This window comes from Stenotrophomonas sp. CS3K5 (genome assembly GCF_059515225.1).
In genome coordinates this window covers 1-57,671 of sequence record NZ_JCAKRX010000008.1, presented here as the reverse complement: position 1 = coordinate 57,671, position 57,671 = coordinate 1, and the positions used below count along the sequence as shown (strand labels likewise).

The 57,671-nt window shown below is 66.9% G+C and carries 44 protein-coding genes (1 of these 44 running past the window's edge); 35 read left to right on the top strand and 9 right to left on the bottom strand.

Annotated features, from left to right (window positions below; genetic code table 11):
- On the bottom strand, nucleotides 1–1,945 hold the 5' portion of the coding sequence (gene fdnG / locus AC5YGJ_RS13075) for a formate dehydrogenase-N subunit alpha (protein WP_249842978.1). The gene continues 1,124 nt to the left of window position 1, outside the view; the window shows 1,945 of its 3,069 coding nt (coding positions 1–1,945); its start codon is at nucleotides 1,943–1,945; the stop codon falls past the left edge of the window.
- A 292-nt stretch (nucleotides 1,946–2,237) separates the two neighbouring features.
- Between fdnG and gmk the strand changes: the two genes are divergently transcribed.
- From gmk to AC5YGJ_RS13000, 15 genes are all read left to right on the top strand, one after another.
- Nucleotides 2,238–2,903, top strand: coding sequence for a guanylate kinase (gmk, locus tag AC5YGJ_RS13070; protein WP_249842979.1), 666 nt, complete (start codon nucleotides 2,238–2,240; stop codon nucleotides 2,901–2,903).
- A 110-nt stretch (nucleotides 2,904–3,013) separates the two neighbouring features.
- Nucleotides 3,014–3,313: a DNA-directed RNA polymerase subunit omega gene (rpoZ, locus tag AC5YGJ_RS13065; RefSeq protein WP_005410877.1), complete on the top strand. Its 300-nt coding sequence runs from the start codon at nucleotides 3,014–3,016 to the stop codon at nucleotides 3,311–3,313.
- Between the two features lie 105 nt (nucleotides 3,314–3,418).
- Nucleotides 3,419–5,581: a RelA/SpoT family protein gene (locus AC5YGJ_RS13060; protein WP_107231655.1), complete on the top strand. Its 2,163-nt coding sequence runs from the start codon at nucleotides 3,419–3,421 to the stop codon at nucleotides 5,579–5,581.
- Between the two features lie 184 nt (nucleotides 5,582–5,765).
- Nucleotides 5,766–6,152: a RidA family protein gene (locus tag AC5YGJ_RS13055; protein WP_005410875.1), complete on the top strand. Its 387-nt coding sequence runs from the start codon at nucleotides 5,766–5,768 to the stop codon at nucleotides 6,150–6,152.
- Between the two features lie 7 nt (nucleotides 6,153–6,159).
- Nucleotides 6,160–8,271 carry an ATP-dependent DNA helicase RecG gene (gene recG / locus AC5YGJ_RS13050; protein ID WP_496186775.1) on the top strand — a complete coding sequence of 704 codons (2,112 nt, stop codon included), beginning with the start codon at nucleotides 6,160–6,162 and terminating at the stop codon, nucleotides 8,269–8,271.
- Nucleotides 8,272–8,726: 455 nt separating this feature from the next.
- Nucleotides 8,727–9,665 carry a nucleoside hydrolase gene (locus AC5YGJ_RS13045; protein ID WP_496186774.1) on the top strand — a complete coding sequence of 313 codons (939 nt, stop codon included), beginning with the start codon at nucleotides 8,727–8,729 and terminating at the stop codon, nucleotides 9,663–9,665.
- A gap of 88 nt (nucleotides 9,666–9,753) precedes the next feature.
- The gene (locus AC5YGJ_RS13040) at nucleotides 9,754–9,996 is read left to right on the top strand and encodes a type B 50S ribosomal protein L31 (RefSeq protein ID WP_249842982.1); all 243 of its coding nucleotides are present in this window, start codon (nucleotides 9,754–9,756) and stop codon (nucleotides 9,994–9,996) included.
- 296 nt (nucleotides 9,997–10,292) lie between these two features.
- The gene (locus tag AC5YGJ_RS13035; RefSeq protein ID WP_496186773.1) at nucleotides 10,293–11,570 is read left to right on the top strand and encodes a citrate synthase; all 1,278 of its coding nucleotides are present in this window, start codon (nucleotides 10,293–10,295) and stop codon (nucleotides 11,568–11,570) included.
- A 260-nt stretch (nucleotides 11,571–11,830) separates the two neighbouring features.
- A complete protein-coding gene (locus tag AC5YGJ_RS13030) occupies nucleotides 11,831–12,895 on the top strand; it encodes a hypothetical protein (RefSeq protein WP_496186772.1) in 1,065 nt (354 codons plus the stop codon).
- Between the two features lie 592 nt (nucleotides 12,896–13,487).
- Entirely contained in the window at nucleotides 13,488–13,979 is a 492-nt protein-coding gene (locus tag AC5YGJ_RS13025) for a CS1 type fimbrial major subunit (protein WP_496186771.1), read from the top strand.
- Nucleotides 13,980–14,036: 57 nt separating this feature from the next.
- On the top strand, nucleotides 14,037–16,760 hold the full coding sequence (locus AC5YGJ_RS13020) for a TcfC E-set like domain-containing protein (protein ID WP_496186770.1): 2,724 nt from the start codon (nucleotides 14,037–14,039) through the stop codon (nucleotides 16,758–16,760).
- On the top strand, nucleotides 16,757–17,887 hold the full coding sequence (locus tag AC5YGJ_RS13015; protein ID WP_496186769.1) for a CblD like pilus biogenesis initiator family protein: 1,131 nt from the start codon (nucleotides 16,757–16,759) through the stop codon (nucleotides 17,885–17,887). The genes AC5YGJ_RS13020 and AC5YGJ_RS13015 overlap by 4 nt, the downstream gene beginning before the upstream one ends.
- A gap of 14 nt (nucleotides 17,888–17,901) precedes the next feature.
- Complete coding sequence (locus tag AC5YGJ_RS13010) at nucleotides 17,902–18,603, top strand: pilus assembly protein (protein WP_309334120.1); 702 nt, start codon at nucleotides 17,902–17,904, stop codon at nucleotides 18,601–18,603.
- A gap of 67 nt (nucleotides 18,604–18,670) precedes the next feature.
- Entirely contained in the window at nucleotides 18,671–21,793 is a 3,123-nt protein-coding gene (locus AC5YGJ_RS13005) for a YadA-like family protein (RefSeq protein ID WP_496186768.1), read from the top strand.
- A 69-nt stretch (nucleotides 21,794–21,862) separates the two neighbouring features.
- A complete protein-coding gene (locus AC5YGJ_RS13000) occupies nucleotides 21,863–22,612 on the top strand; it encodes a hypothetical protein (protein ID WP_496186767.1) in 750 nt (249 codons plus the stop codon).
- Between the two features lie 36 nt (nucleotides 22,613–22,648).
- Here the strand turns inward: AC5YGJ_RS13000 and AC5YGJ_RS12995 are convergent, their stop codons facing one another.
- Both AC5YGJ_RS12995 and AC5YGJ_RS12990 read right to left on the bottom strand, forming a co-directional pair.
- Entirely contained in the window at nucleotides 22,649–23,293 is a 645-nt protein-coding gene (locus tag AC5YGJ_RS12995; protein ID WP_107231665.1) for a hypothetical protein, read from the bottom strand.
- 269 nt (nucleotides 23,294–23,562) lie between these two features.
- Nucleotides 23,563–25,986 carry a penicillin-binding protein 1A gene (locus tag AC5YGJ_RS12990; RefSeq protein ID WP_496186766.1) on the bottom strand — a complete coding sequence of 808 codons (2,424 nt, stop codon included), beginning with the start codon at nucleotides 25,984–25,986 and terminating at the stop codon, nucleotides 23,563–23,565.
- 219 nt (nucleotides 25,987–26,205) lie between these two features.
- Here AC5YGJ_RS12990 and AC5YGJ_RS12985 point away from each other — a divergent pair, with 219 nt between their 5' ends.
- The 13 genes from AC5YGJ_RS12985 (at nucleotide 26,206) to tkt (ending at nucleotide 42,010) form a co-directional block, all read left to right on the top strand.
- Complete coding sequence (locus AC5YGJ_RS12985; RefSeq protein WP_057496791.1) at nucleotides 26,206–27,264, top strand: pilus assembly protein PilM; 1,059 nt, start codon at nucleotides 26,206–26,208, stop codon at nucleotides 27,262–27,264.
- A complete protein-coding gene (locus AC5YGJ_RS12980) occupies nucleotides 27,264–28,136 on the top strand; it encodes a PilN domain-containing protein (RefSeq protein ID WP_496186765.1) in 873 nt (290 codons plus the stop codon). Before AC5YGJ_RS12985 ends, AC5YGJ_RS12980 begins: the two co-directional genes overlap by 1 nt.
- Entirely contained in the window at nucleotides 28,133–28,789 is a 657-nt protein-coding gene (locus AC5YGJ_RS12975; protein WP_107231668.1) for a type IV pilus inner membrane component PilO, read from the top strand. Before AC5YGJ_RS12980 ends, AC5YGJ_RS12975 begins: the two co-directional genes overlap by 4 nt.
- Nucleotides 28,789–29,322: a pilus assembly protein PilP gene (locus AC5YGJ_RS12970; RefSeq protein WP_107231669.1), complete on the top strand. Its 534-nt coding sequence runs from the start codon at nucleotides 28,789–28,791 to the stop codon at nucleotides 29,320–29,322. Before AC5YGJ_RS12975 ends, AC5YGJ_RS12970 begins: the two co-directional genes overlap by 1 nt.
- Nucleotides 29,323–29,343: 21 nt before the next feature.
- Nucleotides 29,344–31,314 (top strand): type IV pilus secretin PilQ, encoded by a 1,971-nt coding sequence (locus AC5YGJ_RS12965; RefSeq protein ID WP_057496787.1) that lies wholly within the window; start codon nucleotides 29,344–29,346, stop codon nucleotides 31,312–31,314.
- Between the two features lie 211 nt (nucleotides 31,315–31,525).
- Entirely contained in the window at nucleotides 31,526–32,551 is a 1,026-nt protein-coding gene (locus AC5YGJ_RS12960; protein ID WP_249842992.1) for an AAA family ATPase, read from the top strand.
- Nucleotides 32,552–32,559: 8 nt separating this feature from the next.
- A complete protein-coding gene (locus AC5YGJ_RS12955; RefSeq protein ID WP_496186764.1) occupies nucleotides 32,560–33,489 on the top strand; it encodes a DUF58 domain-containing protein in 930 nt (309 codons plus the stop codon).
- Nucleotides 33,486–33,935, top strand: coding sequence for a DUF4381 family protein (locus AC5YGJ_RS12950; RefSeq protein ID WP_496186763.1), 450 nt, complete (start codon nucleotides 33,486–33,488; stop codon nucleotides 33,933–33,935). Before AC5YGJ_RS12955 ends, AC5YGJ_RS12950 begins: the two co-directional genes overlap by 4 nt.
- A complete protein-coding gene (locus AC5YGJ_RS12945) occupies nucleotides 33,932–34,936 on the top strand; it encodes a vWA domain-containing protein (protein ID WP_249842995.1) in 1,005 nt (334 codons plus the stop codon). Before AC5YGJ_RS12950 ends, AC5YGJ_RS12945 begins: the two co-directional genes overlap by 4 nt.
- Nucleotides 34,933–36,762: a VWA domain-containing protein gene (locus AC5YGJ_RS12940; RefSeq protein WP_496186762.1), complete on the top strand. Its 1,830-nt coding sequence runs from the start codon at nucleotides 34,933–34,935 to the stop codon at nucleotides 36,760–36,762. The genes AC5YGJ_RS12945 and AC5YGJ_RS12940 overlap by 4 nt, the downstream gene beginning before the upstream one ends.
- Nucleotides 36,759–38,474, top strand: a complete 1,716-nt coding sequence (locus AC5YGJ_RS12935; protein ID WP_496186761.1) for a BatD family protein — start codon at nucleotides 36,759–36,761, stop codon at nucleotides 38,472–38,474. The genes AC5YGJ_RS12940 and AC5YGJ_RS12935 overlap by 4 nt, the downstream gene beginning before the upstream one ends.
- Before the next feature lie 57 nt (nucleotides 38,475–38,531).
- Nucleotides 38,532–39,851 (top strand): dicarboxylate/amino acid:cation symporter, encoded by a 1,320-nt coding sequence (locus AC5YGJ_RS12930; RefSeq protein ID WP_496186760.1) that lies wholly within the window; start codon nucleotides 38,532–38,534, stop codon nucleotides 39,849–39,851.
- A 161-nt stretch (nucleotides 39,852–40,012) separates the two neighbouring features.
- Nucleotides 40,013–42,010: a transketolase gene (gene tkt / locus AC5YGJ_RS12925; RefSeq protein ID WP_249842998.1), complete on the top strand. Its 1,998-nt coding sequence runs from the start codon at nucleotides 40,013–40,015 to the stop codon at nucleotides 42,008–42,010.
- A gap of 122 nt (nucleotides 42,011–42,132) precedes the next feature.
- Here the strand turns inward: tkt and AC5YGJ_RS12920 are convergent, their stop codons facing one another.
- A complete protein-coding gene (locus AC5YGJ_RS12920) occupies nucleotides 42,133–44,085 on the bottom strand; it encodes an acetyl-CoA hydrolase/transferase C-terminal domain-containing protein (RefSeq protein ID WP_496186759.1) in 1,953 nt (650 codons plus the stop codon).
- 34 nt (nucleotides 44,086–44,119) lie between these two features.
- Entirely contained in the window at nucleotides 44,120–44,677 is a 558-nt protein-coding gene (locus AC5YGJ_RS12915; protein ID WP_496186758.1) for a flavin reductase family protein, read from the bottom strand.
- A gap of 119 nt (nucleotides 44,678–44,796) precedes the next feature.
- Between AC5YGJ_RS12915 and AC5YGJ_RS12910 the strand changes: the two genes are divergently transcribed.
- From AC5YGJ_RS12910 to AC5YGJ_RS12900, 3 genes are read left to right on the top strand one after another with little or no spacing between them, the layout of a single operon-like run.
- On the top strand, nucleotides 44,797–45,162 hold the full coding sequence (locus AC5YGJ_RS12910) for a BlaI/MecI/CopY family transcriptional regulator (RefSeq protein WP_249843002.1): 366 nt from the start codon (nucleotides 44,797–44,799) through the stop codon (nucleotides 45,160–45,162).
- A complete protein-coding gene (locus AC5YGJ_RS12905) occupies nucleotides 45,155–46,396 on the top strand; it encodes a M56 family metallopeptidase (protein WP_496186757.1) in 1,242 nt (413 codons plus the stop codon). Before AC5YGJ_RS12910 ends, AC5YGJ_RS12905 begins: the two co-directional genes overlap by 8 nt.
- Nucleotides 46,393–46,956, top strand: coding sequence for a hypothetical protein (locus AC5YGJ_RS12900; protein ID WP_496186756.1), 564 nt, complete (start codon nucleotides 46,393–46,395; stop codon nucleotides 46,954–46,956). Before AC5YGJ_RS12905 ends, AC5YGJ_RS12900 begins: the two co-directional genes overlap by 4 nt.
- A gap of 35 nt (nucleotides 46,957–46,991) precedes the next feature.
- Here AC5YGJ_RS12900 and AC5YGJ_RS12895 read toward each other — a convergent pair whose 3' ends face one another.
- The gene (locus tag AC5YGJ_RS12895) at nucleotides 46,992–47,792 is read right to left on the bottom strand and encodes an MBL fold metallo-hydrolase (RefSeq protein WP_496186755.1); all 801 of its coding nucleotides are present in this window, start codon (nucleotides 47,790–47,792) and stop codon (nucleotides 46,992–46,994) included.
- An 11-nt stretch (nucleotides 47,793–47,803) separates the two neighbouring features.
- Nucleotides 47,804–48,622 (bottom strand): S1/P1 nuclease, encoded by an 819-nt coding sequence (locus AC5YGJ_RS12890; protein WP_249843006.1) that lies wholly within the window; start codon nucleotides 48,620–48,622, stop codon nucleotides 47,804–47,806.
- Between the two features lie 116 nt (nucleotides 48,623–48,738).
- On the opposite strand from AC5YGJ_RS12890, the gene AC5YGJ_RS12885 reads away from it, so the two are divergent.
- Nucleotides 48,739–49,866, top strand: coding sequence for a GGDEF domain-containing protein (locus AC5YGJ_RS12885; RefSeq protein ID WP_496186754.1), 1,128 nt, complete (start codon nucleotides 48,739–48,741; stop codon nucleotides 49,864–49,866).
- A 49-nt stretch (nucleotides 49,867–49,915) separates the two neighbouring features.
- Here AC5YGJ_RS12885 and AC5YGJ_RS12880 read toward each other — a convergent pair whose 3' ends face one another.
- Together AC5YGJ_RS12880 and AC5YGJ_RS12875 are read right to left on the bottom strand one after the other, a co-directional pair.
- Nucleotides 49,916–51,325 carry a hypothetical protein gene (locus AC5YGJ_RS12880; RefSeq protein WP_496186753.1) on the bottom strand — a complete coding sequence of 470 codons (1,410 nt, stop codon included), beginning with the start codon at nucleotides 51,323–51,325 and terminating at the stop codon, nucleotides 49,916–49,918.
- 200 nt (nucleotides 51,326–51,525) lie between these two features.
- Nucleotides 51,526–52,155: an OmpW/AlkL family protein gene (locus AC5YGJ_RS12875; protein ID WP_249843008.1), complete on the bottom strand. Its 630-nt coding sequence runs from the start codon at nucleotides 52,153–52,155 to the stop codon at nucleotides 51,526–51,528.
- A gap of 192 nt (nucleotides 52,156–52,347) precedes the next feature.
- Here AC5YGJ_RS12875 and gap point away from each other — a divergent pair, with 192 nt between their 5' ends.
- The 3 genes from gap (at nucleotide 52,348) to AC5YGJ_RS12860 (ending at nucleotide 57,528) form a co-directional block, all read left to right on the top strand.
- Complete coding sequence (gene gap / locus AC5YGJ_RS12870) at nucleotides 52,348–53,352, top strand: type I glyceraldehyde-3-phosphate dehydrogenase (RefSeq protein ID WP_032127866.1); 1,005 nt, start codon at nucleotides 52,348–52,350, stop codon at nucleotides 53,350–53,352.
- A gap of 127 nt (nucleotides 53,353–53,479) precedes the next feature.
- Nucleotides 53,480–56,155, top strand: a complete 2,676-nt coding sequence (locus tag AC5YGJ_RS12865) for a DUF2339 domain-containing protein (RefSeq protein ID WP_496186752.1) — start codon at nucleotides 53,480–53,482, stop codon at nucleotides 56,153–56,155.
- Nucleotides 56,152–57,528, top strand: coding sequence for a DUF3999 domain-containing protein (locus AC5YGJ_RS12860; RefSeq protein WP_496186751.1), 1,377 nt, complete (start codon nucleotides 56,152–56,154; stop codon nucleotides 57,526–57,528). Before AC5YGJ_RS12865 ends, AC5YGJ_RS12860 begins: the two co-directional genes overlap by 4 nt.
- Nucleotides 57,529–57,671: the final 143 nt, after the last annotated feature.

The following is a 57,671-nucleotide window of genomic DNA, read 5'->3' as shown; positions in this document are numbered from 1 at the left end:
TGCGCGCTTCGCCCGGCGGGTTGGCGCCCTTCCAGTGCCACTGCAGCCAGCGCGAGGAGTTCACAACCGCGCCGTTCTCCTCGGCGAAGGAAGTGGTCGGCAGGCGGAACACCTCGGTCTGGATCGTGCTCGGGTCAACGTCGTTCAACGCACCGTGGTTCTGCCAGAACGCGATGGTCTCGGTTTCCAGCGGGTCCATGCTGACCATGAACTTCAGCTTGGAGAACGCGCTGATCAGCTTGCCCTTGTTCGGCGCCGAGGCCAGTGGGTTGAAGCCCTGGCAGATGTAGCCGTGGATCTTGCCTTCGTTCATCAGCTCGTACGCCTGCAGCATGTCGTACGGCTTGTCGAGCTTGGGCAGGTAATCGAAACACCAGTTGTTGTCGGCGGTGGCGGCATCACCCCACCACGATTTCATCAGGCTGACGTGGAACTTCGGGTAGTTCTGCCAGAACGACATCTGGTTGGCGCGCAGCGGTTTCTGCGTGCGCTTGGCGATGTAGGCGTCGTAGTCCTGCTCGTCCTGCTTCGGCAGCGTCAGGTAGCCGGGCAGCAGGTCGGACATCAACCCGATGTCGGTCAGGCCCTGGATGTTGGAATGCCCGCGCAGTGCATTCATGCCGCCGCCGGCCACGCCGATGTTGCCCAGCAGCAGCTGCACCATGGTGCCGGCGCGCACGTTCTGCGCGCCGATCGAGTGCTGCGTCCAGCCCAGCGCGTACAGGATGGTCATCGCCTTGTCCTTGCCGGCGGTGGACGCGATCATGTCCCAGATCTGGCGGATGCTGTCGGCCGGCGTGCCGCAGATGCGCTCGACCATCTCCACGGTGTAGCGCGCGTAGTGCTGCTTGAGCAGGGTGTAGACGCAGCGCGGGTCCTTCAGTGTCGGGTCGCTGCGCACGAAACCGTCATCGCCGTACACGTAGTCCCAGCTGGAGCGGTCATAGCTGCGCTTCTGCGCGTCGTAACCCGAATACAGGCCGTCCTTGAAGGCGAACTCGTCCTTCACCAGGAACGACATGTCGGTGTAGTTCAGCACGTACTCGTGCTGGATGCGGTCTTCGGTCAACAGGTAGTTGATCAGGCCGCCCAGGAACACGATGTCGGTACCGGTGCGGATCGGCGCGTACACGTCCGCCACCGCGGCCGAGCGGTTGAAGCGCGGATCGACCACGATCAGGCGGGCCTTGTTGTGTGCCTTGGCTTCGGTCACCCATTTGAACCCGCACGGATGCGCCTCGGCGGCATTGCCCCCCATGATCAGGATCAGGTCGGCATTCTTGATGTCGACCCAGTGGTTCGTCATCGCACCACGGCCTAGCGTCGGGGCAAGACCTGCCACCGTCGGGCCGTGTCAGACACGTGCCTGGTTGTCGAATGCCAGCATGCCCAGGGAGCGCACGACCTTGTGGGTCAGCACCGCCGTCTCATTGCTGGTGGCCGAGGCCGCCAGCATGCCGGTGGTCAGCCAGCGGTTGACCGTCTGCCCGGCCTCGTTCTTCTGCACGAAGTTGGCATCGCGGTCTTCCTTCATCAGCCGCGCGATGCGGTCCAGCGCATCGTCCCAGCTCAGCCGCTTCCACTCGTTCGAGCCCGGTGCGCGGTACTCGGGGTAGAGCAGGCGCGACTTGCTGTGGATGATGTCGGCCAGGCCGGCACCCTTCGGGCACAGCGTGCCGCGGTTGACCGGATGGTCCGGGTCGCCCTCGATATGGAAGATGCTCGGCTCGGCGTTCTTGGCGCCATCGCCGAGGCTGTACATCAGGATGCCGCAGGCCACTGAGCAGTACGTGCAGGTGTTGCGGGTCTCGGTCGCGCGGGTCAGCTTGTATTGCCGAACCTCCGCGAGCGCAATGCCGGGCGCGAAGCCCATCAAAGCCAGGCTGGAGCCCACCAGGGTTGTCCCGGTGACCTTCAGGAACTGGCGGCGACTCATCGAGGGCATGCCGTTCTCCTTGGATGGCGGGGCGGCACGCAGACCACCCGGCTGTCGGTAGGTACGCGGCGGTTATAGCACAGGCCCCCGGATGCCCATGTGGCACTAGGGCCGGCACCGGCCGGGCGGGCGCGGGAAGGGGCCGCTCTGGTAAAGTTGCGTGCCCGCACCCCGGGGAAGCGTCTGCCGGGCCTGGTTCCAGGATGTTCCGCGCAGCCCCCGCCATCCTGGCGCGATCCTCCGCGCCGGATCCGGAACACCGAGGAAAAACTTTGCGAAATCAACCCGTTGGATCCCCCGCATGAGCGCCCCGTCGAATCCGTCGGCCGCCATCGCGCGCGGCACGCTGTACATCGTTGCCGCCCCGTCCGGCGCCGGCAAGAGCAGCATCGTCAACGCCACCCTGGCGCGTGATTCGCAGATCGCCCTGTCGATCTCCTTCACCTCGCGCGCGATGCGTCCGGGTGAAGTGAACGGCCAGCACTACCATTTCGTCTCTGCGGAGAAGTTCGAGGAAATGATCGCCGACGGCGACTTCTTCGAGCATGCCTGGGTGCACGGCGACTGGAAGGGCACCGCCCGGCAGTCGGTGGAGCCGCAGCTGGCCGCCGGCCAGGACGTGCTGCTGGAGATCGACTGGCAGGGCGCCCAGCAGGTGCGCCAGCTGGTGCCGGGCACGGTCACCGTGTTCATCCTGCCGCCCTCCAAGCAGGCCCTGCAGGACCGCATGCGCAAGCGCGGCCAGGACAGCGAGGCGGTCATCGCCCAGCGCCTGGGCGCGGCCCGCGATGAAATGCTGCACTTCAACGAATTTGACTACGTCATCGTCAACGAGGTGTTCGACACCGCCGTGGACGAGCTGTGCGCCATCTTCACCGCCAGCCGCCTGCGCCGGGAGGCCCAGAAGGTCCGCCACGCCGGCCTGATCCAGGCGCTGCTGACCCCCGATCCGGGCGCAACTGACTGATTCCAAAAGAATCGGGTGGGGGTTGGCTTGATTTTGTCCAGCCCCTGCCAGTACACTCCGTCCCCTTTCCCTCATTCGACTGAGCGGCCGACCGGTCGCCGGGAGCCCGTATGGCCCGCATCACCGTAGAAGATTGCCTGGAAGTCGTTAACAACCGTTTCGAACTGGTCATGATGGCTTCCAAGCGTGCCCGCCAGCTCGCCAACGGCGTGCAGGCCACGCTGGACAACAGCGAGACCGAGGACAAGCCGACCGTGCTGGCGCTGCGCGAAATCGCCGCCCGCAAGATCGACAACGCGCTGATCGACGAAGTCGAGAAGGCCGAGCGTGAGCGCGCCGAGCGCGAAGCGCTGGAGTGGGCCGCCGCCGAAGTGGTCGCCGACGAAGACATGTCCAAGAACGACGATTGATCGCATCGATCAACGTCATTGCTGGATCGCCGAACAGCCCGCCCCGTGCGGGCTGTTTCGCATTCAGGATTTGCCGTAAACGTCGCGCTGGAATAGGCTTCGGGCATGAACCCAGGCCCCACTGCCAAGGTCGCCGCAGTCCCCGCTGCCGCCGTACCCGACTACGTCCTCCAGCTTGAACGCGCCGCCCACTACCTGCCGCCGGAGCAGCTGCCGCTGCTGCGCCGCGCCTGGGAAGTCGGAGCCGCCGCGCATGCCGGGCAGACGCGCAAGTCGGGCGAGCCCTATATCACCCATCCGGTGGCGGTGGCGCAGGTGCTGGCCGAGCTGGGCCTGGACGTGGAAGCGCTGATCGCCGCGATCCTGCACGACACCATCGAAGACACCCCGTTGACCCGCGAGGCGCTGGCCGCCGAGTTCGGCGAAGCTGTGGCCGAACTGGTTGACGGCGTCACCAAGCTGGACAAGCTCAAGTTCCGCGACCGCCAGGAAGCGGCCGCCGAGAGCTTCCGCAAGATGCTGCTGGCGATGTCGCGCGACCTGCGCGTGATCATGATCAAGCTGGCCGACCGCCTGCACAACATGCGCACGCTGGGCGCGCAGAGCCGCGAAGCACGCGGCCGCATCGCCCGCGAGACGCTGGAGATCTACGCGCCCATCGCCCAGCGCCTGGGCATGAGCCTGGTCAAGAGCGAGCTGCAGAACCTGGGCTTCAAGGCGCTGTACCCGTGGCGCCACGCGATCATCGAAAAGCACATCCGCAGCCAGCCGGTGGTGCGCCGCGAGGCGATGGCGCAGGTGGAAGTGCAGCTGTCGCAGCGCCTGGCCAAGGAGGGGATCGAGCACCGTCTGGTCAGCCGCATCAAGACGCCGTGGAGCATCTACAACAAGATGCGCGACGAGAACAAATCCTTCGACCAGGTGATGGACGTGTTCGGTTTCCGCCTGGTCGTGCGCAGCGTGCCCAGCTGCTACCACGCGCTGGGTTCGGTGCATGCCACCTTCAAGCCGCTGGATGGGCGCTTCCGCGACTTCATCGCCATCCCCAAGGCCAACGGTTACCAGTCGCTGCACACCGTGCTGTTCGGGCCGTACGGTTCGCCGATCGAAGTGCAGATCCGTACCGAGGAAATGGACCTGATCGCCGAGCGTGGCGTGGCCGCGCACTGGACCTACAAGTTCGGTGGCGATTCGCCCAACAGTGCGCAGAGCCGCGCCCACGCCTGGATCGTCGAACTGATCGACTCGCAGCGCGCGGCCGGTTCCTCGCTGGAGTTCCTCGACAACGTCAAGGTCGACCTGTTCCCGGACGAGGTCTACCTGTTCACCCCGAAGGGCAAGATCCTGGCGCTGCCGCGCAACTCCACCGCGCTCGACTTTGCCTACGCCGTGCATACCGACGTCGGCAACATGGCGGTGGCCTCGCGGGTGGACAAGAAGCTGGTGCCACTGCGCACCAAGCTGGTGTCGGGGCAGTCGGTGGAGATCATCACCGCACGCTCGGCCACGCCGAAACCGCAGTGGCTGGAATTCGTGGTTACCAGCAAGGCGCGCACCGCCATCCGCCACCAGCTCAAGCAGCTGGAGCACGAGGACGCCGTGCAGCTGGGCCATCGCATGCTCGACCGTGCGCTGGAAGCGATGGATTCGTCGCTGGAGCGGCTGCCCAAGGGGCGCCTGGATGCGTTCCTTACCGAACACCGCTTCCCGCGCCTGGAGGCGCTGCTGGCCGAGGTCGCACTGGGCAACTGGATGCCGACCCAGGCCGCGCAGGCACTGATGGCCTACGCCGAACTGCGGGGCGGCCCGCATTCGCGCCACCATTCGCAGGAAAAGATCCTGATCAACGGCAGCGAGCGCGGCGTGGTCACCTTCGCCGGCTGCTGCCAGCCGATTCCCGGCGACGAGATCATGGGCTACCACACCGCCGGCAAGGGCATTGTGGTGCACCGCATGGACTGCCCGAACCTGGCCGAGCTGCGCAAGTCGCCCGAGCGCTGGGTGCCGATCGGCTGGGACACCACCGTCTCCGGCGACTACGACACCTCGCTGGTGGTGGAAGTGGAGAACGGCACCGGCGTGCTGGCGCAGCTGGCCGCCGCCATCGCGCAGAGCCACTCCAACATCGAGCGCGTGGACTACCTGGACCGCGACTTCAACGCCGCCGTGCTGGCGTTCAACATCCAGGTACGCGACCGCAACCACCTGGCCGAAGTGATGCGCCGCCTGCGTCGCCTGTCGGTCGTGCAGTCGGTACGCCGCCAGTAGATCCTGCGCACACCCTGTAGTGCCGGCCGCTGGCCGGCAACGTCGCGGTGCTTCCGACATTTGTGAGGTTGCCGGCCAGCGGCCGGCACTACCGAAGCGGCGCGGTAGATCCACGCCATGCGTGGATGCATCCCCACCCGGTACAATCACCGCTCTGTTTTCCCCCAACGCACCGGAGCGACCCATGTCCCGCCAGATCATCAACACCGAAAAGGCCCCCGCCGCCATCGGCCCGTACTCGCAGGCCGTGCGCGCCGGCAACACCGTGTACTTCTCCGGCCAGATCCCGCTCGACCCGGCCACCGGTGACATCGTTGGTGCCGGCGACGTCGAGGCACAGGCCCGCCGCGCCTTCGACAACCTCAAGGCGGTGGCCGAAGCGGCTGGCGGCTCGCTGGACAAGGTCGTGCGCCTGGGCCTGTACCTGACCGATCTGGGCGAGTTCGCCAAGGTCAATGCGGTCATGCAGGACTACTTCCAGGCCCCGTACCCGGCCCGTTCCACCATCGAAGTCTCGGGCCTGCCGAAGGGCGCCAACTTCGAGGTCGACGCGGTGATGGTCATCGACTGACCGCCACGTGGCACGCAAGGCGGCGGTCACCCCGGTCCTGTCACCGTCCGGCGAAGCATCCCTGGCGATGCTCGCTGGCGTGGGCCCGGCCGTGGCCGCCAAACTGCAGGCGCGTGGCCTGGCCACCCTGCAGGATCTCTGGCTGCACCTGCCGCTGCGCTATGAAGACCGTACCCGGCTGACCCGCATCGAAGACCTGCGCAACGGCGTGCCGGCGCAGGTGGAAGGGCGGGTGGTGGCGGTCGAGCGCGGAATGCGCTACCGGCCGATGCTGAAGGTGGCGGTGGAAGATGAAGGGCAGGGCACCCTGGTGCTGCGCTTCTTCCATTTCCGCCAGCAGCAGGTTGGTCAATTCGCCGTCGGCAACCGGCTGCGCTGCTTCGGCACGCCCAAGCCCGGCCACCTCGGCCTGGAAATCGTCCATCCCAGCTACCAGGTGCTGGGCCGCAACGACGATCCCGAACTCGGCGACCGCCTCGACCCGGTGTATCCCACCGTCGAAGGCGTGGGCCCGATGACCATGCGCAAGCTGATCGGCCAGGCGCTGGACCGGCTGCCCGAGGAAAGCACGCTGGAACTGCTGCCCAGCGGCTGGCTTGATGGCCTCGGCCTGCCTTCGCTGCGCAGCGCGCTGCTGACCGTGCACCGGCCGCCGCCGGATGCCGATCTGGCCGCGCTGGCCGCAGGCACGCACCCGGCGCAGCGCCGCCTGGCGATGGAAGAACTGCTGGCCCATCACCTCAGCCTGCGCCGTCAGCGCATTGCGCTGCAGGCGCACCACGCGCCGCCGCTGGCCGGCCCCGGCAAGCTGGCCAAAGCGCTGCTGAAGCAACTGCCGTTCGCCCTGACTGGTGCGCAGGCGCGTGTGTTCAAGCAGATCCGCGAAGACCTCGCCCGCCCCAGCCCGATGCTGCGGCTGGTGCAGGGCGATGTCGGCTCCGGCAAGACTGTCGTCGCCGCGCTGGCGGCGATGCTGGCGGTGGAGCAGGGCAAGCAGGTCGCATTGGCCGCGCCCACCGAGCTGCTGGCCGAACAACATCTCAACAACCTGCGCGGCTGGCTGGAACCACTGGGCGTGCGCATCGCGTGGCTGGCCGGCAAGGTCACCGGCAAGGCGCGCGCCAAGGTGATGGAGCAGGTCGCCAGCGGCGAAGCGCAGGTGGTGGTCGGCACCCATGCGCTGATGCAGGAGGCGGTGGTGTTCCAGGACCTGGCCCTGGCCATCGTCGATGAGCAGCACCGCTTTGGCGTGCATCAGCGGCTGGCCCTGCGCGACAAGGGCGCGGGCGGCAACAGCGTGCCGCACCAGCTGGTGATGACCGCCACGCCGATTCCGCGCACGCTGGCGATGTCCGAGTACGCAGACCTGGATGTGTCGGCCATCGACGAACTGCCGCCGGGGCGCACCCCGGTGCAGACCGTGGCGCTGAACAACGACCGCCGCCCGGAGCTGATCGAGCGCATCGCCCTGGCCTGCCAGGAAGGGCGGCAGGTGTACTGGGTGTGCACGCTCATCGAGGAAAGCGAAGAGCTGGATGCCACCCCGGCGCAGGCCACCTACGAATCACTGCAGGCGCTGCTGCCGGGCGTGCGTGTGGGCCTGGTGCATGGCCGCCTGAAAGCGGCGGAAAAGCTGGCGACGATGGTGGCGTTCAAGGCCGGGCAGATCGACCTGCTGGTGGCGACCACCGTGATCGAAGTGGGCGTGGACGTGCCCAATGCCTCGCTGATGGTGATAGAAAACGCCGAGCGCCTCGGCCTGGCCCAGCTGCACCAGCTGCGTGGCCGCGTCGGCCGTGGTTCGGCGGTATCGCGCTGCGTGTTGCTGTACCAGGCCCCGCTTTCGCAGATGGCACGCGAGCGCCTGCAGACCATGCGCGAAACCAACGATGGTTTCGTCATCGCCGAAAAGGATCTTGAACTGCGCGGCCCCGGCGAACTGCTGGGTACGCGGCAGACCGGTCTGGCGGGCTTCCGCATTGCAGATCTGGCCCGCGATGCCGGCCTGCTGCCCGGCGTGCACGACCTGGCCGAGCGCCTGATGGACCAGCAACCGGCGCTGGCCGACCGCGTGGTGCAGCGCTGGATCGGCACCGCCGTGCGTTACGCCTCGGCCTGATCCCTGTAGAGCCGAGCCCATGCTCGGCTGTCGTTCGCGCTGCGCGCGGGAGTCGAGCATGGCTCGACTCTACGGAAAGTCTTTTCGATCATTTCCATGTTCATCCACGCATCGCGTGGATGTGTCGACCAAGGTCGACACCTACCAAGGCAGGACGCCGTTCCGACAGGTCGCGGGATCTGTCGAAGGCGGGGTGGGTCCGGTTGCGGGGGTGTCCGCGGCATGGATGCCGCGGCCAAGCCCCCATGGACGGGTTTACGGCGTCCCCCGCCACCGGACCCACCCCGCCATCTCCAGGAAATCCGCTTTTGCCGTTGCTGTTGAAGTTGCCGGCCAGCGGCCGGCACTACCGCTTCTGCGGGTGCAGGGCGCAGCCCTGCCGAACCCCAACACCCCGTACTTGCAACGGTCATCATCCCGGTCCACACTTCGTTGCCGATCTGAAGACGGCAACGATGACCCACAAGATCCCCCTGTTGATCGACACCGACCCCGGTGTGGACGACGCCCTGGCCCTGCTGATGGCCTTTGCCGATGAACGGCATGACGTGGTCGCCCTGACCATCGCCGCCGGCAATGTCGGCCTCGAATATACCGTCCGCAACGCACTCAAGCTCTGCGACATCGTCGGCCGCACCGACGTGCCGGTGTTCGCCGGCAGCCCGGATCCGCTGCTGCATCCCTCCGTCGACGCCGCCCACGTGCATGGCCGCGATGGCTACGGCGACGTGGACCTGCCGCCGCCGAGCCGCCAGGCCGAGGCCGAGCACGCCGCGCTGGCGATCCTGCGCCTGTCGCACGAGCACGCCGGCGAACTGATGCTGGTGATGCTCGGCCCGCTGACCAACCTGGCGCTGGCGCTGAAGCTGGACCCGACCCTGCCACAGCGCATCAAGCGCATCGTGGTGATGGGCGGTGCGGTCACCTGCCATGGCAACATCACCCCGGCGGCCGAATTCAACATCGCCTTCGACCCGGAAGCGGCGCACGTGGTGTTCACCTCGTTCAAGCACCTGCTGGTGTCGGACTGGGAAGCCACCGTCGCCCACGGCCTGCCGCTTGAGCAGGCCGAGCAGTGGCTGCAGGCCGATTCCGATCGCGCCCGCTTCTACGAGCTGATCTCGCGCAAGACCCGCGCGCTGTCGGAAGACGCCAAGGGCGGCCGCTGGTACACCGCCGATGCCGTGGCCATGGCCTGGGCGCTGAACCCGGAAGGGCAGCTGCAGGTCGAATCGCGTCCGCTGAACGTGGAGCTGAACGGAACGTTCAGCCGCGGTGCCACCATCGTCGACTGGAACCGCCAGACCGGGCAGCCGGACAACTGCGATCTGCTGATGGCCTACGACCAGCTGCGTTTCGAGGCCCTGGTACGCCAGGCCCTGGGTGCGGTCTGAAGTCAATTGCCCAGCACCGGTTGCCCCGGGCGGCAACCGGTGCTTATAATGCCGCTCTTGACCACCAGCCCATTTACGGTGTGAGCCCATGAAGGCCGATATCCATCCGAACTACCGCGACGTCGTCTTCCATGACGTCACCTCCGATTTCAAGATCCTGACCCGCTCGACCATGGGCACGAAGGAAACCATCAAGTGGGAAGACGGCAACGAATACCCGCTGGTGAAGGTTGAAATTTCCTCTGCTTCGCACCCGTTCTACACGGGCAAGCACAAGGTCATCGATACCTCGGGCCGTATCGACAAGTTCCAGAAGCGCTACGCGCGCTGATCTGTCGATCCAGCTTCGAACCGACGGCCGCGCTCTGCGCGGCCGTTTGTTTTTCCCCAATGCCTGCCCAACGGGCGTTTGGATGGACGGAACACTGCGTTCGTGTGACAACGCTTTTGCCGATCCGGGCTGGTAGCTGGCCGGGTTCTGGCTGCCTGCCGTCTACGACTTCTGTCTAGCGCCGGGCAAATGCTGCTGTGCGATAATGGCGTGATCCACGACACAGGTCGTGGACGTCATTCACGTGCCTGACCAATGCGCTTGGGCAGGCGCCTTCCCATGAAGGAGCGCACACAGTGTCCGATCTTGATCAGGTCACGCTCAACGCCGGCGATAAGTCGGTCGTTCTGCCCGTCATCAAACCCACCCTTGGCAACGACTGCGTCGACATCGCGAAGCTGACCAAGGAAACGGGGTTCTTCACCTACGATTCCGGCTTCACCGCGACGGCCAGCTGCAAGTCCGCCATCACTTACATCGACGGCGACAAGGGCGTGCTGCTGTACCGCGGCTACCCGATCGAGCAGCTGTCGGAAAAGTCGAGCTACGTCGAAGTGGCCTACCTGCTGATCAACGGCGAGCGCCCGAGCGCCGAGCAGCTGAAGGCCTTCACCGATGAGCTGACCGCCGAAGCCAACGTCGACGATTCGGTCAACGCCCTGATCGCCAGCTTCGCCAAGGATGCCCACCCGATGGCCATCCTCGCAGCGGCCATCGCGCAGCTGTCGGCCATCTACCACGACTCGCTGGACCTGTCCGACGCCGAACAGCGCCGCCAGTCGGCCGTGCGCCTGATCGCCAAGGTGCCGACCCTGTCGGCGCTGATCTACCGCCACGGCAAGGGCCTGCCGGCCAACAAGCCGGATACCTCGCTGGACTACGTCAGCCGCTTCCTGAAGCAGACCTTCGAGTCGGCTGACGGCCAGTACGATCTGAACCCGGACGTGGTCAAGGCGCTGGACCTGCTGTTCATCCTGCACGCCGACCACGAACAGAACGCCTCGACCTCGACCGTGCGTCTGGTCGGTTCGACCGGTGCCAACCCGTACGCGTCGGTCGCCGCGGGCGTCACCGCGCTGTGGGGTCCGGCCCACGGCGGTGCCAACGAAGCCGTGCTGAAGATGCTGGAAGAGATCGGCACTGCCGACAACGTCGAGTCCGCCGTGCTCAAGGCCAAGGACAAGACCTCCGGCTTCCGCCTGATGGGCTTCGGCCACCGCGTGTACAAGAACTTCGACCCGCGCGCCAAGGTCATCGGTGAGATGACCAGCAAGGTGCTCAAGCAGCTGGGCGTGCAGGATCCGCTGCTGGACGTGGCCGTGAAGCTGGAACAGGCCGCGCTGCAGGACGAGTACTTCGTCGCCCGCAAGCTGTACCCGAACGTCGATTTCTACAGCGGCATCATCTACAAGGCGCTGCAGATCCCGACCGAGATGTTCACCGTCATGTTCGCCCTGGGCCGTACCTCCGGCTGGGTCTCGCATTGGCTGGAACAGCAGGTCGATCCGGAAATGAAGATCGGCCGTCCGCGCCAGGTCTACACCGGCAGCGACGTGCGCGACTACCAGGGCTGATCGCCCTGCGTGGATTGTGCTGAAAACGCCCCGCATCCGCGGGGCGTTTTTTTTTTGCGTCTGGGTAGGTGCCAACCTTGGTTGGCACGCTCTGTGGTGTCCACAGAGAGCATCCAGGCATGGCGCTGAACTACCGCGCCCTGGCACGGCCGTCGTGCAAAGACCGCGTGATTCAAGGGTCTCACCAGCTTCACAACCGCTCGCGCAGCCTCAGGACGCCAGCTGCACCCGCAGCACTGCATACACGGAGCGTCCATTCCATGAATACCCGTTTTGATCCACCCGAGCGCGGTCCGCTCGGTCCCGACATCGCCACGGTCGTCACCGCCCCGGTCGTGCCGCCTGCCAGCGAAAGCGCCGTGTCCTGGGGCGCGATCTTCGCTGGTGCCGCCGGCGCCGCAGCGCTCTCCCTCATCCTGCTTATCCTCGGTGTCGGCCTTGGCCTCTCCTCGGTGTCGCCGTGGTCGTTCGAAGGCGTCAGCAAGGAAACTTTCGGCTGGTCCAGCATCGCCTGGCTCACCTTCACCGCACTGGCCGCTTCCGGCCTGGGTGGCTATCTGGCCGGCCGCCTGCGCACCAAGTGGACGCAGATCCACGGCGATGAAACCTACTTCCGCGATACCGCGCACGGCTTCGTGTCGTGGGCGGTGGCCACGCTGCTAACCGCCGGCCTGCTGACCTCGGCCATCGGCGGCGTGCTCGGCACGGGCGCGAAAGTGGCCGGCGCCACTGCAGGCGCCGCTGCATCCACGGCAGGCGTTGCCGCCGCAGGTGCCGGTAGTGCCGCCGCGGCCGCACCGGAAGGCGATCTCAACTATTGGGTGGATTCCCTGTTCCGCAGTGCCACCAACGCCGGTGCTGCCGATCCCTCGGCGCCGCCACCGCCAGGCGCGCCGATGGAGCCGAACGCGGCTCCGCCGCAGGCACCGAATGCGGGCCCGCGCGAGGCCGGCATGGCGCCGCCGCGCCCGATGCCGGGCCGTGCACCGGCGGGAGACCGTCGTGAACTGCGCGCCGAAGTGAACCGCATCATCGTCAACAGCCTGCAGGGCGATGGCCTCGACCCGGCCGACACCCAGTACCTGTCGCAGCTCATCGCGCGCGAAACCGGCATGAGCCCGACCGAAGCGCAGGCCCGTGTGACCGATGTGCAGACACGTATGCGTGCCGCACTGGAGAAGGCAAAGACCACCGCCAAGCAGGCGGCCGACGATGCCCGCAAGGCCGCCGCGCATGCCGCGCTGTGGCTGTTCATCACCCTGCTGATCGGCGCGTTCTTCGCCAGCCTCAGCGCCACCTGGGGAGGGCGTCGCCGTGACCTGTAGTCTGAATTCCATGCAAGGAGACCTGACATGAAAATGATTCTGCTTTGGCTGCTGGGCGTGCCGATTCCGCTGCTTATCCTGTACGCGATCTTTTTCTGAGCATTGCTTGGGCCGGCTGCGGCAACCAGTCACTCTGGTATGACGATCGGCGTGCCGCTGGCCCGGCGCAGCATGTACCAGGAGCGCCCCGCCTGAGCGGGGCGCTTTCTTGCTGCCTGATGGTGCCAGCAGTGCGCGTCCGGTAGATCTGCTGCATGCAGGGGTGAAACGATTCCAGCACCGGGCCATGCACGCTTCATGCGTGCGATGCGAACCGCAGTGGAGCATGGTTCGACCGTACAAAAGCGGTGATGGGTGCAATGAGGTTTCTTGCATTTGATCAGTGAGAAAAGTTGCATAACCCCAAAAGATTGAGCGACCTCAAGAATTCTCATTGACGTTCAATCTTTTAGGAATCCTTGAATAGGCTGAACTGCGCTGGGCGCCTAGCATTCTCTCCGTCGCCGGCAACCACCTCCGCCTGCGGCGTCCCCCTTGCGGCCAGGCCGCAAGGGGGGATTTCGATCATTCCCCCTGTCCGAGAGAGACACCCATGCACATGCTCAAGAAGGCCGCGCTGGCTGCAGCGTTGGTTACCGCTTCGCTGTCGGCGAACGCCGCCCAGACCAACATTACCCTGACTGCCGAAATCGACAACACGCTCACCCTGCTCAAGGCCGACGGCAGCGCCATCGCCGATGCAGTCAAGCTGACCTACAACCCGACCCGTGGTCTGAACCCGTGGAACGAGCGCGTACGCATCTTTTCCAACGACACCGCCAGCGACGTGCAGGTACGCCTGCAGGCGCCGGTCGAGCTGATCCCGGGCAGCGCATCGGGTGCCAACGTGCCAATGAGCGTCCGCCTGGGCGGCAAGCCGCTGTCGACAACGCCGATTGAGTTCACCGCGGCCGAGTTGTACGACGGCGCGATCCCTGATGCCTCGGTCGCCATGAACCTGGACATCGCCCAGACCACGCTGGCCACGCTTGCCGCCGGCAGCTACCAAGGCATGGCCAGCATCGTGCTGAACGTCAAGCCGTAACACCCGTTTACCTGTGTCGGCCCGTACAACGGGCCGGCCACTTCCGGCCGTCTCCCCATGAAAGCTCCCGCACCCGCCGTCACCCGGCTGGCGGTGGCGCTCGCCTTGTCGCTGGCCACGCCGCTGGTCGCGGCGCGCGGTGTCCCTGCCGGTTTCGAGGATCTGGTCCATGGCCAGACCGAACAACTCGAGGTAAGCCTGTTCGGGCGCTCTGCCGGCCTTTCAGCGGTGCGCGTGACGCTGGACAGCGTACAGCTGGAAGCGGCGGAGGGCGTCTTGCAGGCGCTGGGCCTGTCGCCCGAAGCACAGGCGGCACTGCTGCCTGCGCTGTCAGGGCCGTTGCCGCGCAACAGCCACCTGGCATGCCGTTTCGGTGGCGCCGAGGCGGGCTGCGGCTATCTCGATCCGCCCGAGGATCTTCATGCCGTGCGCGCGCTGTACGACGAGGGCGAAGGCGCCGTACGGCTGTTCGTGGCCCGCCACTGGATTCCGGGTGAACCTGCGGTGGAACGCTTCAACCAGATCTCCAGCAATGTCGAGAACGCATTCCTGCACCAGCAGGTGCTCAACATCAGTGGCGGCCGTGACTACCAGGCGGCCAGCGCGCAGGGCATTGGTACGCTCGGGCTGTTCAACCGCGGCCATCTGGCCGCCGAGTGGAACTTCAATCACCAGCGCTACCGTCATCATGGCGGTCGCTCGGACGTCCAGCTCAACAGCGGCTACTACCGCCACGATCTTGGACCGCAGCACTATCTGCAGGCCGGGCGCATGGACCGTCGCAACCTGTCCAGTCCGCAGGGTGGCACGTTCAACTTCAGCATGCTGCCGCTGGATCGCTTCCAGGGAATCCGCCTGGGAACGACCCAGGCCTACGTCAACGCCGACGCTGCCGTGCAGGCCACGCCCTTGACGGTGCTGCTGGCACGCGACGCGCGCGTGGATGCCTTCGACGGTGAGCGCCTGCTGCAGACCTTCTACCTGCAGGCCGGCATCAACCAGCTCGATACACGCCGTTTTCCATTTGGCACCTATACGGTCGCGCTGCGCATCTACGAAGACGGTGTACTGGTGCGCACCGAGGACGCGCCTTTCGACAAAGGCGGCGACTGGACCAACAGCAGCGTGCAGTGGCTTGTACAGGGCGGGCGCCGCGACGAGCGCCGCGATGACCGTTTCGATGGCGAGTCGGCCTTCCTGGCCGGCGTGCGCATTCCCCTGAGCCGTGACCTGGCGTTGACCGCCGGTGCAGCCGACATGGGAGGCCATCGTTACAGCGAGGTGCGCCTGGATCTGCGCCATGCATTTCCCACCCAGGACATCCGTGCAAGCGCCAGCCTCATGCATGGCAGTGACGGTAGCCGTGGACAACAGCAACAGCTGTCCTACCGCCGCCGTGCCTCCTGGAACGTGTATCACCAGCGGCAGCGTGGCACCGCGTGCTGGCAGGAGGATGACGCGCGTGACCGGCTGGGTTGCACGGACTCGTTGAGCGCATCGATGGCATTGCCGGTGGCATCAGGCAGCCTCTACCTGGGATACACGCGGCGCCAGAGCTGGCGCCCGGGCCGGGATTGGATGGACGGCATCGATGACCCCGTGGGCGGCGGCGTGCCGTGGTTGCCACCGTCGCGCCCCGAACTGGACCGGCGGATGCAACGTGCCCGCACGTGGCAGACGAGCTACAGCGTCAGCCGGCGCTGGAGCGAGTTCAGCGTATCGGCGCGGCTGGGGGCCTGGCACCAGCGGAATGATGGCGCGGCCGGCAGCAGCCTTGATCGCGGCATCTACCTCAATCTCAGCCTGTCACGCCTGCAGCGGCGTGAGCCGGGCCTGTCGCAGCGTCGCTATGCGGTGGATGTGCGCCAGCCCCGGCATGCGCGCCCGCAGATGGAGTACAGCGCCGCGCAGGTGTTCCGGCAGGAGCATGACAGCGACTTCCGCGAAGCGTCGCTGGAGCTGCGTGGCAGTAATGATGATCGCCATGGCGCCATTGCGGCGGCACAGCTGCAGAACGGAACAGGCCATACCGGCGCTACGCTGGCGACCTACCGGCAACAGGGCCGCAGCGAGATGTCCTACAGCGCCACCCACAGCTCGGGGTTCGCGCTGGGCCGGCAGGGCTTCTACTGGGGCGATGGCATCGGCAGCGAAGCCGGCCTGGCCGTGCAGGTGGATGATGCGGACGACGTTGATCTGACCGGCGTGGCGGCCGAACTGCAGGTGGGGGGGCTGCGCAGCCAGCGCCTGCAGTTGGGCGAGCGCCGGCTGCTGCCACTGGCGGCCTATCAGGCGCATCGGGCCGAGCTGCAGGACGTGAGCGCGCTGGACAGCAGCGCTGTGGTGCGCGTGGCCGGGGCGATGGGCGCACGGCCGCTGTTCCTCGCACCGGGGCGGTTGGCTCGCCTGCCGGTACCGATCGAAGTGACGTACACGTTCATCGGCAACGCGCGTGACATCGCAGGGGTACCGCTGGGCGGTGCACGCATCCTCAATGCGCCCGTCGCGGGCACCAGCGCCAATGGCGGCTTCGTGGCGGACTTCCCGAGGCGCGAGAAGTCGTTGTACCTGCTGCAGGACGACCGCCTGCTGCAGTGTCCGCTGCAGGTGCGTGAGCGCCGCAGCGTGCTGCTGCTGGTAGGCGAGGTCCGGTGCGAAGCACTGGCGGTGGCACAGCTGCCTGCGGGCATCCGCCAGCAGGCGCGGGTGACGCGCCTGCTGCAGGAGCGGGCCCTGATCGCGGCGACGCCGCAGACCGCTGCCGTGGGAGGCGGGCCATGAAGCATTTCACGGGTTGGGCGGTGGCGCTGGCGTGCGCCCTGGGCATGTTCTCCCTCAATGCGTCCGCGCAGCGGCCGCCGGAAGTACATCCGGCCAGCGAGCGCCGCGACATCGTGATGTCTTGGGATCGCTCGGCGATGCCGGGAGATATCGAACTGTGGGCGCCGCGGACGGTGCTGGCGTATGACCATACCGATCTCTCCCTGCAGTTCGGGGCGCTGCACCTGGTGTGCAACCCAGGCAACGGGGAGACCGGGCGCTGCCCCGCCAGCGGCCAGGCCGACAGCACACCGGGCCTGCGCAGCATCCAGCTCAGCTTCGTCGAAGAACGATCGCAGATGAGGGCCGAGCTGAACGTGCGGGCAGGGCTGGAGCGCGCGCTTTCGGGCCGCTCCTGCCTGGGCAACTACTGGCAGAACCTGATTCTTGCGCCCTGGTCCACGCATGCCATTGGCTGTGCCCTGGATGAGCCGGCCGGCACCGGGGCACAACTGTCCATCGCGTCCGGCGAGCTTCGCAAGCTGGTCGCCGGCGTCTGGACCGCGAAGCTGGAGCTCCATGCGAATGTCCCCAACGGCGGCCGGCTGGCAACGTATTCCTTCAATTTCTCGCTGACCGTCACCGACCGCAATGCGGTGGCCGTCTATCTCCCTGAATTCGATCACGCAACGCCGAGCGTCGGCCTTGACCTGCGCTACAACCCGTTCGCGCAGACCATCGAGGGCAGGAAGGTGGTGGACATGTGCCTGTATGACGGCCTCGGATCGCAGAGCCTGTACCTCGGCGTGACCGCGCGCGACGCGGGTGCAAGGGCACCTGGAGCCACAGGCTTCTCGGTATGGCACCGCGACGGCCGCGGCGATGAACGGAAGCGTGTGGACTACACGGTCACGCTCGATCACAACGGCGCTGCCGTGCCCATGTCCAACGGCGTGGAGCAGCAGCTGCAGGGCATCGACAGCGCGCGCCTGCGCCTGGTGATCCTGCCGGGGATGAATCAGCCGGTGTTCTGCGTCCCCACCCCGATGACCCTGGTCACGCCGCGCTTTCCCAGTACCAGCAAGGACGCCGGTTACTACGAAGGCCAGCTGCAGGTGGAACTGCGCGTGCCGACCGCAACCCCCTGATGCCTGGAGACAACATGAGAAACCTTGCCCTGCGTTGCCTGCCTCTTTCCCTGCTGCTGGTCCTTCCCAGCGCGCAGGCCAACCTGACCGTGCACCCGATGCGGGCCTCCGTGGACGCGCGCAAGGGCACCCACATCCGCGTGTACTCCCAGTCCACCCAGGCGCAGTACGTACAGGCATCGCTGAAGCGCATCGACCATGCCGCCGACGCGGATGAGCGGGAGGTGGATATCGAGCCGAGTACGGCGGCCATTGCGATCACGCCGGCGAAGTTCGCGCTGGCAGGCGGTGGCAATCGACTCATTCGTGTGATCCCGCTGCAGCCTGTACAGCGCGAGACCGCCTATCGCGTCTACTTCGAAGGTGTGCGGGGGCCGGAAGAAGGCACGCTTGCCACCGGCAACAGCTCGGCCAGAGCCAGTCTCGGCGTGAGCCTGGTGTGGGGAGCCCTGGTGAACGTGGTGCCCGCCGATGGGCGGGTCGACGTGCAGGTGCGAGACAACGTGCTGCACAACGCCGGAACGTTGCGCCTGGGCATCACCAGCGTGGCCGATTGCCAAGGCACTCGTTGCACGGCGCACGTGCTGTCGCGGAGCCTGTACCCCGGCAGCCAGGTGGCCCTGCCGTTCGACCTGCAGCCCGGCCACAGCGTCCAGCTGCGCTATCGGCTCACCCGCGATGGATATCGCGAGCACGTGCAGACGCTCACCCCCTGAACCATCGCCGCCGCTGGGCGGTTGCAGGCCAGTGGCGGCATTCACGCAGTGTGTCAAGGAGAACCCGATGAGTACGATTCCGCTTCCCCCCCGCTTCCGCATGCAGGCCGGCATTCCCCGCCGTCGGCCATGCGACCGCGTCGCGCCGCGCAGATGGATGGCTGTGACCAGTCTTGCCCTGGGCCTGGCGATGGCCCTCCCGGCCTGGGCCGGCAACGAGGATGACGAAGATGACCACCACGCTGCGCCGGCTGCCGCGACAGTGTTCCCGGTTGCGGTCTTCGCCGCTCCGTCCATACCATTCCTGCCAGCGGCCACGATGTCCGGGCTCTACCATCAGCTTGCGTTGACGGTTGACAGCACTTACCGGGATTCGAGCATATCCGGTGACAAGAGCATGATCCTGGGCTCTCGCTCCAGCATCAATGGCTACCGCAGCAATGTCTACGGCACCGAAAGCCATGCACGCGGCAACGACCACGTCGCGGTCGGTTACGGCATCAACATGAATGGATCACAGGGCACGGCGATAGGCACGCGGGCTGCCACCAACGGCGTGGGGGCCACTTCACTGGGGCACGATGCCTACGCCAACGGCCAGAACACGATCTCGATTGGCAGCGGATCGCGCGCCCAGCACGTCGAGTCCATTGCCATCGGCGCCAACTCGGTGACCACCGGCAGCAACCAGCTTTCCGTTGGCAACAGCACCCATAAGCGCGGGATCGTCAATGTGGCCGATGGCACAGTGAGCGCGTCCAGCAGCGATGCGGTGACGGGCAGGCAGCTCAACACCACCAATACCAATGTCACCGCTGCCAGAAGCGTGGCCAACGCAGCACAGAACTCAGCGGACGCGGCCCTGTCCCAGGCGACCGTGCTGCGAGGCTTGATCAGTCAGGTGTCGACGACCGGAAACGTGCGGGTGGGCGCGGAGAACAGCGGCCTGGTGCTCGATATCCGCAACAGGTCGAGTGCGAACAGGAAGATCACCGGTGTAGCCGATGGCACGCTGAGTGCATCCAGCAGCGATGTGGTGACGGGCAGACAGCTCAACACCACCAATACCAATGTCACCGCTGCCAGAAGCGTGGCCAACGCAGCACAGAACTCAGCGGACGCGGCGCTGTCCCAGGCGACCGTGCTGCGAGGCTTGATCAGTCAGGTATCGACGACCGGAAACGTGCGGGTGGGCGCGGAGAACAGCGGCCTGGTGCTCGATATCCGCAACAGGTCGAGTGCGAACAGGAAGATCACCGGTGTAGCCGATGGCACGCTGAGTGCATCCAGCAGCGATGTGGTGACGGGCAGGCAGCTCAACACCACCAATACCAATGTCACCGCTGCCAGAAGCGTGGCCAACGCAGCACAGAACTCAGCGGACGCGGCGCTGTCCCAGGCGACCGTGCTGCGAGGCTTGATCAGCCAGGCATCGACGACTGGAAACGTGCGGGTGGGCGCGGAGAACAGCGGCCTGGTGCTCGATATCCGCAACAGGTCGAGTGCGAACAGGAAGATCATCGGTGTAGCCGATGGCACGCTGAGTACCTCCAGCAGTGATGCCGTGACCGGGCGCCAGCTGCATGCGACCCGCCTGACGGTCGACGACCAGCGCCGGCAGATCGCCGCGCATGATCAGCGCATCGGCGACAACCGCATCGACCTGGAACGGCTGCGTGCCGAGTTTGAGGACTTCGACCCGGAACTGGAGGGCGTCGTGCGATTTGGTGCAGATGGCAATGTGGACGCGGCCGGGGGCACGATACAACGTGTTGCGGCAGGCGACGTGTCGTCCGCCGCAAGCACCGATGCTGTCAACGGCGGGCAGCTGTTCACCACGAATCAGCGGGTCCGCACGCTCGAAGATGTGGGCCGGTTCTTCAGGATTGGTACCGATGACGAAAGCGAGCCTGCGGGCGCAGGATGGTTCGGCGTGGCCATGGGGGAATCGTCAGAGGCCACCACCGGGCCTGGACGGGAGGGCGGGACCGCGGTGGGAAGCTTCACCAAGGCACTGGGTACGAACTCGGTTGCGCTGGGTCGTGCCGCATATGTGCTTGAGGGGGCCACCGACGGCTTTGCTCTGGGGGCGAACTCCCGTGTCGAGACCGGGGCGGGTGTGGCGCTCGGGGCCGCCGCCCGCGTGGGCGCAGGCGCGGACAATGCGGTCGCTCTCGGCTATGGCTCGTATGCCGATCGCTCCAATGTGGTGTCCGTGGGCAACCTCGGGTTGAAGCGGCGCCTGATCAACGTGAACCGTGGCATTGACGGGCATGACGCAGTGACCGTCGAGCAGATGCGCCTCTCGCTGTTCACCCTGGGTGGCGGCGCCGATGTCGATGCGGGCGGCGGCATCATCGCCCCGACCTACACCGTGCAGGGCGCTGAACAACGAACCGTCGGTGATGCGCTGGCCACCCTTGATTCGGCCATCGTCACCGGCGGCCGTCGTATCGACCAGGTCGAAACCCGGCTTCACGCCATGTTCCAGGATGCCGGCCATCTCCGCGCCGATGGCCGGGACCAGATCAGTTTTGCAGGTGCCGATGGCATGGTGTTGTCCAACGTGGCCAACGGCCTGGTCGCCGCTGGCAGCCGCGAAGCGGTCAACGGTGGCCAGTTGCATGCCGTGCAGCAGCAACTGAATGGCCGCATGGACGGGCTGGAGCAGCGTGTCGATGACCAGGCGCAGCCGCGCGCGTTGGCGATGATGTCGGCACCGCCTGTCGAAGAGGGGGCGCCAGCTGCGGACATCAACGGAGCGCCACCGATTGCGTCCGCAGCGGAGGGCGCAGCGCCAGTGCAACAGACTGCACCGAAGAACGACGCCACCGCCTCGCCCACGCCGCAGGTCGACACCGCTGAGCTGGAGCGGATGCTGGCCCGCGCCAATGAGTACAGCGACGGCATCTCCCGCGAGGTCGATGCGCGCCTGAACAGGATGGACAAGCGCTTCAACCGCATGGCGGCGATGAGCAGCGCACAGAGCGCAATGGCGATGAACACCGCTGGCCTTGCCACCTACAACCGCCTCGGTGCCGGTGTGGGCTACAGCGATGGCGAGTCGGCGATGGCGGTCGGTTACCAGCGCGTGCTCAACGACAAGGGCTCGGCCACCTTCAGCCTCAATGGTGCGTTCACCAACAGTGGTGAACGCACCTTGGGCGTGGGTGTGGGCATCGGCTGGTAAGCCATGACGCCCCGGCGTGGTGCGCGTAACAAGCCCCGCCGTGCCGGGGCACTGGCCGAGGAGATGGCAGTGTACCGGTTCATGAGCCGCTTTATCAGCTACCGTAGCTATTACCTGTGGCGTGCGCGCTATCGCTACTACACCCGGCATCTGGATCGATGGTCGCTGTTGAGCGCGTCGTGCCTGGCCGGCGTGGTGCTGGTGCTCTGGTACTACGCACGGGTGGTCGGTCTGCCACCACCGCGCGTGCATCCGGATGTGGTGGCCGTGCGTGTGGAGAGTGTCTCGCGCGAGGCGATCCATCGCATCGTGCTGGTCCGCCATGGCAATGGCAATGGCAGCGGCGGCGATCCCTTCGCGACGCCGGAAGCGGTGCGCGATGGCACGCTGCGCGCGATGCGTGTGCGCCAGGTGCTGCAGAGCGAGATGCTCTGGAAGCTGAAGGCCAATCTGCTCGCGGATGTCGCCGAGTACATCGATGCGACGGACGGCTGCTTCCCTTATGACTGCAACCGGGTGCTGCATCACCTGCAACTGCTGCGCCGGGCCGAGGCGGAGAACAGGTCGATCACCGTAGGCCTGCAGGCGATCCTGGAGGTGCCGCTGGACAGGATGCCCGACCTCAGCGGTGGCGAGCGGGTACGCGTACGCAGCGCATGGTCCGATGGGTTCGGTGACACGCATGACCAGCTCTGGCTGCTGGGCGAGCTGCAAAGGATGCACGCGCGGATGATGCTGGAGTACCCGCATCGCGCAGCGGCGCCATGGATGGCGCGTGTTCTGCACGGCGATGCACTGGACCCGCACCTGCTCTGGTAACGCAGCGGGAAGCGCCGGGCAGGGCCCGGCGCGCTGTCATCCCCCGATGTACGCTGTGATCTCGGCGTCGGCCAACACCTGCCGCAACTGCGCGGCGGACGCGCGGCGCATCGGCTTCTCGTCCACCGGCGACAAGGGCGCCTGGCGCAGGGCGTCATACGGCAGCACGGCCAGATCGAAGGTCAGCTCTTCGGCACTGAACACCCACACCGGTACGTCGAGGCTGCGCTCGCGGTCCATGCGCAGCCGGCGCACCCGCGATTCGGCAGGGATGCCATGCTCATCCAGGAAGCGGTGCACGGCTTCCGGGTCATCGCTGTGCAGGTGCAACTGCACGGGACTGTTGGCGTCGGCGGTGCCGTCCAGTACCGGGCCGGCCAGGCGCGGGGTGAAGCCATGCAGGAACTCCAGCGCGCGCAGCGCGGCCTCGCGGCGGCGCTGCAGCTCATTGCCGTGCTGCGGCCCGGAGAACAGCCGCTGGTACTCGCGCAGGGCGTCTTCGATCTCGGTGTTGCGCGGCAGGGAGGCATCGTCGTGGATGCCGAGCCGGCTGGCGGCTTTCAACTTGGCCTGGTGGTAGTCGCGGATGCCGCCTTCGGCCATCAGGCGGGCGGCTTCATGTGCGAGGCGGTGGCGCCGCTCGCGGGTCTGGCTGGCAGCATGCTGGCGTGCGCGATGCATGCGATGACTCCTGTTGCGACCTGGCTACAGACTAGCGCAAGGATGTGACATCTGCGTGGGTATGACGGATGTTGCGGCTCTGGCAGGTGCCGACCTTGGTCGGCACAGGGCGCCAACCAAGGTTTGCGGCTACCGGGGCAAGGCAGGCCGTTGATGCTGTTGAGCCGAGCCCATGCTCAGCTCCGCGGGCGCGCGGTAGAGCAGCCGAGCATGGCTCGGCTCTACAAAGCCAGTGCCAACCAAGGTTGGCCCCCACCCATACCTGCCTCTTAGAAGATATCGAACGCGGCGGCGTCGGCCTGCGGGGTGTTGAGGTTCAGGTCGTAGTCGGTCAGGCGGTCCATGTCTTCCACCTTCACCCACTCGGTGGCGCCATTGAGGGTGGCCTGGACCATGCCGCTGGGCGGGTCGTTCTGCGCGATCGGGGTGTCCTTCAGCGCGGTGCGCATGTAGTCGATCCAGATCGGCAGGGCGGCCTTGCCACCGTATTCGCGGTAGCCCAGCGAACGGAAGTCGTCGCGGCCCACCCATACGGTGGTCACATACGGGCCACCGAAGCCGGAGAACCAGGCGTCGCGGTGGTCGTTGGTGGAGCCGGTCTTGCCGCCCACGTCCTCGCGGCCGAGCACCTTGGCCTGCACGCCGGTACCGCGCTGGACCACGTCGCGCATCATCGACACCAGCTGGTAGGCGGTGCGGGCGTCGATCGCGCGCGGGGCGGTGCGGGCATCCGGGTTGGCCGGCGCCGCCGGGGTTTCAGGCTTGGCTTCGGTCTTGGCCACCGCGGCCGGGTCCACCTTCGGCGCCGGGGCGCCGAAGTTGAAGCCGTCCACCACCTGGTTGACCGGCTGGTCGCTGCTGCCGGCGCAATCGCGGCAGGCCATTGCCGGGTTTTCCTTGAACACCAGGTTGCCGTCGCGGTCGTTGACCTGGTCGATCAGCCAGCTGTCCACGCGCGAGCCGCCATTGGCGAACACGGCATAGCCACGCGCCACCGACAGCGGGGTCAGCGAGGCGGTGCCCAGTGACATCGACAGGTTCGGCGGCAGTTCGGATTCGGCAAACCCAAACTCGCTGATGTACTTGCGCGCGTAGTCCACACCCATGCCATCGAGCAGGCGTACCGAGACCAGGTTGCGCGACTGCACCAGCGCCTCGCGCAGGCGCATCGGGCCGCGGAAACCGCCGCCGTCGTTCTGCGGCGCCCAGGTCTTGCCGCGGCGGTCGCGGAACACGACCGGGGCGTCGAGCACGATCGAGGCCGGGTTGTAGCCCTTGTCGAAGGCCGCCGCATAGACGAACGGCTTGAAGCTCGAGCCCGGCTGACGACGGGCCTGGGTGGCGCGGTTGAACTTGTTGCCGGAGAAGCTGAAGCCACCCACCAGCGCCTTCAGCGCGCCGCTGTGGGCATCCAGCGAGACCAAGGCAGACTGGCCGCGCGGAATCTGGTCCAGCAGCCACTCGCCTTCCTTGGCGCCGGCGCGCACGCGCACGATGTCACCGCGCTGCACCAGCTTGCCCGGGGTCTTGTTGGTCCACTTGGCGGCACCGGCCGGCAGCACCACTTCGCTTCGGTTGGCAAGCACCACCGTGGCGCTGCCGTCGGCGCCGGTGCTGGCGACGATCGCCGGCAACAGCCCGGCCTGGCTGGACAGGCCGCGCAGGTGCTCGGCCAGGGCGGCGGCATCGTCGCCAGCGCCCAGCGGTACCTGCTTTTCCACGCCATGCCAGCCGTGGCGGTGGTCGTACAGCAGCAGGCCGTCGCGCACGGCCAGGTTGGCCGCGGTCTGCAGGGTGGAATCGATGGTGGTGGTGACGTGGTAGCCCTTGTTGACCACGTCGCCGCCGAAGCGGGCGATCATTTCCTGGCGCACCAGCTCGGCCACGTAGGGGGCGTCCACCTGCACCGGTGGTTCATGCGCACTGGCATGCATCGGCACGGCCTTGGCCGCATCGGCCTCGGCCTGGGTGACGAACTTCAGGTCGGCCATGCGCTGCAGCACATAGTTGTCGCGGCGCTGGCGGGCACGCTCCGGGTTGGAGATCGGGTTGCCCGAGGAGGGGAACTTCGGGATGCCGGCCAGCGAGGCCATCTCGTCCAGGTTCAGTTCGCCCAGCTTCTTGCCGTAATAGAACTCGGCGGCAGCCGCCACGCCATAGGCGCGGTTGCCGAAGAAGCTCTTGTTCAGGTACAGCTCGAAGATCTCGTCCTTGCTCAGCTCGGACTCGATCTTGCGCGCCAGCAGGATCTCGGCCAGCTTGCGGGTATAGCTGTACTCGGAGCTGAGGAAGAACTGGCGGGCCACCTGCTGGGTGATGGTGGAGCCGCCGGGCACGCGCTTGTCGTTGGTGGTGGCCAGCAGCCACACCGCGCGGGCGATGCCCTTGTAGTCCACGCCGCCATGCTCGTAGAAGCGGGCGTCCTCGGTGGCCAGGAAGGCCTGCTTCAGCTTCTCCGGGACGTCCTTCATGGTGACGGGGGTGCGCCGGGTCTCGCCGAACACCGCCATCAGCTTGCCGTCGGCAGCGTAGACGTACATCGGCTCCTGCATTTCCACGTCGCGCAGGGTCTGCACGTCGGGAAGCTTGGAGGACACGGCGTAATACAGACCGCCCACAGCGGCCGCGCCGATCAGCGCCAGGACCAGGACAATCAGGAAGATCCAGCGCAGCCAGCGGCGGAGTCGAGTCATCGGGTTCAGATTCCGATTGCGAATTTCGTGGTCGCAGAGTATAGATTACGCAAGGTGGCGGCTGGGGTCGGCACCGGGGAGCGCAAGGGGAACAGTCAGGGGCTGCATCGTGAATCCGTGAGGGATTTCACAGCAGGGCCGTTGCCATTTGCTAAGAATACGTTATTAATGCTCGGGCGCAGGTCTTGCGCCCAAGTGCCCGTCGGCAGGGGAGAAACCGTGGGGCTCATCCCAAAAAGTCAGTCGCCGCTTGTAGGCGTCGACATCAGTTCGACTGCGGTAAAGCTTTTGCAGCTGTCCCGCAGCGGCAATCGTTTCCGTGTGGAACATTATGCTGTGGAACCTCTTCCGCCGAATGCGGTGGTGGAGAAGAACATCGTGGAAGTGGAGGCCGTGGGTGAGGCCATCCGCCGCGCGATGAACCGTTCAGGCAGCAAGGCCAAGCTGGCCGCCGCTGCCGTGGCCGGCTCGGCGGTGATCACCAAGGTGATCCCGATGCCGGCCGACCTGGACGAAAACGACATGGAAGCCCAGATCGAGCTGGAAGCGGTCAACTACATTCCGTATCCGATCGAGGAAGTGAACCTGGACTTCGAGGTGATCGGGGCGATCCCGAACAACCCGGAAATGGTCCAGGTGCTGCTGGCCGCATCGCGTTCGGAGAACGTGGAGCTGCGCCAGTCGGCGTTGGAACTGGGTGGCCTGCAGGCCAAGGTGATGGACGTGGAGGCGTTCGCGGTCGAGAACGCCTACGCCCTGGTCGCCAGTGAACTGCCGGTGTCCATCGACGGCGTGGTTGCGCTGGTCGATATCGGCGCCACCATGACCACGCTCAACGTCCTGCGCGGCGGCCGCAGCCTGTACAGCCGCGAACAGGTGTTCGGTGGCAAGCAGCTGACCGACGAGATCATGCGCCGCTATGGCCTGAGCTACGAGGAAGCCGGCCTGGCCAAGCGCCAGGGCGGGCTGCCGGAAAGCTACGAGATGGAAGTGCTGGAGCCGTTCAAGGAGGCCACGGTCCAGCAGATCAGCCGCCTGCTGCAGTTCTTCTATGCCGGCAGCGAATTCAACCGCGTCGATCACATCGTGCTGGCCGGCGGTTGCGCCGTGCTCGGGGGCCTGCCGGAGATGGTCGAAGAACAGCTGGGCGTGCCGACCGTGGTCGCCAACCCGCTGGCACAGATGACCCTGGGGCCGAAGGTGAACGCGCATGCGCTGGCCCAGGATGCCCCCGCGCTGATGATCGCCACCGGTCTGGCGCTGAGGAGCTTCGACTGATGGCACGCATCAATCTATTGCCCTGGCGCGCCGAACGGCGCAAGCAACGCCAGCGCGAGTTCTACGCAATGCTGGGCATGGCCGCTGTCGGTGGCCTGCTGCTGTCGCTGATGATCTGGTTCTACTACGACCGCCAGGTCAGCGGCCAGATGGACCGCAATGCCTACCTGCAGGCCGAGATCGAGAAGGTCAAGGAGCAGAACAAGGAGATCGACCGCCTCGACGCGCAGAAGGAACGCCTGCTGGCGCGCAAGAAGGTGATCGAGGAACTGCAGGCCAAGCGCTCGCAGATGGTCCACCTGTTCGACGCGCTGGTGCGCACGATTCCCGACGGTGTGGTGCTGACCGCGCTGAAGCAGGAAGGCGACGTGCTGACCCTGGAAGGGCGCACCCAGTCCAATGCGCGGGTGTCGGCCTACATGCGCAACCTGGAGACGTCCGGCTGGATGACCAACCCGGAACTGTCGATCATCGAGGCGCGTGATCCGGAGAAGGACAAGGACGGCAAGACCGGCCCGGTTGCCGATATCAAGGCGCTGCCCTACGTGTTCGTGGTCAAGGTGAAGCTGCCGGCGCAGAGTGAAGAGGCCTCGGCCACGCCGGGCTTGAACGCCGATGGCTCGGTGGCGGCACCTGCACCGGCTCCGGTGGCGCCGCTCGCCGCCGGCCCGGACGCCGCAACGCCGACCGCACCGGCCGCTGGCCAGCCTGCACCGGCTGCACCGGCGCCGGCTCCGGCACCTGCTGCGAATCCGGCGCCTGCTGCGGCCAAGCCGAACCCGCCCACCGCCCCGGCGCCGAAGCCCGAGGGCAGCCGCCTGGCGCAGCCGCCGCAGGCCTTCAACGCCCCGCTGACGGGGGACCGCGCATGAGCCAGAAGATCGATCTGAAGAACCTGGATTTCAACGACATCGGCAACTGGCCGCAGAAGGCCAAGATCGTCTTCTGCTCGTTGCTGGCGCTGGTGATCATGTTCGTGGCGTGGATGCTGCTGATCAGCGGCAAGCGCGAGGAGCTGGCCAGCCTGGAATCGACGGAAGTGGAGCTGCGCGGCGAGTTCACCAAGCAGCAGGAGCGCGCGGTGAACCTGGAGCCGCTGAAGCAGCAGCTGGCGCAGATGGAGCAGGTGCTGCAGCAGATGCTGCGGCAGCTGCCCAGCAAGACCGAAATGCCCGACCTGATCATCGATATCTCGCAGACCGCGTTGTCCAGTGGCCTGACCAACGAGCTGTTCGAGCCGGAGCAGGAACAGATCAAGGAGTTCTACGCCGAGAAGCCGATCAAGCTGCGCATGGTGGGCAGTTACCACCAGTTCGGCGCGTTCGTCAGTGGCGTGGCTTCGTTGCCGCGGGTGGTGATCCTGACCATGCATGACATCAACCTCAAGCCCAAGGAAAAGACCGGCGGCAATATCCGCAGCGGCGCCCTGGAACTGTCCGGTACGGTCAAGACCTACCGCTACCTGGACGAGACCGAGGTGCAGGCGCAGCAGGCGGCTGAGGCAGGCAAGGAGGGGACCCCGTGATGCGCGCACAGATCCTGCGGGGTGCGACGGTGCTGGCTGTGCTGCTGCTGGCCGCTTGCGGCCGCGGCGTGACCAGCACGCCCGGTGATGCACCGAACCTGGAAAAGTGGGTGGAAGGCGAGCGTGCGCGACCGGCGCAGCCGCTGGAGCCGCTGCCGGTGATGCAGCAGTTCGAAACCTTTGAATACTCCGCGCAGGGCATGCGCGATCCGTTCACCGATGCCTGGACCAATCCGCAGCAGGGGAATGGCGGATTGCGGCCGGATCCGAACCGGCGCAAGGAGCCTCTGGAAGGCTTCCCGCTGGATGCACTGGACATGGTGGGCACCATCGGTACCGGTGGCGGTACCGTGGCGCTGGTGATGGGGCCGGACAAGGTGACCTACCGGGTGCGCCCGGGCGGTTACCTGGGGCAGAGCGACGGGCGGGTCACGGCGGTCTTTGAAGACCGCGTGGAGCTGATCGAACTGGTGCCGGATGGCGCGGGCGGCTGGCTGGAACGGCCTGCAACGCTCTCGCTTGAAGATCAATGATCGTTTACTGGGGATAGCACGATGACCTTTCACCAAGCCAAGGGGCTGCGTCCCATCCGGCGCTCTACCTTGAACCGCATCAGCGCGCTGGGAGTCGCGCTGATGCTGGCCAGCGCTCCGGCGCTGGCCGCCGCACCGGCAGAGAAACCGGCAGGCACCACCGTGGCAGCGGCCACCGCGCCAGCCGGCCTGTCGGTGGCCAAGATCGATTTCAAGCGTGGCGATGATGGCGCCGGGCGCCTGATCGTGCAGTTCGACGGCCAGGGGGCGATCCCCGACCTGCGCACGCAGGGCAACAGCGTGGTGGTCGACGTCGGCAACGCCCGGCTCCCGGCCAACCTGCAGAAGCCGATGAACGTCACCGACTTCGCCACGCCGGTGCAGCGCATCGATGCCAAGCCCTCCGGGGCCGGCACGCAGCTGGTGCTGAGCACCGGCGGTGCGGTGGAATCGCTGGCCTACCAGAGTGGCAACGAGTACGTGGTCGAGATCAGCCCGCGCCAGGCACCGGCTGCGGTCGGTGCGGTCACGGCCGGCAGTGTCACCCAGGCGGCCAAGGCCGTCGGCCAGCGTGGCTTCACCGGCAAGCCGGTGACCTTCAACTTCCAGGACGTGCCGGTGCGCACCGTGCTGCAGTTGATCGCCGAAGAGTCCAACCTCAACGTGGTGGCATCCGATTCGGTGCAGGGCAATGTGACCCTGCGCCTGGTCAACGTGCCATGGGACCAGGCGCTGGACATCGTGCTGCGTGCCAAGGGCCTGGACAAGCGTCGCGACGGCAGCGTGATCTGGGTGGCCCCGCAGGCCGAGCTGGCCAAGTTCGAGCAGGAGAAGGAAGACGCGCGCATCGCCATCGAGAACCGCGAAGACCTGGTCACCGATTACGTGCAGATCAACTACCACAGCGCCACGCAGATCTTCAAGGCGCTGACCGAGGCCAAGGGCATCGGTGGTGGTGGTGGCAGCGGCGGAAATGGCGGCAGCTCGTCGCAGGAAGACAGCGGGTTCCTGTCCTCGCGTGGCCGCATCGTGGCCGACGAACGCACCAACACGCTGATGATCAGCGACATTCCGAAGAAGATCGCGCGCATGCGTGAACTGATCGGGGTGATCGATCGTCCGGTTGATCAGGTGCTGATCGAGAGCCGCATCGTCATTGCCACCGATACCTTCGCCCGCGAACTGGGTGCGAAGTTCGGCATCAGCGGCAGCCGTGACAATGTCTACTTCAGCGGCAGCCTGGACGCCAACGCCGAGACCCGAAAGTCGCAGGTCGATACTGCGCTGGCCAATGCCAAGGCCGTGCGTGAATGGGAAGCCGGCGGCAGCGTGGGCCCGGCACCGGTGCCCAGCGGCTCGACCATCAAGCGCGGGTTGAACTGGAACCTGCCGGTGGCCGCGGCCAACAATCCCGGTTCGCTGGCGCTGTCGATCCTCAATGCGGGTTACCTGCTGGACGTGGAGCTGTCGGCCATGCAGGAGGAATCGCGTGGTGAGGTGATCTCCAACCCGCGCGTGGTCACCACCAACCAGCGCGAGGCGATGATCAAGCAGGGCAAGGAAATCGGCTACGTCACCATCAGCGGCACCGGTGCTGCAGGCGGCGCCGGTTCCACCCCGAACGTGCAGTTCAAGGAAGTGGTGCTGGAACTGCGCGTCACCCCGACCATCACCAATGACAACCGCGTGTTCCTCAACATGCAGGTGAAGAAGGATGAGGTCGATCGCCTTATTGAACTGCAGGGCTATGGCACCGTGCCGTCGATCAACCGTCGCGAAGTCAACACCGCCGTGCTGGTGGAAGATGGCCAGACCGTGGTGATCGGTGGTGTCTACGAGTTCACCGACCGCAGCAGCATCAGCAAGGTACCGTTCCTGGGCGATGTGCCGTTCCTGGGCAACCTGTTCAAGAAGCGCGGCCGCAACAAGGACAAGGCCGAGCTGCTGGTGTTCGTCACCCCGAAGGTGCTGCGCGTGGCCAAGCAGAACTGAGCCACCTGCACCGGCAAAACCAAGAAGGGCCGCCCAGTGCGGCCCTTCTTCGTTCTGCGCCGTCTGGCATGGGTAGATCCACGCCCCGCGTGGATGCTCTGGTAGATCCACGCCATGCGTGGATGCCGTTCAGCCGTTCTTGATGCCAATCGCAGGGCACCCTGCGATGATGTCGGGAACCCGTGCCGTCCTGCGCCGGTCAAAGGCCCCCATGAACCTGCCTCCGCCGATGCCCGAAACCGTCCCCGCGCCGTCCACGCCGGGCGCCAGCCGCCTGCATGCGGCCTTCAGCCAGCTGCGCGACGCATTGTCGGCCGAAATTGTCGGCCAGGCGGCGCTGGTCGAGCGCCTGTTGATCGCACTGCTGGCCGATGGCCACCTGCTGGTGGAAGGTGCGCCGGGCCTGGCCAAGACCACCGCGATCCGCGCACTTGCCGCACGCCTGGAGACCGATTTCGCCCGTGTGCAGTTCACTCCGGATCTGCTGCCGGCCGACCTGACCGGCACCGAGATCTGGCGCCCGCAGGAAGGCCGATTCGAGTTCGTGCCCGGCCCGATCTTCCACCCGATCCTGCTGGCCGACGAAATCAACCGCGCCCCGGCCAAGGTGCAGTCGGCACTGCTGGAAGCCATGGGCGAGCGCCAGGTGACCGTTGGGCGCCACACCTATGCGTTGCCGCCGTTGTTCCTGGTGATGGCCACGCAGAACCCGATCGAGCAGGAAGGCACGTTCCCGCTACCGGAGGCGCAGCTGGACCGGTTCCTGATGCACGTGCGCATCGGCTATCCCGACCAGACGGCCGAATCGGAAATCCTGCGGCTGGCCCGCGAGCGCGCCCGTGGTGCGCTGGGCGAGGCCGCAGCGGCGCCACAGAAGCTGCCGATGCAGGACGTGTTCGATGCCCGCCGCGAAGTGCTGGACCTGCACATGGCACCGGCGCTGGAGCGCTATCTGATCGAACTGGTGCTGGCCTCGCGCGATCCATCGCGCTATGACGCCGGCCTGGGCCGCCGCATCGCCTGGGGCGCCAGCCCGCGTGGATCCATCGCCCTGGAACGTTGCGCGCGCGCGCGCGCCTGGCTGGGCGGCCGCGATTTCGTCACCCCCGACGACGTGCGCGCCGTCGCCGCCGACGTGCTGCGGCACCGCGTGCTGCCCAGTTATGAAGCCACCGCCGAGGGCTGGGACGGCGAACGGCTGGTGCAGGAACTGCTGGCCCGGGTGCCGGCCCCCTGAGCCTGCGCATGACCGATCGATCCCCGCAGCAGATACCCACCGTCAGCGATGGTGATGGGCTGCGCCCGCAGCTGTCCGAACTGGTGGCCCTGCGTCGCCTCGCGCAACGTCCGCCGCCGCCGCGGCGGGGGCGTGCTGGCAACGCCGGGCAGGCGCCGTCACCGATGCGTGGACGTGGCATGGAGTACGCCGAGTCGCGCGAGTACGTGGCCGGTGATGACGCGCGCCACATCGACTGGCGCGTCACTGCGCGCACCGGTCGCGCCCACACCAAACTGTTCCAGGCCGAGCGCGAGCGGGTCAGCCTGATCGTGGCCGATACTTCGCCAGCGCTCTACTTCGGTACCCGTGTGCGCTTCAAGTCGGTGCAGGCTGCACGCGCTGGCGCGGTCGCGGCATGGTCGGCGCAGCGTCGCGGCGATCGCGTTGGCGCCCTCCGCGGCAGTGACCGCGAGGCCCCGATCGCGCCTGCCGGTGGGCCACGCGGTGTGCTGCGTGTGCTCGACGCGCTGGCCCGCTGGTATGCGCAACCGCCCACCGATGATCTGGGGCTGGAGCGTGCACTTGACCACGCGGCGCGCGTACTGCGCCCCGGTGCGCGCATGCTGGTGCTGGCAGACCCGCAGCAGGCCATCCGGATTGCGCCGGCGCGCTGGAGTGCGCTGGCCCAGCATCACGACCTCAGCCTGGTGCTGCTGGTCGATCCGCTGGAACTGCAACCGCCCTCGGCGGCCCTGCAGTTCCAGACCGCACAGCAGCGCATCGGTCTGGATCTGCGCCGTAGCGAGGTGCAGGCGCACTGGCAGGCACACTTCGTCGAACCACTGCAGGAACTGCGGCGCCAGCTCGGTGCACGCCGCGTCGATGTGCAGGTGCTGTCCACCGACGCGCCCAGCGACGCCTGGCTGGCTGCGTCGCCGACCGAGGTGCCGGCATGAGTGCCAACCTGCCGCTGCGCGATGTGCAGCTGCCGCCGGCACCGCCGTGGTGGCCGCCGGCGCCGGGCTATCTGATGATCGGCGGCGCGCTGCTTCTGGTGGTGGCGGTGCTGGCCCTTATGTGGTGGCAGCGCCGCCGTCGTCGCCAGCGCTGGTTGCAGGTGTTCGATCAGGAACTGGCCACCGCCACCGATGCCACAGCGCAACTGGCGGCGATCGCCGGCCTGCTGCGCCGTGCCGCGCGGCACGCACAGCCGGGCAGCGAATCGCTGCGCGACGATGCTTGGTGGCAGCGCGTGGATCCAGCCGGCACGTTGCCCAACGCGCGCCGTCGCCTGTTGGCCGAAGGCGCCTATCGCCCCCGCGTCGACGCCGGTGACGTGGCAGCGGTGCGCAGCTGGGCCCGCGAGCGTTATCTGGCGATGCTGCTGGAGCGCCGCCGATGAACCTGCTGGCAAGTTACTGGCCGTGGCCGGAGCTGCAGCTGGCATGGCCACTGGTGCTGCTGGCGCTGCCGCTGCCATTGCTGATGCGTTGGTGGAAGCATCGCGCCGACCCGGGCGCGGCACTGCGTGTGCCCTATGCGGCGAGCGAGCTGGAAGCGCTGTCCGCTGGCGGGCGCGTCGACGTGTCGTGGCTGCGCACGCTGCTGCTTTGGCTGGGCTGGTGCGCGCTGTGCGTCGCACTGGCGCGCCCGCAGCAGCTGGGTGAAGCCATTACGCCGCCGCAGCAGGGCCGGCAGATGATGCTGGCAATGGACGTGTCCGGCAGCATGAGCGAGGGCGACATGGTGCTGGGCGGGCAGGCGGTGGACCGCCTGACCGCAGCGAAGGCGGTGCTGGCCGACTTTCTTGACCGCCGTGCCGGTGACCGCATCGGTCTGCTGATCTTCGGCGACCGTGCCTACACGCTCACGCCGATCACCGCCGACCTGGCCAGCGTGCGTGACCAGCTGCGCGACAGTGTGGTGGGCCTGGCGGGGCGCGAAACCGCCATCGGCGATGCCATCGGTCTGGCGGTGAAGCGCCTGCGCAGCCAGCCCGAAGGCCAGCGCGTGCTGATCCTGCTCACCGACGGCGTCAGCAACGCAGGCGTGCTGGAGCCGCTGCGCGCGGCCGAACTGGCGCGCGCCGAAGGCGTGCGCATCCACACCGTCGCCTTCGGCGGGGATGGCAGCATGCGCTTTCTCGGCATTCCCGTTTCCGCCGATCAGGACCCGGTTGATGAGGCCACGTTGAAGAAGATCGCCAGCCTGACCGGTGGCCGGTTCTTCCGTGCACGCGATACCGCGCAGCTGGTCGGGATCTATGCCGAGCTGGACCGGCTGGAGCCGATTGCCGCGAAGGGACCGAGCCTGCGCCCGCGCGAAGAACGCTATGCGTGGCCATTGGGTCTTGCGTTGCTGCTGGGCGTGCTGGCCTGGCTGTGGCCGGAGCGGCGCCGATGATCGCCCTGGCCGCAAATCTTCCCGACTGGAACGCGCTGCATTTCCTGCGCCCGCAATGGCTGTGGGCGCTGCTGGCGTTGCCGCTGATCATTGCGCTGGTGCTGTACCGTCAGCGCCGCAATGACGCGTGGCGGCAGTCCGTGGATGCGCACCTGCTGCCGCATCTGCTGGCGGCCGGTACACGTCGCCGCACCCGCATGCCATGGGCGCTGCTGCTGGGCTGGACCCTGGCATCGCTGGCCATGGCCGGGCCGAGCTGGCGCCAGCAGGCGCAACCGATGTTCCAGCCGAGCGCCCCGCTGGTGGTGGTGCTGGACCTGTCCAGCCGGATCACCGCCACCGATCTGCCGCCGTCGCGCCTGCTGCAGGCGCGGGCGAAGCTGGGCCAGCTGCTGCGCGCGCGCCAGGGCGGGCAGGTCGGGCTGGTGGTCTATGCCGATGATGCCTACACCGTGGCGCCGTTGACCGACGACGGCAGCAACGTCGCGCTGTATCTGGATGCCTTGTCGCCGGATGTGATGCCGCGCGATGGCGCGCGTGCCGACCGCGGTATCGACTGGGCGACGCGGCTGATTCGGCAGATCGGCGCGCCACAGGGGCAGATCCTGCTGGTCAGCGACCACGCCGACAGCGAGGCGGCACTGGCGGCATCACAGGCACGCGGCCTCGGCCTGCAGGTCTCGGTGCTGGGCCTGGGCACGCCTGCTGGTGCGGCCTATCGCGATGGCAGCGGGCAGATCCGCCAGGCCGCCCTGGACGAGGGCAGCCTGCGCGCTGTGGCCACTGCCGGTGGTGGCCGCTATGCACGGATCTCCGCCGATGACAGCGACCTGCGCGCGCTGGGCGTGCTGGATGCACGCGAAGGCAGTGCGTCGCAGCGACCGGGCGAAGGCAAGCAATGGCGCGACGAAGGCTTCTGGCTGTTGCCCCCGCTGATGCTGCTGGCGCTGCTGGCCTTCCGCCGCCGCGCGGTGCTCGCTGCGGTGCTGACGGTGGGCCTGCTGCCCTGGATGAACGACGTGCACGCGCAGGCGTCCGCAACGTCGCCGCCGCAGGGCACCCTGTGGAAACGCAGCGACCAGCTGCAGCACCAGCGCCTGGCCGAGGGGGTTCAGGCCTACCGCAATGGTGACTTCGCCGCTGCGCGCAAGCAGTTCGAGGGCATCGACAACGATGCCGGCTGGTACAACCTGGGCAACACGCTGGCGCGCGAAGGCAACTACGACGAAGCAATCGCCGCCTACGACCGCGCGTTGGCGCTGCATCCGGGCATGCCCGATGCGGTGGCCAACCGTGCCGTGGTCGATGCCGCGCGCAAGCGCAAGCAATCCGGTGGCGGCCAGGGCCAGGATCAGCAGAAGCGGCCGCAGAACGGACAGCAGAAACAGGCCCAGAGCCCGCAGGGCCAGCAGAATCCACAGGGGCAGCCGCAGCAGGGCCAGACGCCGCGCGGGCAGGGTCAGCCGCCGTCGGGTCAGCAAGGGCAACCCAGCCCCGGCGATGACACCTCGCGGTCGAACCCACAGCCCGGTGAACGTGGCCGCGATGGCCAGCAGGCTCCGCCGCAGGTGGAGGATGCCAAGGCGCAGGCGCAGGCCGACGAACAGCAACGCCAGCGCATGCAGCAGGCGATGCAGCAGGCGCGCGAGGGTGAGGCCGACAAGGAAGGCAAACCCGTGCCGGGCAGTGAGGGCCGCACGCCGCGCCAGCGCGAGGAGCAACAGGCGGTGGAGGCGTGGATGCGTCGTGTGCCGGATGATCCGGGCGCATTGCTGCGCGCCAAGTTCCAGCTGGAAAACGAACGCAGGAAGAGGGAAGGGCGATGACGCGGGCGATCAACATGCACGGGCGCTGGCCACTGCAGGTACTGGCGGCACTGCTGCTGTGGCTGCCGCTGCTGGCGTGGGCGCAGCCGCGCGCCTGGCTCGACCGCGACCGCATCGCGATGGGTGACACAGTCACGCTCAATGTCGAGAGTGACCAGGGTGCACCGGACTTCACGCCGCTGCGCACCGACTTCGACCTGAGCGGGCAGACCAGCAGCCGGCAGGTGGAGTGGAGCAATGGCAGCATGCAGCAGCGCAACCTGTACGGCGTGGCGTTGACGCCGCGGCGCAGCGGCGCGCTGGTGGTTCCCGGCCTGCAGGTGGGCAGCGTGCGTACCGCGCCGCTGACACTGCAGGTGGAGGCGGCCAGCGTGGCCGGCCCGGACAGCAACGCGATGGCCTTCATCGAAACCGTTGTCGATGACCAGACGCCGTATGTGCAGCAGAGCGTGGGCGTGGTGGTGCGGCTGTACTTCGCCTCGCAGCTGGCTTCCGGCGAGCTGGTGCTCGATACCCCGGCTGGCGCCTCGTTGCAGCGCGTGGGCGATGACCGCACCGATGTGCGCCAGGTCAATGGCCGGCGCTACAACGTGGTCGAGCGGCGCTTTCTGCTGATTCCCGAGCGCAGCGGCGCGCTGCGGCTGGCCGGTGCGCGCTTCAGCGGGCGCAGTGCCGGCGGCTTCTTCGACGACTTCTTCGGCGGCGGCGACGGGCGCATGAACGCCACCGGCGCCGATCGCACCCTGCAGGTGCAGGCGCAGCCGGCGCAGGCACCGCAGCCCTGGCTGCCGCTGCAGGCGCTGCAGCTGCGCTACACCAGCGCGCCCACCCGTGGCCGCGCCGGCGAGGCGGCCAACGTGGTGGTCGAAGCCATCGCCGAAGGTGCCACCCGTGCACAGTTCACCGATTTGCCGGTGCCCGATCTCGGCAGCGGCGCGCAGGTGTTCGCCGAACCGGCGCAGTACGAGGAAACCTTCAACGGCAGCACGCCGCGGTTGAAGATCACCCGCCGCTATTCGATCGTGCCGCGCCAGCCCGGTTCGCTGGTGGTACCGGGGCCGCGCCTGCCGTGGTGGGACGTGCGCACGGGCAAGGCCCAGGAGGCGAACCTGCCGGACCTGACATTGGCTGTTGCCGCCGGTTCCGGCGCTGCCAACACTGCGCCGGCGGCACTGCCGCCGATCGACACCGATGCCGCGTTGCCGGGTACAGATGGCCGCGACAGCCGCATCGCCGCAACCGACCCGCAGGCCAGTGGCCTGTCCGAGCACCCGTGGCCGTGGATGGGCGCGGCCATCGGCCTGGCGGTGCTGTGGCTGCTGACCCTGCTGTGGGGCTGGCAACGCGGGCGGCGTCCGCGTGCGACGGCGTCCGTGGCGGGCGCGCCGGCGGTGCCGACCGTAGCGAGTGGACGTACCGGTCTGGCTGAACTGCGCCGCGCGCTGGACGCGGAAGGTTTCGAACAGGTTGAAGCACAGCTGTGCGCAATGGCCGGCGTTGAACGCATCGAGCAGGTCATTGCCCGTCTCGGTGATCCGGCCCAGCGAGAAGTGCTGCAGGCGCTGCAGCAGGCGCGCTGGGGCGGGCAGGGCGATCTGTCGTCGCTGCGCGCGCGCCTGCGCGAGGTCTTCCGTGACGGACCGCACTGGTCAGCGGCTACGGGCGCCGCCGAAACTGGCCTGGCGCCGCTGTATCCACCGCGGCGAACCTGAACCGGCGCCGCTTGCGGGCTTTGTTAGAGTGCATTCATTTTTCGAGGAAACCCGCGTATGACAGCAGCTGCTGCCGACAGGAAGAAGTTGCCCCTGCATTGGAAGATGGGCATCGGCTTTGCGATCGGCCTGGTCCTGGGACTGATCGTGCATGCCCTGGGCGGCAGCGTCGATGGCCTGCAGGCCGGTGCCAAGTGGGTCATGGACTACATCACCACCCCGGCGTCGGGCCTGTTCCTCAATCTGATCTTCATGTTGATCGTGCCGCTGATCTTCTCGGCGCTGATCATGGGCGTGTCGGAGATGGGCGACATCCGCGCCCTCGGCCGCATCGGCTGGAAGACGCTGGCGTTCACCGTGCTGCTGTCCGGTATCGCGGTGGGCATCGGCCTGGTGCTGGTGAACCTGCTCAAGCCGGGCGCGGGCGTCGACCCGCAGACGGCGGCGCTGATGCTGTCGGAGAATGCCGAGCGCAGCAAGGAGATCGTGGCCGGTATCCATGGCACGCCGAAGGGCATGGACATGCTGTTGTCGATCGTGCCGAGCAACGTGCTGCAGGCGGCATCGGACAACGGCGCGATCCTGTCGCTGATGTTCTTCGCGCTGATGTTCGGCATCGGCATGGTGCTGACCGACAATGAGAAGGTCGCCCCGCTGCGTCGCGCCATCGAAGGCGTGTTCGAAATCTCGATGACCCTGATCAACCTAGTCATCCGTCTGGCCCCGTATGCGGTGGCCTGCTTCATGTTCAACCTGGCTGCACTGTTCGGCTTCGAGCTGATCATCCGCCTGGGCGCCTATGTGGGTGTGGTGGTGCTGGCACTGGGCCTGCACATGATCGTGACCTACGGCACCGCGGTGTGGCTGTCCGGCCGTTCGCCGCTGTCGTTCTTCCGCGATACCCAGGAAGCGACGGTGATGGCGTTCTCCACCGCGTCCAGCAATGCCACCCTGCCGACCGCGCTGCGCGTGGCCGACCAGATGGGCCTGCCGCAGCGTGTGTCGCGCTTCGTGCTGACCGTGGGTGCCACCGCCAACCAGAACGGCACCGCGCTGTTCGAGGGCGTGACGGTGATCTTCCTGGCCCAGTTCTTCGGCGTGGACCTGAGCATCGGCCAACAGATCATGGTGATGGCGGTGTGCATCCTCGGCGGCATCGGTACCGCCGGTGTGCCGTCCGGCTCGCTGCCGGTGGTGGCGATGATCTGCGCGATGGTGGGCGTGAACCCGCTGGGCATCGGCCTGATCCTGGGCGTGAACCACTTCCTGGACATGTGCCGTACCGCACTGAACGTGACCGGCGACCTGGCCCTGACCACCCTGGTGGCCAAGGGCGAGCCGCACGACGGCCCGGCGCTGACCCCGCGCCAGGACTGAGCCCGGCACCCCTGCTGGCGACCTGATCGGGGTCGGCGCCCATTCCGAACGGAATGGGCTCCGACCCCTTTCGTTTTCCGGTCCGACCTGACCCCGCCCGGCGACTATGGGACAATAGGCCGCCCGCACGTCCGCGGCCGCCTCCCGATTCCGACAGAACCATGACGCAGCCTACCCGTCGCCAGTTGGCCAACGCCATCCGCTTCCTTGCCGCCGATGCGGTTGAAACCGCAAAGTCCGGCCACCCCGGCATGCCCATGGGCATGGCCGACATCGCCGAAGTCCTCTGGAACGACTACCTCCGCCACAACCCGAGCAACCCGCACTGGTTCAACCGCGACCGTTTCGTGCTGTCCAACGGCCACGGTTCGATGCTGCAGTACGCGCTGCTGCACCTGAGCGGTTACGACCTGCCGATCGAGCAGCTCAAGCTGTTCCGCCAGCTGGGCAGCCACACCGCCGGCCACCCGGAACGCCATGAGACCCCGGGCGTGGAAACCACCACCGGCCCGCTCGGCCAGGGGTTCGCCAATGCCGTGGGCTTCGCCCTGGCCGAGAAGCTGCTGGCACAGCGCTTCAACCGCCCGGAGCTGGAAGTGGTCGACCACCGCACCTGGGTGTTCATGGGCGATGGCTGCCTGATGGAAGGCGTGTCGCATGAAGCCGCCTCGCTGGCTGGCACCTGGGGCCTGCACAAGCTGGTCTGCTTCTGGGACAACAACCACATCTCCATCGACGGCAACGTCGAGGGCTGGTTCACCGACAACACCCCGGAGCGTTTCGAGGCCTACGGCTGGAACGTGGTGCGCGATGTCGATGGCCACGACCCGGAAAGCATCAAGGCCGGCATCGAGGCCGCGCTGTCGCAGAGCGACAAGCCGACCCTGATCTGCTGCCGCACCACCATTGGTTTTGGTTCGCCGAACAAGGCGGGCAAGGAATCCAGCCACGGTGCCCCGCTGGGCAAGGACGAACTGGAAGCCACCCGCAAGCAGCTGGGCTGGGAATACGGCCCGTTTGAGATTCCGCAGGCGATCTATGACGGCTGGCGTGCCAATGGCGCCGGCACCCTGCGCCAGGCCGAGTGGGAACAGCTGTTCGACAAGTACGCCCGCCAGTACCCGGGCGAAGCGGCCGAGCTGACCCGTCGTTCGCACGGCGAACTGCCGGCCGACTTCGTTGCCAAGGCCGATGCCTACATCGCCCAGGTGGCCGCTGAAGGCCCGACGATCGCCTCGCGCAAGGCCTCGCAGCTGGCCATCGAAGCCTATGCACCGCTGCTGCCGGAAATCGTCGGCGGTTCGGCTGACCTGGCGCACTCCAACCTGACCCTGTGGAAGGGCAGCACGTCGGTGGCCAGCGACGACGCCAACGCCAACTACGTGTATTACGGCGTGCGCGAGTTCGGCATGACCGCCATTGCCAATGGCCTGGCCCTGCACGGTGGCTTCATTCCGTTTGACGCCACCTTCCTGGTGTTCAGCGATTACGCCCGCAACGGCGTGCGCATGAGCGCGCTGATCCCGGCCCACGCCATCCACGTCTACACCCACGACTCGATCGGCCTGGGCGAAGACGGCCCGACCCACCAGCCGGTGGAGCACCTGGCCTCGCTGCGCTACATCCCGAACAACGACGTGTGGCGCCCGTGCGATGCGGTCGAGTCGGCGGTGAGCTGGAAGGCTGCGATCACGCGTCAGGACGGCCCGAGCTGCCTGGTGTTCAGCCGCCAGAACCTGCCGCACCAGCCGCGCAATGCCGAGCAGATCGCCCAGATCGAGCGCGGTGGCTACGTGCTGGCTGACGCCGCCGGTACCCCGGACGTGATCCTGATCGCAACCGGTTCGGAAGTCTCGCTGGCCACCGAAGCCAAGGCTCAGCTGGATGCGGCTGGCCTCAAGACCCGCGTGGTCTCGATGCCGTCCACCGACGTGTTCCTGCGCCAGGATGCGGCCTACCGTGAATCGGTGCTGCCCAACGCCGTGCGCAAGCGCGTGGCGGTGGAAGCCGGCGTCACCGGTTTCTGGCGCCAGTTCGTCGGCCTGGATGGTGCGGTGATCGGCATCGACACCTTCGGTGCCTCGGCCCCGGCCGACCAGCTGTACAAGCACTTCGGCATCACCACCGCGCATGTGGTGGAAGCGGCCAAGGCGCTGTAAGCAGCATCGCATCGTGATGAAGGAAAGGCCGGCGCAAGCCGGCCTTTCTCTTTGCGGAAAAGGGGACGGAGGGAATCAAGTCGTTTGTGCACAGACGACTTGATTCCCTCCGTCCCCTTTTTTCAGGCGGTACGCGCCAACGCCAGGCGCAACAGTCGCGCATCCAGGCGCTCTGCGAAATCCTTCGGCGCCTGCAGGCCCATGCGTTGCAGGTACACCGCATCGCCGTCGCCGGCCGGTTGCCGCAGCGCCGCCCACACCGTACGCAGCTTGTCGCCACGGGTCTGCGTGTTGGTCTTCAGCCAGCCCAGCGCTTTCACCAGCACCTGCTCGATCTCGTTGAAGTCGCTGCCGAGTGGATAGTCCGGCAGGCTGCCATCGGTGCGGAACGGTGCCAATGCAGCGGACAGCGCCTGCGGCGTGTTGCGCTGCAGGCGCTGCGGATCCGGTTGCGCAGCCGATAGCAGCTTGCGCGCAGCCTGCGCCTGCTGCAGCAAGCCGCCCTGGAACGGCGCCTCGGTGATCGCCGCCATCGCCTGCACGCAGTCCTCATCGGTCAAGCCGCGCAGATCGGCAATGCCGTACTCGTTGAGGTAGATGTCGCGCAGGTGGCGTGGGATGGTGGTGTGCCCGTAATTCCAGCGCACATTGGATTCGCGCCGGCCCTTGTCATCGCGCGCGGCGCGGAACATCAGCACGCTGCGTGCTTCCGGCAGCGCGTGCGCCATTGCCACGAAGTTGTACTGGCCACCCACGCCGGATACCACACGTCCGTCGTCCAGCGCATCGGAGACGGCTGCGCCCAGCGCGGTGGCCATCATGCAGGAATTGAAGAAGCGGGCATGGCGGCGTTGCAGGCGTTCCAGCGTCTCGTTTCCGCCGTACAACTGGTTGATCTCGCTGATGCGGCGCATGCCGATCGCGCGGCACTCATCCTCTGGCAAGGTGCGCAGCCACTCGTAGAACTCCGGCGAGCCCAGGTAGAACGCACCGTGCAGGTACTCGCCTTCGGCCGCCAGGGTGGCGTGGTCGATGGACAGCGTGCTGCCGTTCTCGATGCGCTGCATCAGCGCCAGGTCGTCGTGCACCTTGCGCTTGATCACCCCGGTCTGCACCAGCCGGCGGAAGCCTTCGTTGAGCATCTCGCTGCAGCCGTACAGGCCGACCTCGAATGGATCCAGCCCGCCGATCTCCTGCACCAGCGGATGGCTGGCCAGCTGCGGATCCAGCGCGTGCAGCACGCGGCGGTAGCGCGCGTTGTCGGTATGGCGCAGTACCAGCGCATGGCTGAGTGCGTCGGCCAGGGTACCGATACCGATCTGCAGGGTGCCGCCGTCGCGCACCAGCGTGCTGGCATACAGGCCGATGGCATAGTCGGCATCGCCGACCGGCTGACGAGGCAGGCCGAACAGCGCCGGGTACGGCGGCGGCGGAGTGATCACCAGATCGAAGAAGGACACATCCACCGTGGCCGAGCCGCCCAGGTAGGGCAGCTGCGGATCGATCTCGGCGATCAGCAGGGGCCGCGGCAGGCCACGTGCGGCGATGGCATCCAGGGTGTCCTGGGTGATGTCGTTGTTGCATGACAACGACAGCCGGCGGTCACCGGCGCGCATGGCCACCTTCTGCACGATCACCTGCGGCGCACGCTGGGCGACCGCGTCGGCGGCGTGGGTGTAGTTCAGGCTGGTATAGCTGGACTGTGCCTGGCGCGAACCGAGCAGGGCACCGGACTGCATGTAGAACTCTTCCACCTGCACATGCGCCGGCAGCGCGTCGCGCGCAATCGCATCGGCATAGGCCAGGCGCGGGAAGTCGTCGCCGAAATGGCGCTGCGCGAAAGGCGCCATGAAGCGCGCTTCCAGGCCGTCGCCGCGCGCCTTCGGCGGGTTCAACGACAGCGCGGTGTACAGCTGCAGCGGCCGCGATGGGTCATGTTCGACGCGTGCATACAGCGCATTGAGCAGCCGATGCGGCTTGCCCAGCGCCAGCGGTGCCCCGATCCGCAACGGCCCTTCCACGCGCGCAAACAACCAGTCGACGGCGGCGTCCAGGTCGGTGAGGTGTTCGGTCATGCGCGGCGGTCCTGCGTGTGGGGGAGTTCGGGCATTACAGCATGTCGGGCTTGAACCGCCGTCGACGCGAGACTTCCGCGCCGGACACCATGAACTGCCCATCGCCGCGGTAATGCACCGTGCGCGGCAGTTTCGGCCGCGGCGCAACGTGTGCACGCACGATTTCCCAGATGAACAGGTTGTTCGATGCCACCTGGCTGTCGTCGTACAAGCGGCATTCGAAGTTCGAGTGGCACTGCCCGACCAGCGGCGCGCCGACCTCGCGAGCGGGCATCGCGTCCAGCCCGAAACGGGCGAACTTGTCGACCTCACGTCCGCTGCAGTTGCCGATGTCCACCACGGTATCGAGCAGTTCCACGCCGGGCACATTGATCACGCACTCGCCGCCGCCCCGGGCGAGTGTGAAGCTGTGGTTCTCGTGCCACAGGTAGGTGGCGACAAGCGACGGCGAGAAGCCCATCACCATGTGCCAGCCCATCGTCATCAGGTTGCGCTGGCCGCGCCAGGCGGTACTGACCAGCACGATCGGGCCGGGCTCGAGGAAGCGGCGGGCCTGCTCGACCGGGAATTCCTTCTTGGGCAGTGCTTTCATCCGGGGCCAGGGGCGGGAGGGACCGATGCTGGCGCAGCTGCGATGAACCCGGAGTCGAGGGGGCTTGACACTGGGTTCGATTACGCGCGTAATCGAGTTGTCGATTACGGATGTAAACCATGACACCGATCAGCGAAGCCGAAGCCGTTGTAATGGAGGTGCTGTGGCAGCAGGCACCGCGTAGCGCCGAAGACGTGGTGGCCGCGCTGGCCCACCGCGACTGGGCCGAGCCGACGATCAAGACTCTACTCAACCGCTTGCTGACCAAGGGCGCGATCGCCGCCGAGCGCGATGGCCGGCGCTATCTGTACCGGCCCCTGCTGCAGCGCCAGGCCTGGGTGGAGGCACAGAGCCAGGACTTCATCGGTCGTGTCTTCGAGGGCAGGGTGGCGCCGCTGGTGGCGCATTTCAGCGAGCGCGGCCAGCTCAGCGCGCAGGACATCGCCGAACTGAAGAAGCTGATCCAGGAGCTGGACCATGACTGAGCTGCTTGATGGACTGTGGCAGGGCAGCCTGTGGCTGGCGGTGGCTGCGCTGCTGCTGGCCGCGTTGCGCCCGTTGCTGGTACGGCTGGGCGGCGTCGCGCTGGCCTACCGCAGCTGGTGGCTGCTGCCGTTGCTGTTGGCGGCGCTGTTGCTGCCGCTGCCCGAGGTTGCGCTGCTGCAGCAGGTGCCGACGCTGCCGTTGACGGTGGTGCCGGGGGCTGCCGGCGGCCTCAGCGGGGAATCGTTGCCGTGGGCTCGGCTGCTGTTGCTGGCATGGGCGCTGGGCGTGGGCATCAGCCTGTTGCGCGACCTGCGTGCGCAGCGCCGCTTCGAACGCAGCCTGGGCCTGCTGCACGCGCGCGCCGACGGTAGTTGGCAGGCCAGCGCTGATCCGGGCCTGCCCGCGCTGGTCGGTCTGTGGCGGCCACGCATCGTGGTCGGTCCGCAATTCGATCAGCAGTTCACCGCACAGGAGCAGAACCTGATCCTGCAGCACGAGCGCAGCCATCGCCGCAATGGCGATCACTGGGCCAACGGCGCCCTGCTGCTGGTGCGCGCAGTGTTCTGGTTCCACCCGCTTCTGCCATGGGCTGCACGCCGTTTCCTGCGCGATCAGGAACTGGCCTGTGATGCCCGCACCATTGCCCCGCAGCCTGCGCTGCGCGGCCTCTATGCCAGCACGCTGCTGAAGGCGCAGCTGGTCCATCCGGTTGCGCCCGCAGTCTGCCATTGGCGCAGCCAACCCGTGTTGAAGGAGCGTATCGCCATGTTGAAGCAGTCCAAGCGGAAGGCATTGCCGTGGGTGTCGGGTCAGGTGCTGGTGGTCGGGGTGTGCGCGGCAATGGCGGCGGTGGCGTGGGCCAGCCAGGGCGGTGCGGCGGCAGGTACCCGGATCGGTGTCGAGCCGTTCGAATACGCTGCAGAGGATGCGGCCAAGGCGGGGCTGGACAGTCCGATCCAGGTCGACAAGATGCCGCCGCCGTCCTATCCGAAGTCCGCCTTCGAGCAGCGCCAGGTGGGCGTGGTCAACCTGCGCATCGAGGTGGACGCACAGGGCCATCCGACCGATGTGCAGGTGCTCAGCGCAACCAATCCGGGGGTGTTCGATGCCGTCTCCATCGCCGCCGCGCGCAGCTGGACCTACCGACCGGCGCGGAAGAACGGCAAGCCGGTGGCCGGTGCCGTCCGCATTCCGATCACCTACGCCATGGATGAGAGCGAGGAAACGAAGTGAGGCGGGCGCCGCTGTTGATGATGGCGGCGCTGCTGGTGGGGTGTGCAACCCAGGATCGCCTGACCACCGTCGATACCCGCAGCGAGAATGTCGGTCACCAGCGTCTGCGGCCCGATGCCGCAGGCGGCGCCGGCCAGATCCAGCCCTACACGCTGGCCGACAGCGAGGGCTACCGGATGCCGCAGTTGCATACGGCACCTGACCCGGTGGTGGGCGAACGCGACCCGCGCACTGAACTGCCGCCGACCACGGTCTGCCTGCAGGTGGTGGTGGATGCGCAGGGCGACGTTGAACGCAGCATGCCGCTGAACGACCGTAGCGAATGCCGCGCGGGCGCGAGGCCGGAGAATGCGCCCTTGCTGCAGGCCGCGCAGGAGGCGGTTGCGATGTGGCAGTACTCGTCCGCCGCGGTCTGCCACTTCGCAGCAGGCAAGGTGCCGGCCGATCGCGGCGACTGCCGCAGCGCCGAGCGGGTTGAGCCGGTCGCCGTCACCCTGCAGTACGCCTTCACCTTCGAGATCGTGAAGGGCCAGCATGTGGTGCGCACACAGGGCCGGTAGCGCCGTGCCATGCGCGGCGGGTGCAGCGGCGCGCGTCAGGCCCCGCCCTGGATGTTCGCTTTCACCGCCGGCTGCATCAGCGCCGGCTCGGCCAGCGTCGCATCGCGGGCCTGGCGTACGCTGACGAACTCCGCCTCGGCCACGCCGTCATGCACGTGGATGTTGTGCGCGCGCTGTTCGCCGATGGTGGTTTCGTTGGCGAACGCGCGGCCACCCGGGCCGTAGTCGTGGCAGACGAAGACGCGGGTGGCGTCGGGCAGGGTCAGCAGGCGCTGGATCGAGCGATACAGCTGCGCGGCGTCACCGCCCGGGAAATCGCAGCGGGCGGTGCCACCGTCAGGCATGAACAGCGAGTCGCCGCTGAACAGGGCGTCGCCGATCAGGTAGGCAACGCTGTCGCTGGTATGCCCGGGCACGGCAATCACGCGCCCCTGCAGCTCGCCGAGGGCGAAGGTGTCGCCGTCGGCGAACAGGCGGTCGAAGATGTCATCGGCCGCAGGAAGCTGCAGGCCGTAGCGCGGTGCAAAGGTGGCCTGCACCGCGCGGATGCCTTCGCCGATGGCCAGCGCGGCCTGCGGGAAGCGCTGCTTGAGCCGACGCCCCGCCGACACATGGTCGGCGTGGGCGTGGGTTTCCAGAAGCCAGCGCAGCTGCAGGCCCTGCTGTTCGATGGCCTGCAGCACGTCGCGCAGCGGTGATTCGCTGCTGGCGTCGGTGTCCGGGTCGTAGTCCAGGACCGGGTCGATCAGCGCCGCCTCGCCGCTGGCCGGGTCGCTGACCAGGTAGCTGAAGGTGTTGCTGTCACGGTGGAAGAACGACTGCACCTGGACTGACATGGGAACGCTCCTCAACGCGTGCCGAGCACGCGGTTCAGCAACTGCGCCAGGTTCTCGCCGGCCAGTCGCAGCTGCGCTTCGGCCAGCGGCCGGTAGCGCTCGGTGTATTCATCACCGATTTTACGCGTGGCCGGATAAACGCCAGCCTGCATGGAGATGCGGCAGCTGGCCTCGGCCCAGGTCTGCGGGTCGCGCTGAGGGTTGGACTGGCGTGCCAGCTTCGGCGCGCGCAGGCCCTGCAGTACCGGCAGGTAGCCGTTGTCGTCCAGCTTGCGGGTGTTGAGCATGCCGCTGTCCCACAGCGAATGCAGGTTGGTGCCGCGGTTGCCGAACTGCAGCTGGAAATCATTGCCGCCCTTGTCATGGGCGTAGCCGGCATGCATCGGCTGGTGGATGTCGCCGACCAGGTGCACGACGAACTTCAGCGCCTGCAGGCGCTCGCCGTCGGTCAGGCTGCGGTCGCCGAGGATGGCGCTCTGTGCCTTCAATGCTTCGACGATGCAGTTGCCGTTCCTGCAGTGCTTGGGGGCTTCGTAATGGCAGTTGTCTTCGGCGATGTTGACGTAGTGCCAACCGGCCGAGCGACGGCCCAGGCCGGGGTCCTTGGCGCGCAGCTGATCTGCCCAGGGCGCGATGCTGGCCAGGGTGGCGTCGGGCTCGGTGGCCAGCAGGCGGTCCACTTCGGCGCGGGCGGTGGGGTTGAGGCGGGTGTCGGCGACTTCGGCGACAAGGCGGTGGCCTTGTGCGCCCCAGGCATGGGCCGGGGCGGAAGCGGACAGCAGGGCCGGCGCCAGGGCGGCGGCGAGGAACAGGGAGTGCAGGGCTTTCATGCGCACATTCTAGCGGCGGCCGGGCACTGGCGGCTTGATGGAGCCCGGCCGGTCGCCACGTGGCCTTGATGCTGCGGCCGCTACGGTAGCCCGGCCAAGGGGAGTGGGAGAGGGTGATGATCATCACGGACAGACGGGTCCAGGCAGGCCACCCCGAAGACGATGGGTTCGCCGCCGCGTTCAATGCCCAGGTCGTCTGGCGCATGCGCTGGGCCTGTGCCGTGGCCGGTGCCTTCTCGCTGGGCTTTGCCGTACTCGATTCCTACTGGTTGCCACCGGAGGTGCATGCGCCGGTACTGCGCTGGCGGCTGGGCGTGCTGTTGCCGACCCTGCTGCTGGGCGTGGCACTCACCTTCGCACCGGTGTTCCGTCGCCGCCTGCAGTGGCTGGGCGGCAGCGTGGTGCTGGTCAGCGGCCTGGCGCTGGTGAGCATGATCTGGACCGCGCACCGTGCTGGCGTGAACTATCCCTATGAAGGCATCAGCCTGTTCCTGCTGTTGAACTACTTCCTGTGCGGGTTGCGTTTCGGGGTGGCGACGCTGACCGGAACCCTGATCGCGCTGGCGTTCGTGCTGGCCGAGCTGCAGGTGGGCCGGCACTGGGCGCAGATGCTGCAGAGCGTGATGTTCGTGCTGGCCAGCAACCTGGCCGGCATTGTCGGCAGCTACATTTCCGAACGGCAGGCGCGTGCAACGTGGCGGGCCGAGCAGCGGCTGGATGCATTGGCCAACCACGATGGGCTGACCGGACTGCTGAACCGGCGCGCCTTCGATCGCCAGGCCAACCAGATCTTCCAGCGCTATCTGCGCACGCCACATGCACGTGGCGCGTTGCGAATCGCAATGATCGACATCGACTACTTCAAGCGTTACAACGACCACCACGGCCATCCCGCAGGCGACAGCGTGCTGCATGCGGTGGCGGTCACCCTGGCCGCGCAGCTGCGCGGTGTCGATTCGGTGGTGGCGCGTTACGGCGGCGAGGAGTTCGTGGCGCTCGGCCACTGGGTGCCGGGCGAGCCGGAAACAGCGCCCTTCGAACAGCTGCGGCAGCAGGTGCAGGCACTGGCGATCGCCCATGCCGATTCGGATGCAGCGCCGGTGGTGAGCGTGAGCATCGGCGTTGCGCGCTGGCACGATGACGGCGGCGACACGCTGGAACAGGCGTTGGCACGTGCCGATGCAGCGCTTTACCGGGCCAAGGAAAGTGGCCGCAACCGGGTGGAAGTGGCGCCGGATCAGTAGATCCACGCTATGCGTGGATGTGCCCTGACCAATATCGAAACCCTCGATTTCACGGGGTGAGGCGGTAAAGCTCGAGAGGTATCGTGTCTATGGCGACACCGATCTCGTTTGTTCCAGTACCAACTCGTCGCCACTGACCTGATTCGAAGTCGAGCTTTTCAACGTTCTGCCACCATTTGTTGAGGCCGATACGCCCGGTAGCTGTCTGTCTGGGTGCACGAGAGGCAACGACAAGGTAGGCGATTGAAAGATCATCGTTCCCGTATTCGCCGACAAGAAACGAAGGATTGGACAGCCATCCTGAAATCTGACCAGATGGGACTCCCAGATTGTTGTCCGCAAAGCCAAGGTACCTGACGCTGTTCAATGTGGATTGAACCTGCCTGGTCACGCCAAAAGTGCTTTGCTGGTCCGACAAGAGATTTCGCGGATTGTTCTGCTTGTCGAGCATTCCGAGCAAGTCACCGCCATTTGGCATGCCAGTCGTATTGCTGGCATCGTGGCTGATGAAGTTCGAAAAGCCTCTCATCCCGAACGCAAAAGCCCAGCCTGTGAACCATCTCAGGTCGTGAAAGCTGGCGTATTCAAACGGATCCTGACTCAGCGATGGGTGGGCAGACTGTACGTTCTGAAGATAGGCGATGGATGTCTGGCCCCTGGATCTTGCGAGGTTCGAAATAATCGACATATTTTCGGAGAGCAAGATATCTCTTGCCGTCGGGCACTTCCTGAGTGATGGGCTGAACGGGTAAATGTCGAACGACAAATAGTCTGGGCGCACTTCATCAGATAGCCGACGTGCAAACCCGGAATAGCGAGCCACCATACTCACTGTTTTTTCTGGCTGAGATATGTTTGCTGTAGTGCAATCGACGCCATACTCCGTGGGCTGCATGGCGCCCGCATGGTCAGAACCTGCATAAGCGCCGGCATTGGCGTGAAGTGGGAACAAATTGATAAAGATCTTCATGCCGGCCAAGCGAGGCTCGGCTTTCACGCACTGACTCATTTCTGCGAGAGGCGAAATGTCCCTCTCTGGCGGTTCGTCCTTGAAGTGAAGTCCTGCAAAGCTCTTGCCAAATTCAGCGCGAAGTTTGACCAAGACTGGATCAATTCGTTCGTCTGTGTATTTTTGGCAGTTGAATTTCCCTGTCTGGGTTGCAGCTTCGAAGGTCCAGCGCTCATACGTATAGAACTCAAGACCTCGTGCACTGATCGGAGCTGCAATGACTCTCAGCTGGTCCAAGGTTGCCGACGGCACGAGGAAGCGCGTCACGCCAACCGCCGCAAGCTGCTTGATCACATTTTCAGCAATGACGGGATCTTCCAGATAGCAATCTGGGGAAAAATCATCACATGCCCCGCCAGACATCATGACAAACGTACCGTCTGCAACAGTCGTTGCTAGGGCCGCAGGTGATCCAAGCAGAAGTGCGAGTGCGAGCCAGATACCCTTCATGATCGAGTCCGTTCTTCTCAGGGGTTTGAGTGTGCCATCTCTAGGCGATGGTCGCAGTCAATTTGTTCTGACACGGCATTTCCATAGCCAGCTGGCGTCGTCCCCAAAAAAAGCCCCGGCAATGACCGGGGCAACATGCTGCGAGGGTTGTGCGTGTGGCGGGCGAGCGGGGGCCGAAGCCCCCGCGCCCAGCACACCGCTTAGAACTTGAAGACGTACGACGCGCCGTAGACCAGCGGATCGATGTTGACCGTGCCGATCTTCTCGCCGTTCAACTTCACCTTGCTGTCGATGTCGATCCAGCGCATGTCCACGCGCAGGGCGCCCTTCTCGCCGATCGCGAAGTCCACGCCCGCATGCGCGGCCAGGCCCCACGAATCCTGCAGCTTCAGGCGGCTGTCCTTCAGCGCGCCGGTGGTGTCTTCGCTGAAGAAGGTCGTGTAGTTCACGCCTGCGCCGATGAACGGCGACACCTTGCCCTTGCTGTTGAAGTGGTACTGCACGGTCACCACCGGCGGCAGCTGCTTGGTGCTGCCGACGCGGCCCAGGCCGTTGATGTTGATGTCGTGCTTGAACGGCAGCGCCGCCAGCACTTCGATGCCCAGGTTGTCGGCGATGAAGTACTCGCCGGTGATGGTCGGCTTGACGTCGTTGTCGACGTCGACCTTCAGGGTGTGGCCGGCCAGCCAGCCATTGTTCGACTTCGGCGCCACCTGGTGCACACCGGCCGAGACGGTCCAGTCGCCCTTGGACTGGGCCATGGCCGGGGCGGCGGCGAGCGACAGGGCGGCGGCCAGGCTGGCCACGATCAGGGAGGAGGTCTTGCGCATGGGGGTGATCTCGTTGCGGGGTGGATGGCGACAGTCTCAGCCTCACGCCGCGCTAACGCTTTGATCCGGATCAATTCCTGTCCGCCAGCCCGCCGCGCCGGGGGGCTGGCCCACGGTGGCCAGCCCCGGTTTGCTAGACTTGTGGGCCCTATCCATCCCGCCGCACCCGTCGCGGCCGCAGGAGCTTGAGAAATGGCAATCAAGGTTGGTATCAACGGTTTCGGTCGCATCGGGCGTAACGTCCTGCGCTCGGCGGTGCTGAACTTCGGCGACGACATCGAAATCGTGGCCATCAACGATCTGCTCGAGCCGGACTACCTGGCGTACATGCTCAAGTACGACTCCGTGCACGGCCGCTTCAAGGCCGACGTGGCGGTGCAGGGCAACGACCTGCTGGTCAACGGCAAGAAGATCCGCCTGACCCAGGAACGCGACCCGGCCAACCTGAAGTGGAACGAAGTGGACGTGGACGTGGTGATCGAATCCACCGGCCTGTTCCTGACCAAGGAAACCGCGCAGAAGCACATCGATGCCGGCGCGAAGAAGGTCATCATGTCGGCGCCGTCGAAGGACGACACTCCGATGTTCGTCTACGGCGTGAACGACAAGACCTACGCCGGCCAGGCCATCGTCTCCAATGCTTCGTGCACCACCAACTGCCTGGCCCCGCTGGCCAAGGTCATCAATGACAAGTGGGGCATCAAGCGCGGCCTGATGACCACCGTGCACGCGGCCACCGCCACCCAGAAGACCGTCGATGGCCCGTCCAACAAGGACTGGCGCGGCGGTCGTGGCATCCTGGAAAACATCATTCCCTCCTCCACCGGTGCGGCCAAGGCCGTCGGCGTGGTCATTCCGGAACTGAACAAGAAGCTGACCGGCATGAGCTTCCGCGTTCCGACCTCGGACGTGTCGGTGGTCGACCTGACCGTCGAGCTGGAAAAGGAAGCCACCTACGCCGAGATCTGCGCTGAAGTGAAGGCGCAGAGCGAAGGCCCGCTGAAGGGCATCCTGGGCTACACCGAAGACAAGGTGGTGGCCACCGATTTCCGCGGTGAGACCTGCACCTCGGTGTTCGACGCCGAAGCCGGTATCGCCTTGGACGGCACCTTCGTCAAGCTGGTGACCTGGTACGACAACGAGTGGGGCTACTCGAACAAGTGCCTGGAAATGGCCAAGGTCGTCGCCGCCAAGTAAGGCCGGCCAGGATCGCAAACGAACCCCGGCCTGGCCGGGGTTCGTCGTTCATGGGGCCGGGCCCTGTCGTAGCATGGGCCGGTCGACCGTCGCCGCTGGGGCGCGGGATCGCATTGGAAGGCATGCAATGGAAGCACTGATCGCCCTGGTTGTCCTGGTTCTGCTGGCCATTCCGCTGTTGCTGGTGGTGGCGCTGGTGATGATCGCCGGCCTGCGCCGCCGTGTTGCCGCGCTGGAAGGCGCGCTGGCCGCCGCACCGGCTTCCCGACCGGCCCCGGTCGCCGCCGCCGGGGGTGCGCCTGCACGGCCGGTGGTGACGCCTGTGGCCAGCGCTGATCCGCCTTTCCTGCGGCCCGCACCGACCGCAGCGCCACCGCCTGCGCAGCCGCCGGTGCCCGCAGCGCCTCCCGCCGACGTGCCCGCGCCGCGCCCGGTTGCACCGCCGCCGGTGCCGTTGGCCCCCGTCGCACCGCCGTTGCCGGCCGAACCGGCGCTGCCGAATTTGATCGAGCGTGGCATCGGCGCGGTCAAGCGCTGGTTCACCGAAGGCAACGTGCCGGTCAAGATCGGCATGCTGGTGCTGCTGGCCGGCGTCGCCGCGCTGCTGAAGTACGTCAGCGACCAGGGGTGGCTGGTGCTGCCGATCGAGCTGCGCCTGGCCGGCATCACCGCGGGTGCGCTGGGCCTGCTGGCATTCGGCTGGCATCAGCGGGAGCGCCGGCGCCTGTTCGCGCTGGCCCTGCAGGGCGGGGCCATCGGCGTGCTGCTGTTGACCATCTTTGCCGCGTTCAAGCGGTTTGAACTGCTCACGCCGGGGTTCGCCTTTGCCAGTTCAATTGCACTGGTGGCCGGGCTGTGCGTGCTGGCGGTGGTGCAGAATTCGCGCACGCTGGCGGTGCTTGGCATCCTGGCCGGTTTCATGGCGCCGTTGTGGTTATCCACCGGCAGCGGCAATCACGTGGGATTGTTCAGCTATTACGCCGTGCTCAATGCCGGCATCTTCGCCATCGCCTGGTTCCGCCCGTGGCGCGCGCTGAACCTGCTGGGCTTCGCCTTCACCTTCGGCATCGGCACGTTCTGGGGCGTGCTGCAGTACGCGCCGGACAAGTTCGCCAGTACCGAACCGTTCCTGCTGCTGTTCTTCGCTTTCTACCTGCTGATCCCGCTGCTGTACGCGCGCCGGCAGCCGGCTGGGCGGCGCGATCTGGTCGACGGCAGCCTGGTGTTCGGCACGCCGCTGGTGGCGTTCTCGCTGCAGGCGGGGATGCTGCATGAGCAGCCGATGACGCTGGCGCTGTGCGCGCTGGGCCTGGCCGCGATTTACGCGGTGCTGGCACGGGCATTGATCGCACGCGCGTCGTACACCGTGCTGGCGCAGTCGCATGCGGTGCTGGCGGTCGGCTTTGCCACGCTGGCGGTGCCGCTGGCGTTGTCGGCGCGCGCCACCGGCGCGGTGTTCGCGCTGGAAGGCGCCGGCCTGGTCTGGCTGGGGCTGCGTCAGAAGCGCTGGCTGCCGCAGGTGGCCGGTGCGCTGCTGCAGATCGGCGCGGCGTTCGCCTTTGTTGCAGGCGCCGACCACTGGCTTGAAGATGCCCGCTTCCTGCTCAACCCAACGGCCATCGGAGCACTGTTGCTGGCTGTGGCCGGGTTCGCCTCGGCGTGGAGCTACCAGCGCAGGGCGCGCCATGAGGTCGCACTGGTCTACTACCTGTGGGGGCTGCTGTGGTGGCTGGGCGGGCTTGTCCACGAGATCTTCCGCTTCTTCCCGCACCGTGCCGAAGCCGATGCGCTGCTGGTGCTGGTGGCCGTCACAGCGTGGCTGGCCGCCGAGATGCAGCGCCGCCAGCCGGCGCGTGCGCTGGGTGTGACGGCGCTGGCGATGCTGGCGCTGGGCTTCCCGCTGGCCCTGATGCAGAGCGATGCGCACCAGCAGCCGTTCGCAGGTTACGGCGCGCTGGCCTGGGCCGTTTTCGCACTGCTGGGCGTGCGCACGCTGCTGTGCCTGCGCCAGGGCGGCGACACCGTGGCGCGCATTGCGCAGTTCCTGTGGTGGCTGCTGTGGCCATCGCTGCTTTCGCTGCTGGCGCTGTGGGGCGGTGGCGAGGCTGGCCTGGCGCAGGGCTGGACGACGCTGCTGATCACCCTGCCGTGGCTGCTGATGGCCGCGCTGTCGCTGTGGCGCTGGAGCGTATTGCGTTGGCCGCTGGGTGAAGCGTTCGACCGCGCGCGTACGCCCCTGCAGTGCGTGCTGTTCGGGCTGCTGTCGATCGGCTGGCTGTTCGGCCAGCTGTTGCCGGGCGATGCCGCTCCGCTGCTGTGGCTGCCGGTGCTGAACCCGGCCGAGATCGGGCAGTGGCTGAGCCTGCTGCTGCTGGCGCGTTGGCTGTACAGCGGGCAGGCACCGCAGGCACTGTTGAACCTCCGCACGCCGCTGCTGGCACTGTCGGCGTTCGTCGCGCTGACCAGCCTGGTGCTGCATGGCGTGCATCAGTGGGGTGGCCTGTCGTGGAGCACGTCGATGCTGCGCTTCAGCCTGGCGCAGACCAGCCTGACCGTACTGTGGAGCGTGCTTGGCGTGATCGCCTGGGTGTGGGGCTCGCGCCGCGGCCAGCGTGTGCTGTGGATGGTCGGCGCGGTGCTGATGGGCGTGGTGCTGGCCAAGCTGGTGCTTGTCGATCGTCAGCATCTGGGCAACCTGCTGGGCATCGCATCGTTCATCGCCTACGGCCTGCTGTGCACGGTCGTGGGCTATCTGGCACCGGCACCGCCCAGCGCGGCGCCGACCGTGGAGGAAACACAATGAAAACGTGGAGCAGGGCACTGCTGCCGGCGATGTTCGGCCTGCTGGCCGCTGTGGCTGCGCAGGCCGCCGAGTATCGAACGCAGTACGCCGAACAATGGCCGCTGACGCTGTCCAGCGCACAATCCGGTGCCTACCGTATCGTGCTGGAACCGGCGATCTACCGCCGTTCCGGTGCCGCTGACCTCGGCGATCTGCAGGTGTTCAACGCGGCCGGGCAGTCACTGCCTTCGGCGCTGCTGGCGCCGGACCAGCCGCTGGCGCAGCCGCCGGTGCAGCGCGAACTGCCCTGGTTCGCACTGCCGCCGTTGGCCGAAGCGCAGCGCAACGATCTGCAGTTGCTGACCGAACGTGATACCGACGGCCGCGTGCGCCGCGTCGAGGCGCGCGTGGGTGCCGGCGTGGCTGCCAATGCGCAGGGCGGCTGGCTGATCGACGCCAGCGTGCTGGACAAGCAGCCGATGGCAGCGCTGGTGCTGGACTGGGCCGACAGTGGCCAGCCTCTGCAGGCGCAGGTGCAGCTTGACGCCAGCGACGACCTGCAGCACTGGCGTCCATTGGGCCGCGACATTCCGCTGGTGGATCTGCAGCGCGCCGGCAAGCGCCTGCTGCAGCGCCGCCTGCAGGTGGACGGTGAAGCGCGCTACCTGCGCGTGCTGGCACAGGGCGACGCACGTCTGCCGCCCCTGCGCAGCGTACTGGTTGAACTGCCACCGGCACCGGCCACGATTCCGTGGGAATGGCTGTCGCTGGAGCCGTCCGCGGCCGGCAAGGGCGAGTACACCTTCGAGATGGACGGACGCTTCCCGGTGGCACGTGCCGACGTGGCCAGCACCGACAACAGCCTGGTGCAGTGGACGCTGTTCAGCCGCGATGACCCGGGCGCGGAATGGCAGCGTCGCAGCGCGCCGTGGATTGCCTACCAGGTGCAGCAGGGAACGCAGGGCCAGCGCCAGCAGTCGGCCGCGCAGCCGTTGGGCGGCGTGTACCGGGACCGCTACTGGAAGCTGGTGGCAAACCCGGCGGAGTCCGCGACCGCGCCGACCCTGCGCCTGGGCTACCAGCCGGAAGTACTGGTGTTCCTGAGTCAGGGGGCCGCGCCCTACGCGTTGGCGGTGGGCAGTTCAACCGCGCGCCGCGCCGAAGCCCCGATCGGGGTACTGATCGAGGAACTGCGGCAGCGCAATGATCCGTCATGGCAACCGACACTGGCACGACTGGAGGGCAGCCCGGAGCCGCTGGCCGGCGATGCCGCGCTGAAGCCGCAGCATGACTGGAAGGCGTGGCTGCTATGGGCGCTGCTGGGCCTGGGCGTGCTGGTGGTGGGTGGCCTGGCACTCAGCCTGCTGAAGCAGAAGCCGTCGCCTTCGGCGTAGGTTCCGGCGAACGGCGCAGCCCCTCGTGGGTGGGCGGTTGGTCGCGTAAAGCAACAGCCGTGCTTGGCCGGGCGGGGTGGATTCGCGGGGGGACGCCGCAAGTACGTCCCTGTAGGCTTGGCCGCCGCATCCATGCGGCGGAC

What these genes read in the sequence shown, in the direction of transcription:
- gmk (WP_249842979.1), top strand. Translation starts at nt 2,238, where the DNA reads ATGAGCGCCCCGTCGAATCCGTCGGCCGCCATCGCGCGCGGCACGCTG.
- rpoZ (WP_005410877.1), top strand. Translation starts at nt 3,014, where the DNA reads ATGGCCCGCATCACCGTAGAAGATTGCCTGGAAGTCGTTAACAACCGT.
- AC5YGJ_RS13060 (WP_107231655.1), top strand. Translation starts at nt 3,419, where the DNA reads ATGAACCCAGGCCCCACTGCCAAGGTCGCCGCAGTCCCCGCTGCCGCC.
- AC5YGJ_RS13055 (WP_005410875.1), top strand. Translation starts at nt 5,766, where the DNA reads ATGTCCCGCCAGATCATCAACACCGAAAAGGCCCCCGCCGCCATCGGC.
- AC5YGJ_RS13045 (WP_496186774.1), top strand. Translation starts at nt 8,727, where the DNA reads ATGACCCACAAGATCCCCCTGTTGATCGACACCGACCCCGGTGTGGAC.
- AC5YGJ_RS13040 (WP_249842982.1), top strand. Translation starts at nt 9,754, where the DNA reads ATGAAGGCCGATATCCATCCGAACTACCGCGACGTCGTCTTCCATGAC.
- AC5YGJ_RS13030 (WP_496186772.1), top strand. Translation starts at nt 11,831, where the DNA reads ATGAATACCCGTTTTGATCCACCCGAGCGCGGTCCGCTCGGTCCCGAC.
- AC5YGJ_RS13025 (WP_496186771.1), top strand. Translation starts at nt 13,488, where the DNA reads ATGCACATGCTCAAGAAGGCCGCGCTGGCTGCAGCGTTGGTTACCGCT.
- AC5YGJ_RS13020 (WP_496186770.1), top strand. Translation starts at nt 14,037, where the DNA reads ATGAAAGCTCCCGCACCCGCCGTCACCCGGCTGGCGGTGGCGCTCGCC.
- AC5YGJ_RS13015 (WP_496186769.1), top strand. Translation starts at nt 16,757, where the DNA reads ATGAAGCATTTCACGGGTTGGGCGGTGGCGCTGGCGTGCGCCCTGGGC.
- AC5YGJ_RS13010 (WP_309334120.1), top strand. Translation starts at nt 17,902, where the DNA reads ATGAGAAACCTTGCCCTGCGTTGCCTGCCTCTTTCCCTGCTGCTGGTC.
- AC5YGJ_RS13005 (WP_496186768.1), top strand. Translation starts at nt 18,671, where the DNA reads ATGAGTACGATTCCGCTTCCCCCCCGCTTCCGCATGCAGGCCGGCATT.
- AC5YGJ_RS12995 (WP_107231665.1), bottom strand. Translation starts at nt 23,293, where the DNA reads ATGCATCGCGCACGCCAGCATGCTGCCAGCCAGACCCGCGAGCGGCGC.
- AC5YGJ_RS12990 (WP_496186766.1), bottom strand. Translation starts at nt 25,986, where the DNA reads ATGACTCGACTCCGCCGCTGGCTGCGCTGGATCTTCCTGATTGTCCTG.
- AC5YGJ_RS12980 (WP_496186765.1), top strand. Translation starts at nt 27,264, where the DNA reads ATGGCACGCATCAATCTATTGCCCTGGCGCGCCGAACGGCGCAAGCAA.
- AC5YGJ_RS12975 (WP_107231668.1), top strand. Translation starts at nt 28,133, where the DNA reads ATGAGCCAGAAGATCGATCTGAAGAACCTGGATTTCAACGACATCGGC.
- AC5YGJ_RS12970 (WP_107231669.1), top strand. Translation starts at nt 28,789, where the DNA reads ATGCGCGCACAGATCCTGCGGGGTGCGACGGTGCTGGCTGTGCTGCTG.
- AC5YGJ_RS12965 (WP_057496787.1), top strand. Translation starts at nt 29,344, where the DNA reads ATGACCTTTCACCAAGCCAAGGGGCTGCGTCCCATCCGGCGCTCTACC.
- AC5YGJ_RS12960 (WP_249842992.1), top strand. Translation starts at nt 31,526, where the DNA reads ATGAACCTGCCTCCGCCGATGCCCGAAACCGTCCCCGCGCCGTCCACG.
- AC5YGJ_RS12955 (WP_496186764.1), top strand. Translation starts at nt 32,560, where the DNA reads ATGACCGATCGATCCCCGCAGCAGATACCCACCGTCAGCGATGGTGAT.
- AC5YGJ_RS12950 (WP_496186763.1), top strand. Translation starts at nt 33,486, where the DNA reads ATGAGTGCCAACCTGCCGCTGCGCGATGTGCAGCTGCCGCCGGCACCG.
- AC5YGJ_RS12945 (WP_249842995.1), top strand. Translation starts at nt 33,932, where the DNA reads ATGAACCTGCTGGCAAGTTACTGGCCGTGGCCGGAGCTGCAGCTGGCA.
- AC5YGJ_RS12940 (WP_496186762.1), top strand. Translation starts at nt 34,933, where the DNA reads ATGATCGCCCTGGCCGCAAATCTTCCCGACTGGAACGCGCTGCATTTC.
- AC5YGJ_RS12935 (WP_496186761.1), top strand. Translation starts at nt 36,759, where the DNA reads ATGACGCGGGCGATCAACATGCACGGGCGCTGGCCACTGCAGGTACTG.
- AC5YGJ_RS12930 (WP_496186760.1), top strand. Translation starts at nt 38,532, where the DNA reads ATGACAGCAGCTGCTGCCGACAGGAAGAAGTTGCCCCTGCATTGGAAG.
- tkt (WP_249842998.1), top strand. Translation starts at nt 40,013, where the DNA reads ATGACGCAGCCTACCCGTCGCCAGTTGGCCAACGCCATCCGCTTCCTT.
- AC5YGJ_RS12920 (WP_496186759.1), bottom strand. Translation starts at nt 44,085, where the DNA reads ATGACCGAACACCTCACCGACCTGGACGCCGCCGTCGACTGGTTGTTT.
- AC5YGJ_RS12915 (WP_496186758.1), bottom strand. Translation starts at nt 44,677, where the DNA reads ATGAAAGCACTGCCCAAGAAGGAATTCCCGGTCGAGCAGGCCCGCCGC.
- AC5YGJ_RS12910 (WP_249843002.1), top strand. Translation starts at nt 44,797, where the DNA reads ATGACACCGATCAGCGAAGCCGAAGCCGTTGTAATGGAGGTGCTGTGG.
- AC5YGJ_RS12905 (WP_496186757.1), top strand. Translation starts at nt 45,155, where the DNA reads ATGACTGAGCTGCTTGATGGACTGTGGCAGGGCAGCCTGTGGCTGGCG.
- AC5YGJ_RS12895 (WP_496186755.1), bottom strand. Translation starts at nt 47,792, where the DNA reads ATGTCAGTCCAGGTGCAGTCGTTCTTCCACCGTGACAGCAACACCTTC.
- AC5YGJ_RS12890 (WP_249843006.1), bottom strand. Translation starts at nt 48,622, where the DNA reads ATGAAAGCCCTGCACTCCCTGTTCCTCGCCGCCGCCCTGGCGCCGGCC.
- AC5YGJ_RS12885 (WP_496186754.1), top strand. Translation starts at nt 48,739, where the DNA reads ATGATCATCACGGACAGACGGGTCCAGGCAGGCCACCCCGAAGACGAT.
- AC5YGJ_RS12880 (WP_496186753.1), bottom strand. Translation starts at nt 51,325, where the DNA reads ATGAAGGGTATCTGGCTCGCACTCGCACTTCTGCTTGGATCACCTGCG.
- AC5YGJ_RS12875 (WP_249843008.1), bottom strand. Translation starts at nt 52,155, where the DNA reads ATGCGCAAGACCTCCTCCCTGATCGTGGCCAGCCTGGCCGCCGCCCTG.
- gap (WP_032127866.1), top strand. Translation starts at nt 52,348, where the DNA reads ATGGCAATCAAGGTTGGTATCAACGGTTTCGGTCGCATCGGGCGTAAC.
- AC5YGJ_RS12865 (WP_496186752.1), top strand. Translation starts at nt 53,480, where the DNA reads ATGGAAGCACTGATCGCCCTGGTTGTCCTGGTTCTGCTGGCCATTCCG.
- AC5YGJ_RS12860 (WP_496186751.1), top strand. Translation starts at nt 56,152, where the DNA reads ATGAAAACGTGGAGCAGGGCACTGCTGCCGGCGATGTTCGGCCTGCTG.